The 53,101-nt window shown below is 68.6% G+C and carries 44 protein-coding genes and 1 pseudogene; 28 read left to right on the top strand and 17 right to left on the bottom strand.

What is annotated here, in order from left to right:
* A partial coding sequence (locus TY25_RS32065) for a SpoIID/LytB domain-containing protein (protein WP_052383341.1) occupies positions 1 to 1,217 on the bottom strand: 1,217 nt, incomplete at its 3' end.
* A 331-nt stretch (positions 1,218 to 1,548) separates the two neighbouring features.
* Between TY25_RS32065 and TY25_RS32070 the strand changes: the two genes are divergently transcribed.
* The gene (locus TY25_RS32070) at positions 1,549 to 4,212 is read left to right on the top strand and encodes an N-acetylmuramoyl-L-alanine amidase (protein ID WP_042262512.1); all 2,664 of its coding nucleotides are present in this window, start codon (positions 1,549 to 1,551) and stop codon (positions 4,210 to 4,212) included.
* Between the two features lie 178 nt (positions 4,213 to 4,390).
* Here TY25_RS32070 and TY25_RS32075 read toward each other — a convergent pair whose 3' ends face one another.
* From TY25_RS32075 to TY25_RS32085, 3 genes are all read right to left on the bottom strand, one after another.
* Positions 4,391 to 5,191 carry a Cof-type HAD-IIB family hydrolase gene (locus TY25_RS32075; RefSeq protein WP_041562323.1) on the bottom strand — a complete coding sequence of 267 codons (801 nt, stop codon included), beginning with the start codon at positions 5,189 to 5,191 and terminating at the stop codon, positions 4,391 to 4,393.
* 212 nt (positions 5,192 to 5,403) lie between these two features.
* On the bottom strand, positions 5,404 to 6,081 hold the full coding sequence (locus TY25_RS32080; RefSeq protein WP_042262514.1) for a response regulator: 678 nt from the start codon (positions 6,079 to 6,081) through the stop codon (positions 5,404 to 5,406).
* A complete protein-coding gene (locus TY25_RS32085; protein WP_042262515.1) occupies positions 6,082 to 7,266 on the bottom strand; it encodes a sensor histidine kinase in 1,185 nt (394 codons plus the stop codon). It abuts the gene before it with no gap.
* Between the two features lie 226 nt (positions 7,267 to 7,492).
* Between TY25_RS32085 and TY25_RS32090 the strand changes: the two genes are divergently transcribed.
* Positions 7,493 to 8,992, top strand: a complete 1,500-nt coding sequence (locus tag TY25_RS32090; RefSeq protein ID WP_052383336.1) for an alpha/beta hydrolase — start codon at positions 7,493 to 7,495, stop codon at positions 8,990 to 8,992.
* Here the strand turns inward: TY25_RS32090 and TY25_RS32095 are convergent.
* On the bottom strand, positions 8,989 to 10,023 hold the full coding sequence (locus TY25_RS32095) for a hypothetical protein (protein ID WP_042262518.1): 1,035 nt from the start codon (positions 10,021 to 10,023) through the stop codon (positions 8,989 to 8,991). The genes TY25_RS32090 and TY25_RS32095 overlap by 4 nt on opposite strands.
* A gap of 157 nt (positions 10,024 to 10,180) precedes the next feature.
* Between TY25_RS32095 and TY25_RS32100 the strand changes: the two genes are divergently transcribed.
* The 11 genes and pseudogenes from TY25_RS32100 to TY25_RS32150 all read left to right on the top strand — a co-directional run bounded on the left by TY25_RS32100 (position 10,181) and on the right by TY25_RS32150 (position 25,205).
* Positions 10,181 to 11,158: an ABC transporter permease gene (locus tag TY25_RS32100; RefSeq protein ID WP_014980951.1), complete on the top strand. Its 978-nt coding sequence runs from the start codon at positions 10,181 to 10,183 to the stop codon at positions 11,156 to 11,158.
* Entirely contained in the window at positions 11,155 to 12,075 is a 921-nt protein-coding gene (locus tag TY25_RS32105; RefSeq protein ID WP_042262520.1) for an ABC transporter permease, read from the top strand. Before TY25_RS32100 ends, TY25_RS32105 begins: the two co-directional genes overlap by 4 nt.
* Entirely contained in the window at positions 12,072 to 13,919 is a 1,848-nt protein-coding gene (locus tag TY25_RS32110) for an ABC transporter ATP-binding protein (protein ID WP_042262522.1), read from the top strand. Before TY25_RS32105 ends, TY25_RS32110 begins: the two co-directional genes overlap by 4 nt.
* A gap of 13 nt (positions 13,920 to 13,932) precedes the next feature.
* On the top strand, positions 13,933 to 15,621 hold the full coding sequence (locus tag TY25_RS32115; RefSeq protein WP_042262524.1) for an ABC transporter family substrate-binding protein: 1,689 nt from the start codon (positions 13,933 to 13,935) through the stop codon (positions 15,619 to 15,621).
* 65 nt (positions 15,622 to 15,686) lie between these two features.
* Positions 15,687 to 17,336 carry an ABC transporter family substrate-binding protein gene (locus TY25_RS32120; protein WP_042262527.1) on the top strand — a complete coding sequence of 550 codons (1,650 nt, stop codon included), beginning with the start codon at positions 15,687 to 15,689 and terminating at the stop codon, positions 17,334 to 17,336.
* Between the two features lie 32 nt (positions 17,337 to 17,368).
* Positions 17,369 to 19,051 carry an ABC transporter family substrate-binding protein gene (locus TY25_RS32125; protein ID WP_042262530.1) on the top strand — a complete coding sequence of 561 codons (1,683 nt, stop codon included), beginning with the start codon at positions 17,369 to 17,371 and terminating at the stop codon, positions 19,049 to 19,051.
* Complete coding sequence (locus TY25_RS32130) at positions 19,048 to 19,704, top strand: hypothetical protein (RefSeq protein WP_052383337.1); 657 nt, start codon at positions 19,048 to 19,050, stop codon at positions 19,702 to 19,704. The genes TY25_RS32125 and TY25_RS32130 overlap by 4 nt, the downstream gene beginning before the upstream one ends.
* 536 nt (positions 19,705 to 20,240) lie before the next feature.
* Positions 20,241 to 20,996, top strand: a complete 756-nt coding sequence (locus tag TY25_RS32135; RefSeq protein WP_042262531.1) for a FadR/GntR family transcriptional regulator — start codon at positions 20,241 to 20,243, stop codon at positions 20,994 to 20,996.
* 23 nt (positions 20,997 to 21,019) lie between these two features.
* Positions 21,020 to 21,754, top strand: a complete 735-nt coding sequence (locus TY25_RS32140; RefSeq protein WP_226887102.1) for a sterol desaturase family protein — start codon at positions 21,020 to 21,022, stop codon at positions 21,752 to 21,754.
* Between the two features lie 243 nt (positions 21,755 to 21,997).
* Positions 21,998 to 22,921 carry a DUF8832 domain-containing protein gene (locus TY25_RS32145; RefSeq protein ID WP_042262538.1) on the top strand — a complete coding sequence of 308 codons (924 nt, stop codon included), beginning with the start codon at positions 21,998 to 22,000 and terminating at the stop codon, positions 22,919 to 22,921.
* A gap of 41 nt (positions 22,922 to 22,962) precedes the next feature.
* Positions 22,963 to 25,205, top strand: a pseudogene (locus TY25_RS32150) (heavy metal translocating P-type ATPase).
* A gap of 304 nt (positions 25,206 to 25,509) precedes the next feature.
* On the opposite strand, the gene TY25_RS32155 reads toward TY25_RS32150, so the two are convergent.
* Both TY25_RS32155 and TY25_RS32160 read right to left on the bottom strand, forming a co-directional pair.
* Entirely contained in the window at positions 25,510 to 26,253 is a 744-nt protein-coding gene (locus TY25_RS32155; protein ID WP_042262541.1) for a lysophospholipid acyltransferase family protein, read from the bottom strand.
* A 16-nt stretch (positions 26,254 to 26,269) separates the two neighbouring features.
* Positions 26,270 to 27,016, bottom strand: a complete 747-nt coding sequence (locus TY25_RS32160; protein ID WP_042262543.1) for a lysophospholipid acyltransferase family protein — start codon at positions 27,014 to 27,016, stop codon at positions 26,270 to 26,272.
* 219 nt (positions 27,017 to 27,235) lie between these two features.
* On the opposite strand from TY25_RS32160, the gene TY25_RS32165 reads away from it, so the two are divergent.
* The 5 genes from TY25_RS32165 (at position 27,236) to TY25_RS32185 (ending at position 32,337) form a co-directional block, all read left to right on the top strand.
* Positions 27,236 to 28,030 carry a hypothetical protein gene (locus TY25_RS32165; protein ID WP_226887103.1) on the top strand — a complete coding sequence of 265 codons (795 nt, stop codon included), beginning with the start codon at positions 27,236 to 27,238 and terminating at the stop codon, positions 28,028 to 28,030.
* 109 nt (positions 28,031 to 28,139) lie between these two features.
* Entirely contained in the window at positions 28,140 to 29,675 is a 1,536-nt protein-coding gene (locus tag TY25_RS32170) for a Rieske 2Fe-2S domain-containing protein (protein WP_042262587.1), read from the top strand.
* A 62-nt stretch (positions 29,676 to 29,737) separates the two neighbouring features.
* On the top strand, positions 29,738 to 30,571 hold the full coding sequence (locus TY25_RS32175; protein WP_042262546.1) for an LLM class flavin-dependent oxidoreductase: 834 nt from the start codon (positions 29,738 to 29,740) through the stop codon (positions 30,569 to 30,571).
* Positions 30,568 to 31,335 carry a class I SAM-dependent methyltransferase gene (locus tag TY25_RS32180; protein ID WP_042262547.1) on the top strand — a complete coding sequence of 256 codons (768 nt, stop codon included), beginning with the start codon at positions 30,568 to 30,570 and terminating at the stop codon, positions 31,333 to 31,335. Before TY25_RS32175 ends, TY25_RS32180 begins: the two co-directional genes overlap by 4 nt.
* A gap of 45 nt (positions 31,336 to 31,380) precedes the next feature.
* Positions 31,381 to 32,337 carry a DMT family transporter gene (locus TY25_RS32185; RefSeq protein ID WP_226887105.1) on the top strand — a complete coding sequence of 319 codons (957 nt, stop codon included), beginning with the start codon at positions 31,381 to 31,383 and terminating at the stop codon, positions 32,335 to 32,337.
* A gap of 201 nt (positions 32,338 to 32,538) precedes the next feature.
* Here the strand turns inward: TY25_RS32185 and TY25_RS32190 are convergent, their stop codons facing one another.
* Positions 32,539 to 33,789: an oxygenase MpaB family protein gene (locus tag TY25_RS32190; RefSeq protein WP_042262554.1), complete on the bottom strand. Its 1,251-nt coding sequence runs from the start codon at positions 33,787 to 33,789 to the stop codon at positions 32,539 to 32,541.
* A gap of 106 nt (positions 33,790 to 33,895) precedes the next feature.
* On the opposite strand from TY25_RS32190, the gene TY25_RS32195 reads away from it, so the two are divergent.
* Positions 33,896 to 34,543, top strand: a complete 648-nt coding sequence (locus tag TY25_RS32195) for a TetR/AcrR family transcriptional regulator (RefSeq protein WP_042262555.1) — start codon at positions 33,896 to 33,898, stop codon at positions 34,541 to 34,543.
* A gap of 28 nt (positions 34,544 to 34,571) precedes the next feature.
* Here the strand turns inward: TY25_RS32195 and TY25_RS32200 are convergent, their stop codons facing one another.
* Positions 34,572 to 35,066, bottom strand: a complete 495-nt coding sequence (locus TY25_RS32200; protein ID WP_052383339.1) for a nitroreductase family deazaflavin-dependent oxidoreductase — start codon at positions 35,064 to 35,066, stop codon at positions 34,572 to 34,574.
* A gap of 89 nt (positions 35,067 to 35,155) precedes the next feature.
* Between TY25_RS32200 and TY25_RS32205 the strand changes: the two genes are divergently transcribed.
* Complete coding sequence (locus TY25_RS32205; RefSeq protein WP_042262556.1) at positions 35,156 to 35,752, top strand: TetR/AcrR family transcriptional regulator; 597 nt, start codon at positions 35,156 to 35,158, stop codon at positions 35,750 to 35,752.
* On the opposite strand, the gene TY25_RS32210 is transcribed toward TY25_RS32205, so the two are convergent.
* The 3 genes from TY25_RS32210 to serS form a co-directional block, all read right to left on the bottom strand.
* On the bottom strand, positions 35,742 to 37,139 hold the full coding sequence (locus TY25_RS32210) for an MFS transporter (RefSeq protein ID WP_042262559.1): 1,398 nt from the start codon (positions 37,137 to 37,139) through the stop codon (positions 35,742 to 35,744). The two genes, TY25_RS32205 and TY25_RS32210, sit on opposite strands and share 11 nt — an antisense overlap.
* Before the next feature lie 244 nt (positions 37,140 to 37,383).
* Positions 37,384 to 39,174, bottom strand: a complete 1,791-nt coding sequence (locus tag TY25_RS32215; RefSeq protein WP_226887106.1) for a putative bifunctional diguanylate cyclase/phosphodiesterase — start codon at positions 39,172 to 39,174, stop codon at positions 37,384 to 37,386.
* 247 nt (positions 39,175 to 39,421) lie between these two features.
* A complete protein-coding gene (gene serS / locus TY25_RS32220; RefSeq protein ID WP_042262594.1) occupies positions 39,422 to 40,684 on the bottom strand; it encodes a serine--tRNA ligase in 1,263 nt (420 codons plus the stop codon).
* Positions 40,685 to 40,776: 92 nt separating this feature from the next.
* On the opposite strand from serS, the gene TY25_RS32225 reads away from it, so the two are divergent.
* From TY25_RS32225 to TY25_RS32250, 6 genes are all read left to right on the top strand, one after another.
* Positions 40,777 to 42,477, top strand: coding sequence for an aldehyde dehydrogenase family protein (locus tag TY25_RS32225; RefSeq protein ID WP_042262561.1), 1,701 nt, complete (start codon positions 40,777 to 40,779; stop codon positions 42,475 to 42,477).
* Between the two features lie 134 nt (positions 42,478 to 42,611).
* Complete coding sequence (locus tag TY25_RS32230; protein ID WP_226887107.1) at positions 42,612 to 43,748, top strand: septum formation family protein; 1,137 nt, start codon at positions 42,612 to 42,614, stop codon at positions 43,746 to 43,748.
* Positions 43,749 to 43,757: 9 nt separating this feature from the next.
* Positions 43,758 to 44,108: a metallopeptidase family protein gene (locus TY25_RS32235; RefSeq protein WP_029898780.1), complete on the top strand. Its 351-nt coding sequence runs from the start codon at positions 43,758 to 43,760 to the stop codon at positions 44,106 to 44,108.
* Between the two features lie 159 nt (positions 44,109 to 44,267).
* Entirely contained in the window at positions 44,268 to 44,588 is a 321-nt protein-coding gene (locus tag TY25_RS32240; protein WP_014980924.1) for a PE domain-containing protein, read from the top strand.
* Between the two features lie 44 nt (positions 44,589 to 44,632).
* On the top strand, positions 44,633 to 45,817 hold the full coding sequence (locus TY25_RS32245) for a PPE domain-containing protein (RefSeq protein ID WP_042262566.1): 1,185 nt from the start codon (positions 44,633 to 44,635) through the stop codon (positions 45,815 to 45,817).
* Positions 45,814 to 46,644, top strand: a complete 831-nt coding sequence (locus TY25_RS32250) for an ESX secretion-associated protein EspG (protein WP_042262569.1) — start codon at positions 45,814 to 45,816, stop codon at positions 46,642 to 46,644. Before TY25_RS32245 ends, TY25_RS32250 begins: the two co-directional genes overlap by 4 nt.
* Before the next feature lie 427 nt (positions 46,645 to 47,071).
* On the opposite strand, the gene TY25_RS32255 is transcribed toward TY25_RS32250, so the two are convergent.
* The 3 genes from TY25_RS32255 to TY25_RS32265 all read right to left on the bottom strand — a co-directional run bounded on the left by TY25_RS32255 (position 47,072) and on the right by TY25_RS32265 (position 49,181).
* Entirely contained in the window at positions 47,072 to 47,767 is a 696-nt protein-coding gene (locus TY25_RS32255) for a histidine phosphatase family protein (RefSeq protein WP_172595731.1), read from the bottom strand.
* Positions 47,764 to 48,678 (bottom strand): prephenate dehydratase, encoded by a 915-nt coding sequence (pheA, locus tag TY25_RS32260; protein WP_029898736.1) that lies wholly within the window; start codon positions 48,676 to 48,678, stop codon positions 47,764 to 47,766. Before pheA ends, TY25_RS32255 begins: the two co-directional genes overlap by 4 nt.
* Before the next feature lie 86 nt (positions 48,679 to 48,764).
* The gene (locus TY25_RS32265; protein WP_042262572.1) at positions 48,765 to 49,181 is read right to left on the bottom strand and encodes a hypothetical protein; all 417 of its coding nucleotides are present in this window, start codon (positions 49,179 to 49,181) and stop codon (positions 48,765 to 48,767) included.
* Positions 49,182 to 49,339: 158 nt separating this feature from the next.
* Here TY25_RS32265 and TY25_RS32270 point away from each other — a divergent pair, with 158 nt between their 5' ends.
* Entirely contained in the window at positions 49,340 to 50,107 is a 768-nt protein-coding gene (locus TY25_RS32270; protein WP_014980918.1) for a DUF2470 domain-containing protein, read from the top strand.
* 182 nt (positions 50,108 to 50,289) lie between these two features.
* A complete protein-coding gene (locus TY25_RS32275; protein ID WP_042262576.1) occupies positions 50,290 to 51,078 on the top strand; it encodes a CPBP family intramembrane glutamic endopeptidase in 789 nt (262 codons plus the stop codon).
* A 60-nt stretch (positions 51,079 to 51,138) separates the two neighbouring features.
* On the opposite strand, the gene TY25_RS32280 is transcribed toward TY25_RS32275, so the two are convergent.
* The gene (locus tag TY25_RS32280) at positions 51,139 to 52,293 is read right to left on the bottom strand and encodes an RNA polymerase sigma factor (RefSeq protein ID WP_042262598.1); all 1,155 of its coding nucleotides are present in this window, start codon (positions 52,291 to 52,293) and stop codon (positions 51,139 to 51,141) included.
* Between the two features lie 5 nt (positions 52,294 to 52,298).
* Positions 52,299 to 52,709: a YciI family protein gene (locus TY25_RS32285; protein ID WP_042262600.1), complete on the bottom strand. Its 411-nt coding sequence runs from the start codon at positions 52,707 to 52,709 to the stop codon at positions 52,299 to 52,301.
* Between the last annotated feature and the right edge of the window lie 392 nt (positions 52,710 to 53,101).

Here is a 53,101-nt window from a genome sequence, read left to right on the forward strand (position 1 = left end):
GTCGGCGCGGCGGTGCCGCCCGGCCAGGTCGCGGGCGCCGTGGGCGGGGTGCCGCCGGTCGGCGCGGACTCGTGCGCGACCGGGTCCGGCACCAGTTGCAGCAGCGTGGTGAAGTCGACGACCTGCGCGCCGAGCGTCTCGGTCGAGATGATGACGCCGTTGGTGAACATGCGGTAGGTGCCCGCGTTCTCGGGCAGGACCATCTCCGGGCCGAGCGGTGTGCCCACCGCGCTCGCCGCGCCGCCGATCCGCCGGTACTCGACATCGATCGCCGATTCCCCGACGGCCGTCTGCGTGCGTGGATCTATCGGCGGCACAACCACATTCGGCGCGAGATCGGTCAGGGCCGGTCCGACCTCGAAGGTATAGATATCGGCGGGTTCGCCACCGCCGGGCGCGGAGGAGTACTCCGACCGCAGAATTCGCCCGTCCCGCACCATGACCGTGCCCGCCGTCGTGGCGATCGCGGCGGCCGCGCGTGGATCCTCTTTGTCCGTACCGGGATACACCTGGCAGTCGGTGGTGTCACAGCTCTGCGCGTACGGATAACGGTGCTCCGCAAGCACATACGAGCGCGCCGCGATCGCCTGCGCGCGCAGCGCCTCGTTCGCACCCTTGTCCGCCCAGTTGGCCTGCACCTCGGCCGGGACGACCCCCAGCAGGTAGTCCTCCACATCGACCCGGTTGACCGTGCGCGCCGCCCCGTTCTCGTCCGCCAAGCCGAGCGCACCCCGGTACGCCGAGCCGCCGCACAGCGTGAGATGTTCGGCGGCAGGACGATTCGGGCCGGGATCGACGGGATGGATCCACGGATCCTCGGTCGCGGCCTGCCACAGCACTTCGCCGTCACAGCCGACGGTCACCACGACGTTCGCACCGCCACCCGGCAGCAGTGTGAGGTGCGCGGCCTGCCCCGGCTCGACGAATTGCCCGGCGACGCGCAGGCCCGCGCCCGAGAAGGCGTCGAGGGTGGAGTCGTCCTGAGCGGTGAGCCGGATGCCGACGGTGGTTGCCGCAATGGTGCCGAGCTTCGCGCCCGGATAGTAGTAGTCGAGGATGCGTTCGGCCGTCCACCCCTCCTGGGCGTTCGCCAGCGCGCCGAGCTGGCTCATGCCACGGCCGTGACCGGGCCCGGCCACGGTGCGATACGGCGACTCCCCCGGCGCGGACCAGAGCAGCAGCAGCGTGGCGACGGCCGAGCCCGCCACGCCCGTCACGAGCACTCTTCGCAGCGTTATCGCAGGTGACAGGCCCGGTCGTCGCCGGACGAAACGACCTCGCGTGCCACGCGCGAATTTCACCCGCGTTTGTGCTCCCCCCGTGCGCTGTGCCGTTTCGCGTCGCATCCGTTCACTCCCACGGTTTTCCAGGGCCGGGCGGATTCGATACCTGTCGGCATGTCGTTCCATCCGGCCACAATCCGAGAGCTACATTCGAGCAATCACATAATCCTCAACAAGAGGTTTAGATATGTGACAGTTGTGACTATTGTGATCGTTGATACATCAGGAAGCAACCCTGTTCGACACGATCACTGGTTCGACCTGAATGGAGAAGCTCGTGCCGTACCGCAAACCGAAACGTTCCTACGTCCTCCCGGTTGTCACCACCCTTGCGGTAGCGGCCCCGCTCGCGGTGCTCACGATGAGCGACTCGTCCGAATATCGGCAGACCACCGACACCGAACTCGCCGCCGTACCGGCGCAACTCGCCGAGGTGGTGCTGAATTCGGCGCCCGACATCGTGCTGCCGTTGCGTGAACTGACCGGACTGGACCTGCCCGACCTGCGCCTGTCCGACCTGCGGATGCTGCCGCTGCCCGCGTCCATCCGAATCCCCGAGGGCCTACCGCTGCCACCTGGCGTGCAGCTACCCAAGGAGATCCCCCTACCCAAGCTGAACGGCCCCGCCGCTCCCGGACAGGCCACCGCGCCGGGCCAGCCCGCCGCTCCCCGCCCCGGACAGGCCACCACACCTGGTCAGACACAGGTACCAGGACAGGCCGCCACGCCCGGCCAGATTCCGCTTCCCGCGCAAGCCGCGACCCCGGGGCAAACACCACCTCCCGGACAGGCCGCAGCACCCGGGCCAGTGCCGCAAGCCACCGCATCGGGACAAACACCAATTCCAGCGCAGGCCGCAGCTCCCGGACAGACGCCGCAAGTCACCGCGCCGGGCCAAACACCGCTTCCTGCGCAGGCCGCTGCCCCCGGGCCAGCGCCGCAGGCCACAGTTCCGGGGCAAACACCGCTTCCGGCACAGAGTTCAGCGCCGGGCCAGATCGCGCAATCTCCCGCGCAGGCCGAAGCTCCCGGACAGACGCCGTTGCCCGGATCGAACGTCCCAGTTCAGAGCCCAGTTCCCGCTCCCGCGTCAGCTGATGCGGCGGGCGCGCGGTTCATCGCCGATCCCAGCCATCTGCCGCCGGGCACCACGCCCGACACGCCCGCGCTGGCTCCCGGCGCGGTCCCGCCCGAGCTGACCGATCAGGTCGGCGCGCAGGTGAAGGAGGTATCGCGGGACACGCCGTTCAGCGTCGTCGCCCTCACCTCGAAGGATCTGGCGAACACCAAGGCGCTGATCCGGGCCCGGCAGGCCGACGGCAGCTGGGGTCCGTGGTTCGACACCGAAGAGGTCGACACCCGCCGCACCGATCGCACCGCCGCCGGCGGCAAGACCGGCACCGAACCGCTCTACGTCGGCACCACCAACGCGGTGCAGATGCTGGTCACCCGCAAGCCCGCCGTGGCGACGACACCGGAAGACACCCTCGCCCCCGTCACGCCCGCACGCTCGGACGATCCCGCGCAGATGTCCGCGCTCGACCTCACCGCCGTACTCATCGATCCGGGCCGCGGCGCCATCGACGGCGCGCTGCACAAGGTCGCCGAGGCGCTGCCCAGCGGCGGTCCCGCCGTGATCAGCCGCGCCGGCTGGGGTGCGGACGAAAACATCCGCTGCGAGGAACCCACCTACGACGACGGTCCCGGCGGCGACGGCCTCGGCGGAATCACCGTGCACCACACCGCGGGCCGTAACGACTACTCTCCTGAGGAATCCGCGGGCATCGTCCGCGCGATCTACACCTATCACGCACAGACCTTGGGCTGGTGCGATATCGGCTACAACGCGCTGGTCGACAAGTACGGCCAGATCTTCGAGGGCCGCGCGGGCGGTCTCACCCGCGCGGTGCAGGGCGCGCACGCGGGCGGGTTCAACGAGAACACCGCGGGTGTCGCGCTGATGGGCAACCACGAATCCGAGCCGCCGAGCGAGGCGGCGATCAACGCCATCGGCAACTTCATCGGCTGGCGCTCGAAGATCGCGCACCTCGACCCGACCGGCTACACCACGATGTACTCCGAAGGCACCGAATTCACCTCCTACGCCATGGGTCAGGCGGTGCAACTGCCCATCGTGTTCGCCCATCGCGACGTCGGCAACACCTCGTGCCCCGGCGACGCCGCCTACGACATGATGGATCGGATCCGGGGCATCGCCGCGGGTGTCGCGGGCGGTGCCGGGCTCGCCGACAGCGGGAACAGCACCGACAGCTACGCCGACAACGGCACCGGCACCGGCACCGAGCAGAGCCAGGCGGCGCCGGCCGCACCTCAGGCCGCGCCACGCAACAAGCCAGACCTCGCCGCGCTGGCCGCGCTCACCAAGAAGCTGCTCGCCATGGTCGACCAGAACCCGATCGCCAAGCACTGGGCCGCCAAGGGTGGCGCGGCCGGACCGCTCGGCGCGCCGCAAACCGAACCGATGACCGCCGCGCAGGGACGGCAGTACGCCAAGTTCGCCAACGGCTACGTCTACGCCGCGCCGGACGGCAAGGTCATCGAGGTGCTCGGCAAGATCCTCGACCGCTTCCTCCAACTCGGCGGCGACGCAGGCGTTCTCGGCATCCCGCAGAGCGACGCCTACACCGTCCCCAACGGCCTGCGCTCGGACTTCGAACACGGCTCCCTGATCCTGAACCAGGCGACCGGGATCGTCACCACGGTGTGGAAGACGTTCAACGACACCTACCAGCAGGAGGCGAGTCGCCCCGCGCCGGGCCAGGGGGCTGCTCCCGCAGGTGCTCCGGCACCAGCTCGCGCCGCTGCACCTGCACCTGCACCTGCACCTGCACCTGCTCCGGCCCCCGAGGGACTGCAATTCCCGTCCCCGGCCGACTTCCTCCCACCGGAGCCTGCGCCAGTAGGCTGACACCACTCGACCCCGACTGCGGAGCCCGCCACCCGTGACCTCGTCACCCGCGGCGGGCTCCGATAATATTGGCACCCAGTTCATTCCGGGACGGCAACAGGCGAGATTCGCATCATGCGAGCGGGGCTTTCGGTCAGCGGGCGCGTTGCCGATGGCGCGCGACTGGTGCGGAACGGGGTCAGACCCACCAGCGTTCGAGGACGCGGGCGACGCCGTCGTCACGGTTGGATTGGGCGACTTCGTTTGCGGCGGCGAGGGTTTCGGGGTGAGCGTTGGCCATGGCGACACCGTGGCCGGCCATGGTGAGCATCGGGACATCGTTGGGCATGTCGCCGAACGCGATGATGTTGGCGGATTCGACACCGAGCCGCTGCGCGACGACCGCCAGACCGGAAGCTTTCGTGACACCCGGCGCGGACAGTTCGATCAGACCGTGTTCGGTGGAGTAGGTGATATCGGCGCGTTCACCGATCAGCGGGGCGAGCACCGTGCGCATGTCCGAGCTGCGCGCCCCGGGTAGTCGGATCAGCATCTTGATCGCCGGCGCGTCGATGACCTCGTCCCGGGCCACCGACGTGTCGTCCGGGTTCAGCCAGGCGTGCTCGTACAGCGGCGAGCTGACGAATTGCGGGGTGACCGCGTCGTGCGCGCTCGCCCCGACCCGTTCGGCCGCGAGACCACAGCCGGGCAGCGCCTCCTCGGCCAGGTCCGCGATCCAGGACAGCGTGTCCACGTCCAGCGTCATGCTGGTCAGCACCCGGTCGGTCGCGCTGTCGTAGATCACCGCCCCATTGCCGCACACGCACAGCGGCGCGTAGCCGAGCCCGTCCACCACCGGGTCGATCCAGCGCGGGGGGCGTCCGGTGGCGAGCACGAACGGCACACCGTCGCCGATCAGCGCGTCCACCGCGGCCTTCGTGCGCGCGGTGACCCGCTCGTCGTGATCGATGAGGGTGCCGTCCACATCGGTGGCCACCATCTTCGGCTTGGGCAGGTGCAAGTGGGTCACCTATTCCATCCTGCCGGACAACCGTCCCCCAGGTGACCCGGTACCACCGGTTGATACTCACCAGTAGGCCGCGCACCCTCGACACCGGCCTCAGCGACCCGAACTCCACGAACCGGTCCCGACCTGTCCAGCCGGGCCGGACGGGTTGCCTTGTGGGGTGGCACCGCTGAGCGGCTGCCTGGTCACTGTTCTGCGTCGCGGACCAACAGCGCGATCTGTACTCGATTAGCGACACCCAGTTTGGTGAACAGGTTGCCGGTGTGTGCCTTGACGGTGGCGACGGTGACCTTCAGCCGGGCGGCGATCTCCGGGTTGCCCAGCCCGTCCGCGATGGCGCGCGCGGTGTCGAGTTCGCGTTCGGACAGGGCAGCCAGTCGTTTCCGCGCGACGTCGCGGGCGGCGCTGCGGGCCTCGGCGGACCCCGGTCCGGTGGCCGCGGCGATCACCCGCGCCGTGACCGTGGGGGACAGCACGGGGTTGCCCGCCGCGACGGTGCGCACCGCGTCGGCGATCCGGGCGGGCGGAGTGTCTTTGAGTACGAAGCCGAGCGCCCCGGCGCGTAGGGCACCGAGTACCAGCTCGTCGGAGTCGAAGGTAGTCAGCATGAGGACCGCCGGCGCACCCGGCACGCCGCGCAGGTACCGGGCGGTGTCGACACCGTCGCGGCCGGGCATCCGCACATCCATCAGCACGACGTCCGGTCGCTGTTCGGCCACCACCTCGATCGCGGTGTCCCCGTCGGCGGCTTCCGCGACGACGGTCAGGTCCGGCTCGCCGTCGATGACGAGTCGTAGGGCCATCCGCACCAGCTGGTCGTCGTCGACGATGACGACGCGCACCGTCTCCTGTTCATTGCGCACTCATGCTCGTTTCTCGTGGTCGTGCCCCGGCCAGGGAAGTTGGGCGGTGAGGACGTACCCGTTGTCGCAGGTGCGACGGTGGTCGAGTGTTCCGCCGGCGAGGGTGATTCGTTCGGCGAGGCCGAGGAGACCGAAGCCCGAGGCCGGTGGCCGGGCGACGGCGGTCGCGGCCGCCGAATTGCGCACGCTGACGTGCAGTTCACCGCCGGGCGCCCCGGCTACGGTGATGTGCACCTGCGCGGCCGGGGCATGTTTCGCGGCGTTGGTCAGCCCTTCCTGAATTACCCGATAACCGGTCCGTCCGACGGTCTCGGGTGGGGTGGCGCTGACCGTGCTGGTGAGCGTGACGTCCAAGCCCGACGATCGGGCGTCGGCCACCAGCTCCGAGATCCGGTCCAGGGTGGGTTGCGGTGGTTCGGGGCGGTCGGGGTCGGCGCGCAGGACGCCGAGGACGTCGCGGAGTTCTTCCAGTGCTTGGCGGGAACCGTCGGCGATCCCGCGGATCAGTGTGCGCTTCTCCTCGGCTGCGAGATCGTCACGGTGATCCAGCACGCCGGCTTGCATGGCGACCAGCGAAATCCGGTGCGCGAGCACATCGTGCATTTCGCGGGCGATCCGGTTGCGTTCGGTGGCCTGTGCTTGCGCCGCCCGGGCGGCCTGTTCGCGTTCCGCGCTGTCGGCGCGGTCCCGCAGCGATCGCACTTCGACGCGACGCGCGTCGATGGCCACACCGGTTGCCACCGCGATCCCCGCGCTCGCCAGTGGCAGCACGAGTTGCAGCCAGACCGGAGCGGCCGGCATGCCGATCGGATAGAGGTCTTCGGCGAACTGCGCCGCGGCCACGAACGCCGCGACGACCACTCCGATCTCGACCGGACGACGGCGGGTGGACAGCGAACACAGTGCCAGCAGCGCGGCCCCGGTGGCGAGCGCCGACGCGGCCGAGGCGATCACGACCACCAGGGCGACGGCGAACGGGAACCGCCGCCGCCACAGCAGTACCGTCAGGCAGCCGAGCGCGATCAGCGGATCACCGGTGACGAACCAGGAACACGTATCGGCTGTGCAGCCCGCCGGCAGCGTCGTGGCGACGGCGAGCCAGAAGGCGGTGCCGAGTACCGCTGCCGCCATCAGCCGCCAGGCCTGCTGCCATACCCCGAGTCGTGCGGCGCCGTCGGTGTCCACCCGGTCATTATCGCGACATCGACCGGCCGGAAGCAGCAGCCCAGCGGCTGATGTGGGCTCGACCCGGGGCGAATCGCCGCCTCGACTTTCGTCGAATCTTATTGCCGTCTCCGGAGCGATGTGTCGGCGAGACCGGCTCGACAGACTCGTTCAGGTACCAGCCGGACACGAGCCGAACGGACAGCTTCCTCGTGTTTGGCGCCATGTCGTCAAGGAGTAGCAGCGGATGAATCGACAACGGACCTGGAGCCTGCTGGCCGTTCTCGGTCTCACCGGAGCGTTGGTCGCGGCGCTCATCGTGGTCGCGGAGCCGGCCGAAGACCAAGCAGCACAGGTGCAGTGGGGCGCGTGCCCGGACGGGGTCGAAGATCCCGCGGCCGGGCCGGCCCAGTTGCAGTGCGCCACCGTCACGGCGCCCTTGAACTACCGCGAGCCCGCGGACGCGCAGATCGAGATCATGATCTCCCGGCTGGCGAGCAAGAACCCGGACAAGCGTCGCGGAGTGCTGTTGCTCAACCCCGGTGGTCCGGGTGGCGCCGGGTTGGACCAGCCCGAGTTCCTGGCTGCGCACGGGCTGCCCGCCGAGGTGCTGGACAGCTACGACGTGATCGGTATCGATACCCGCGGGGTAGGCCATTCGGCACCGGTGAGCTGCGGGTTCACCGATGATCAGGTGTACTTCGGCAATATCCCGCCGTATGCGGTGAACGATGCGGCGGTCACCGAGCGGGCCAAGGTCGCGCGGGGGGTCGCCGAGCAGTGCGCGGCCAACGACCACGAGGGCCGGTTGCGGTACGTGTCGACCGCGAATATGGCCCGTGACCTGGACCGGATCCGGGAGGCGCTCGGTGCGGACAAAGCCAGCTTCCTCGGCTACTCCTACGGAACCGCGCTGGGTGCCGCCTACGCCTCGATGTTCCCGCAGCGGGCCGACCGCATCGTGCTCGACAGCAATATCGGCGACACCTATCTCGACCACGACGGGATGCGCCTGTACGGCCGCGGCATGGAAGAGACGTTTCCCGACTTCGCCGCATGGGCCGCCGCCCGCCACGACACCTACGGGCTGGGCCGCACACCGGACGAGGTGCGACGGACGTACTTCACCCTCGCCGAGCGACTCGACGCGAACCCGGTGGACGGGATGGACGGCAACCTTTTCCGGTTCGGCACCTTCTTCACGCTCTATCGCCCGGCGTTGTACGCGTCGGCGGCCGAAAGCTGGAAATCGCTGCTCGAAACCGGACGACCCGGACCCGCGAGCGGGCGGCCACCGGGTACCGGCGCGGCTTCGCCGAACGATAACGCCTGGTCCGTCTTTCTGGCTGTTACCTGCAACGATATCGAGTGGCCGGAGGACGTCCAGGCATACCACCGTGCCGTCGCCGAGGACCGGGAACGGTACCCGCTCTACGGTGCGGCCACCGCGAACGTCATGCCCTGCGCCTACTGGAAACTCGGGCCGTCCGAGCCGCCGGTGCGGATCGACGACAGCGGCCCGGCCGATGTGCTGATCGTGCAGAACCAGCGAGACCCGGTCACCCCGCTACGCGGCGGCGAGCTGCTCGACGAGAAGTTCGGTCGACGGTCCCGGTTGGTCACGGTCGACGGGAGTGGACACGGGGTCTATGTGCTCGGTGCCAACCGCTGCGCGTCCGACGTCGTCACCAGCTACCTGGTGGACGGCATCATGCCCGAACACGACACGACCTGCCCCGCGGGCTAGGCGGAGGGTGGGTGCCCGACCGTGCCGTCCGAGTCCGGGGAGGGCAGCGCGGGTTTCGCGAAAGACGGCTGCTGCCAAGCCGAATCGTCGTGCTGCGCCGGGGAATCGGATCGGGCTCGCGGGACCGCTGTGGATTGGCCGTCGTGCGGCGCAGTGCCCCACGTTGTGGGCGGGGTTTGGCCCGTCGGAGCTTCGACACCGGGTGTGGGGACGGCTCGGGTTGCGGCTTCCGGTGCTCCCCAGCTCGGTTGCCCGTGGGCGGGCGGCTGGTCGGAGGGTGTGGGAGCCCCGTCCGGGGGCGGGGTTGGGCTGTTCGGCGCCGGGACGGCCCAAGGAGAGTGGGCGGCTTGGTTTCCCGGCGCGCCCCAGGCGGGTTGCTCGCCCGGGGTCGGTATCGCGGGTGTGGCCTGCCAATTGGGTTGGGGTTGGGCTGGGTTGGGGTAGGGAGGCTGCCACGGCTGCGGGGGCCAGGGCGCGCCTTGGGGTGCGGCGTAGGGATAAGCGGCCGGGGTGTGGGCGAGCCAGCGGGTGGTGGCGGGTACCAACGCGAGGGCGGCGGTGCCGATGGGGAAGAGCAAGCCGACGAGTCCGCTGATGCCGGTGCTCACGCCGAGGGAACTGTCCCACGAGCCGCCCGCGGATTGGACGAGGGCGAACGAGACGATGCCGAGGACGATCACCGCGGCGCAGCCGACCACGACGAGCATCCGGCCGAACTGTTTGCGGCGCAACAGGGCGATCGCGCCGACGCCGAGCAGCACCGCGGTCACCATTGCCGACACCCCGCTGATGAGGGCGAAAGTCCGGTACCAACTCTGCCCCAGCAGTCCGGTGGCATCGTATTCGCCGAGTTCATGGCCGATATCGATGAGCCCGAACACCAGGTTCACCGCGCCGCCGAGTAATTGCCCGACCGCGCCGACACACGCGAGCACACCCGCGGTGATCGCGGTCGCGCCACCGGGCGCAGGCACAACGCCCGGATAGCCGGGATACGGGTTGTAGCCGCTGGGATATTGCGGTGACACCATGACTCCCCCTCAGCGGAAAACCCCGCACATGTCTGTGCCGCACAGAATAAAGGACATGCCCGAACGGCACGTGCCACGCGCGTTCGGGTCGACGTCCTTATGATCAGGGGCTAATACTCGTCGCTGGTCCGTCCAGCCGAAAGACACACGAGGACTGATGACCGGCTTCCTGCTACGACGCGCGCTTCACTATGTCGTGCTGTTGCTGCTGGCGTCGTTCCTGACCTTCAGCCTGGCGTCGTTGACGTTCCGGCCGCTGGACAGTCTGGAACAACGCAATCCGCGCCCGCCGCAGGCGGTGATCGACGCCAAGGCCGAGGAGTTACATCTCAACGACCCGATCCCGCAGCGCTATCTCACCTGGCTCAAAGGGATTCCGCAAGGCGATTTCGGGAAGACCCTGGCCGGTCAGCCGGTGAGCGCGGAGTTGCCGCGCCGGGTGGCGGTGAGTCTGCGGTTGCTGATCATCGGTTCCCTGGTCGGCACGGTGCTCGGTGTCCTGATCGGTGCGGCCGGCGCGATCCGGCAATACAAATTCAGCGACTACTTCACCACGATCATCTCGCTACTGGTCCTCAGCACGCCGGTGTTCTTGCTCGCGACATTGCTGAAATACGGTGCACTGGAAATAAATTCGCTCACCGGCGCGCAGATTTTCCTCTATACCGGGGAAACGTCGGCGAACCGGATCGATGGATTCTGGCCGCAGTTGCTCGACCGGTTGCAACATCTCGTGCTGCCGACGGCGGGCCTGGCACTGGGCGCCATGGCGGGCTACAGCCGCTATCAGCGCAACGCCATGCTCGACGTGCTGCAGAGCGATTTCATCCGCACCGCCCGCGCGAAGGGCCTCACCCGCAGCAAGGCGCTGTACAAGCACGGTCTGCGCACGGCGCTGATCCCGATGGCGACGCTGTTCGCCTACAGCCTGCTCGGCCTGATCACCGGTGCGACGTTCACCGAGAAGATCTTCGGCTGGCACGGGGTCGGCGAGTGGCTCGTCGATTCGATCAACGCCCAGGACCTGTACCCGGTGGTCACGGTGACCGCGTTCGCCGGATTGGTGGTGCTGGTCTCGGGCCTGCTCTCCGATATCGTGCTGGCCCTGCTGGATCCGAGGGTGCGAGTTTCATGACAGAAGCGGAAATCATTGTTCAAGGCGCACCCGAGCCCGCTGCGGCGGGCCGGCGCAAACTGGTGTGGCGCCGGTTCCTGCGCAACAAGCCGGCCGTGGTCGGCGGCGTGATCCTGATCCTGCTGTTCGTCGCGAGTTTCGCGCTGCCGCCGCTGCTGAAGTACGACTACCAGCAGCTGGACTACACCGCGCTGCTCAAGCCGCCGAGCGCCAAGCACCCGTTCGGCACCACGCAGATCGGCCAGGACGTGCTCGCCCAGACGCTGCGCGGTATGCAGAAGTCGCTGGTGATCGGCCTGTGTGTGGCCGTGATCTCCACCGTCATCGCCGCGACGGCGGGGGCGACGGCCGGGCTGCTCGGCGGCTGGACCGATCGCGCGATCATGTGGCTGGTCGATCTGCTGCTCGTGGTGCCCAGCTTCATCATCGTCGCGCTGTTCGCGCCGCGCACGAAGGGCAGCGGGTCGATCCTGCTGCTCATCCTGTTGCTCAGCGTGTTCGGCTGGATGATCAGCGCGCGCATCGTGCGCGGTCTCACGTTGAGTCTGCGCGACCGCGAATTCGTCAGAGCCGCAAGATATATGGGCGCGCCGACGCGCACGGTCATCGTCAGCCACATCCTGCCGAACATCGCCTCGATCCTGATCATCGACACCACGCTGGCGGTGGGCGCGGCGATCATGGCCGAAACCGGGCTCAGCTTCCTCGGTTTCGGTGTGCAGCCGCCGGATGTCTCGCTCGGCTCGCTGATCGCCGCGGGCACCAAATCGGCGCTGACCTATCCGTGGCTGTTCCTGTTCGCCGGTGGCCTGTTGATCACCATCGTGTTGTGCGCCAACCTGGTCGGCGACGGACTGCGTGACGCGTTCGATCCCGGTGCCAAGCGGGCGCGCTCGAAGAAGAAGGCAAAACCATGACCGGGAACTTCACCGCGCCGCTGCTGGAGGTGACCGATCTGCGCGTCTCCTTCCCCAGCGAGGAGGGCCGCATCGAGGCGGTGCGCGGAGTCAACTACACGGTGTCCGACGGCGAAGTGCTCGCCATCGTGGGCGAATCCGGCTCCGGCAAGTCGGTGTCCTCGCTCGCGGTGATGGGGCTGCTGCCGGAGCAGGCCCGCATCGGCGGCTCGATCCGGCTGCGCGGCCGGGAGCTGCTCGGCCTGGGCGACCGCGAATTGTCCAGGCTGCGTGGCAGTTCCATCAGCATGGTGTTCCAGGATCCGCTGTCGGCGCTGACCCCGGTGTACCGGGTCGGCGAGCAGATCGCCGAAGCCCTGCTGGCCCACGGCAACCTGAGCAAGCCCGAGGCCGCGGCCAAAGCGGTGGAATTGCTCGGCCTGGTCGGTATCGGCGAACCCGAGGTGCGCGCCAAGGCGTTCCCGCACGAGTTCTCCGGCGGCATGCGCCAGCGCGTGGTCATCGCGATGGCGATCGCGAACGATCCGGCGCTGATCATCTGCGACGAACCGACCACGGCGCTGGACGTCACGGTGCAGAAGCAGATCCTGAATCTGCTGCGCAAGGCGCGCGATATCACCGGCGCGGGCGTCATCATGATCACCCACGACATGGGCATCGCGGCCACCCTGGCCGACCGGGTCGCGGTAATGTACGCCGGAAAGATCGTCGAAACTGCCTCCACCACCGCGCTTTTCAGTGCGCCGCGGATGCCGTACACGGTCGGCCTGCTCGGTTCCATCCCGCGGATGGACGGCCCCGCACGGTCGCCGCTCATCCCGATCGTCGGCTCGCCGCCTGCCATGCACGATCTGCCGCTGGGCTGCTCGTTCGCGCCGCGCTGCCCGATCGCGATCGACGAGTGCCGGGTCGCGGAGCCGCCGCTGGAGAAGACCAACCCCGGCCACGCCGCGGCCTGCATCCGCACCGCGGAGGTCGGCAGCGACGCGTTGTTCGAGGCCTACCGGCAGGAGGTGTCCGCGCCGGAGGCCGAGGCCGAGGTGAGCGATCGGGTAGTGCTGCGGGTCTCGGATCTGGTGAAGACCTTCCCGATCACCTCCGGCATCGTGTTCCGCCGCCGCAAGGGCGAGATCCGCGCGGTCGACGGGATCAGTTTCGAGATCCGGGAGGGTCGCACGCTCGCGCTGGTCGGTGAGTCCGGTTCCGGCAAATCGACCACGCTCACCCAGATTCTCGACCTGATCAGCCCGGAATCGGGCACGATCGAGATCATGGGCAGCGATGTCGCGTCCCTGAACAAGGCGCAGCGACGCGAGATCCGCCGGAAGATGCAGATCGTCTTCCAGGATCCGACCGCGTCGCTGGATCCGCGCCTGCCGATCTTCGACGCGCTGGCCGAGCCGATGCGCATCGACGGACGCCCGCGCGCCGAGATCGAGCGGCGCGTGCCGGAACTGCTCGAACAGGTGGGGCTGCGGCGCGAGCATGCCGAGCGCTACCCCGCCGACTTCTCCGGTGGTCAGAAGCAGCGCATCAGCATCGCCCGCGCGCTGGCGCTGGACCCGGAGATCCTGGTGCTGGACGAGCCGGTGTCCTCGCTGGACGTCTCCATTCAGGCCGGCGTGCTGAACCTGTTGCGCGACTTGCAGATCGAACGCGGCCTCTCCTACCTGTTCGTCTCGCACGACCTGTCCGTGGTGCGCAATCTGGCGCACGACATCGCGGTGATGTACCGCGGCAAGATCGTCGAATCCGGTGCCGCGGAACAGATTTTCGCGGCGCCGCGGCACGAGTACACCCGCGAGCTGATCGATGCGGTGCCCGTGCCGGCCGTCAGCCGATAGTTAGGGGAGCGCGATGAGGGTCCGATCGAGCCGAACACTGGCACCGCGCTGCGCGATCGCGTTGGTCGCGCTGACCCTCGTCGCGACGGGCTGCGGCGCGGACGACGGCGGCTCGGTCAGCGGGGTGACCAGCGCGCTGGGCAGCACCAGCGATATCAACCCGAAGGACCCCGCCGAGCTACGGGACGGTGGCAATCTGCGGCTGCCGACCACAGCATTTCCGGCGAACTGGAACACGCTGTCCATCGACGGCAACGACGGTGAGATCGCCGACATCGAACGGCCGTTGATGCCGCGCGCGTTCCACACGAACGCGGCCGGTGAGCTCACCATCAACAAGGACTACTTCACCGACGTCCAGCTCACCAGCACCGAGCCGCAGGTGGTCACCTACACGATCAATCCGAAAGCCGTGTGGTCCGACGGTAATCCGATCACCTGGGAGGACATCGCGGCGCAGGCGAAGGCGCTGGACGGCACCGACAAGCGCTATCTGATCGCCATCACCGTCGGCTTCGACCGGGTGGCCAAGGTGGAGCGCGGCGTCGACGACCGGCAGGCGGTCATCACCTTCGAGCAGCCGTTCACCGAGTGGCGTGGGCAGTTCGCCGGGAACATGTCGCTGTTCCCCAAGTCGGTCACGGCCGACCCGGAGACCTTCAACAAGGGTCTGGTCGACAACATGGGGCCGACCGCGGGTCCGTTCCTGGTCCAATCGACCGATCGCGGCCAGGGCCGGATCGTCTTGGGCCGCAACCCGAACTGGTGGGGCGACAAGCCCAAACTCGACACCATCACCTACAGCGTGCTCGACAGCACCGCCTGGGTGCAGGCCGTGCAGAACAACGAGCTCGACGCCGCACTGCTGCGCACCCTCGACGATGTGACCACGCTTCGGCGGTCCTCGGATGTCGCCATCCGGCGCGCACCCGGTAATCGCTGGCGCCACCTCACCTTCAACGGCGCGCCCGGCTCCATCCTCGCCGATCCCGCACTGCGCGTGGCGATCTCGAAGGCGATCGACCGGCAGGGCATCGCGAATGCGGTACAGAACGGGCTGGTGGAGCAGCCGAAACCGCTCAACAGCCACGTCTTCCTGGAAGGCCAGGCGGGCTACCAGGACAACAGCCTCGGCTTCGATCCGGCCGCCGCCGCAAAGGAACTCGACGCGCTCGGCTGGAAACTCAACGGCGACACCAGGGAAAAGGACGGCCGCAAGCTCGAGATCCGCGACGTCATGTACAAGGACGACGTCTGGGTGCAGATCGCGCAGATCATCCAGCAGAACCTGGCCCAGATCGGCGTCCGGCTGGTGATCGATACCAAGCCCGGCGCAGGCTATTTCACCGATGTCATCATCCCGGGCAACTTCGACGCCGCGCAGTTCATCTTCGTCGGTGACGCGTTCCCGTTCAGCAGCATTCCGCAGACCTACGGGTTCCATCCCGGCGACTGGCAGAACAACTTCGGCCAGATCGGCTCGCCGGAACTCAACGACCTCATCGATCGCACCCTGTCCGAACTGGACCCGAAGAAGGCGATCGAACTCGCCAACGAGGTGGACCGCAAGGTGTTCGAGGAGGGGCATTCGCTGCCGCTGACCCAGTCCGAAGGCAACTGGGGCGTGCGCGCCGATATCGCCAACTTCGGGTCACCGGGGCTGGCGTCGTACGACTACACCAAGATCGGATTTGTGAAGTGAGCCAAGCCGTATCCGGCCGGACCTCTCTGTGGAGACGTTCGGCCGCAACCCGATTCGCCGTTCCGATGGTCGCGCTCGGCCTGCTCGTCAGTGGTTGTGCAAGCACCGACGACGACGGCCACGCGCAAGGTGAGACGGGCGCGCTGAGCACGACCAACGACATCAACCCCAAGGGGCGCGACGAGTTACGCGACGGCGGCAACCTGCGGCTGGCGACATCGGCGATTCCGGAGAACTGGAACACGCTGTCCATCGACGGCAACGATGCCTCGATCAGCAGCATCCTGCGGCCCACCATGCCGCGCGCCTACCGGACCGATGCGGCGGGCAAGCTGACGATCGATACCGACTACTTCACCGACATCCAGCTCACCAGCACCAACCCGCAGGTCGTGACCTACACGATCAACCCGAAAGCGGTGTGGTCGGACGGATCGCCGATCACCTGGGAGGACATGCGATCTCAGGGCGCCGCGCTGAACGGTGCCGACAAGCAGTTCCTGGTCGCGCAGTCGTTCGGCTTCGACCGGGTGGCGAAGATCGAACGCGGTGCCGACGACCGGCAGGCCGTCATCACCTTCAAACAGCCCTACGCCGAATGGCAGGGGCAATTCGCCGGTGAGGCGTTCCTGTTCCACCGGTCGGTCACCGCGAACCCGGAAGCGTTCAACAAGAGCCTGATCGACGGCATCGAGCTCACCGCAGGCCCGTTCGTCGTGCAGTCGGTCGATCGCACCCAGCGCCGCGTGGTGCTCGGCCACAACCCGAACTGGTGGGGTGAGAAGCCGAAGCTCGACACCATCACCTTCAGCGTGCTCGACTCCGCCGCCATGATTCCCGCGTTGCAGAACAACGAAATCGACGCCGTCGGGCTCGGCACCATCGACGACGTGCGCACCGCGAAGAACACCCCCGGCATCGCGATCCGCCGGGCGACCAGCAACTTCTGGGGTCACCTGCGCTTCAACGGGGCACCCGGCGCCATCCTCGCCGATCGTCAACTGCGCATTGCGGTTTCGAAGGCGATCGACCGGCAGGGCATCGTCACCGCCATCCACAACGGGATGGTGGAGAATCCGAAACCGTTGAACAGCCACGTCTTTCTCGCCGGACAGGCCGGCTACCAAGACAATTCGGCGCCGATCGCCTACGACCCGGCCGCAGCCGCGCGGATGCTCGACGAACTCGGCTGGAAACTCAACGGCGACGTCCGGGAGAAGGACGGCCGCAAACTCGAGATCCGCGACGTCATGCTCAACAGCCAGGGCTGGGTCCAGATGGCGCAGATCATGCAGCAGAATCTGGCCCAGGTCGGCGTCAAACTGATCATCGACACCCGGCCCGCCCAGGGCCTGTTCACCGACGTCATCCGCCCGGGCAACTTCGACGTCGCCCAGTTCTCCCTGGTCGGCGACGCGTTCCCGATCGGCGATCTCGCCCAGGTGTTCGCGTACAACCCCGATGACCTGCAAGGCAATTACGGCCGCATCGGTTCGCCGGAACTCAACGCGCTCATCGAACGCACCGTCTCCGAACTCGATCCGCAGAAGGTGATCGAACTGGCCAACGAGGTCGACCGGAAGATCTTCGAAGAAGGGCATTCCCTGCCGCTCTACCAAACCCCCGGCAACGTCGGCGTCCGCGCCGAACTCGCCAACTACGGCGCGGCTGGACTGGCGTCTTACGACTACACCAAGATCGGTTTCGTCAAGTGACTACGCAGCACGCCTGCGGGAAGGAGCGAAACATGCGGGTTCGTTCATGGACAACGCGATTGGCGATTCCGCTGGTCGCCATCGGTTTGATCGCGGCAGGCTGCAGTTCCGACGACACCAGTGCGCCGGCCGGCTCTTCCGACGCGCTCGGCACCACCAACGACATCAACCCCAAGGATGTCAGCGAGCTGCGCGACGGCGGCAACCTGCGCTTGGCGCTCAGCTCGCTGCCGCAGAACTGGAACGGGCTGAACAACGACGGCAACGACGCCGACACCGCCGCGCTACTTCGGCCGACCATGCCCCGCGCGTTCAAAACCGATGCGGCGGCCAATCTTTCGGTGAACACCGACTACTTCACCGATATCCAGCTGACCAGCACCGAGCCGAAACAGGTGGTGACCTACACCATCAACCCGAAGGCGGTCTGGTCCGACGGCACCCCGATCACCTGGGAAGACATTCAGTCGCAAGCACGCGCGATGAGCGGTGCCGACAAGTCGTTCCTGATCGCGACCACGGCCGGCTTCGACCGGGTGGAGAAGGTCGAGCGCGGCGTCGACGACAAACAGGCGGTCATCACCTTCGCGAAGCATTACGCCGACTGGCGTGGGCAATTCGCGGGCACTACGTTCCTGTTCCCCAAGTCGGTCACCGCGACGCCGGAAGCCTTCAACAAGGGTCTGCTGCAGGACCCGGGACCGAGCGCGGGACCGTTCATCGTGCAGTCCGTGGACCGGTCGCAGAACCGAGTGGTGCTGGGACACAACCCGAAATGGTGGGGCGACAAGCCGAAGCTCGACACCATCACCTTCAGCGTGCTCGACAACTCGGCGCAGTTGCCCGCCTTGCAGAACAACGAGATCGACGCCGTCGGCATCGCCAGCCGGGACGAGCGCAAGACCGCCGAGAACACCCCCGGCATCGTGGTGCGTCGCGCGCCCGGTAACCAGTGGTCGCATCTGACCTTCAACGGCGCGCCCGGCTCCATCCTCGCCGACGCCAAACTGCGCGTGGCCATTTCGAAGGCCATCGACCGGCAGGCGATCGCGACCGCCATCCAGAACGGCCTGGTCGAGAATCCGCAGCCGTTGAACAACCACGTCTACATGCGCGGCCAGGAGGGCTACCAGGACAACAGCCTCCCGTTCGATCCGGCCGCCGCGGCAAAGGAATTGGACGAGCTCGGCTGGAAGCTCAATGGCGACGTCCGCGAAAAGGACGGCCGCAAGCTGGAAATCCGCGACGTCATGTACAACCAGGACGTCTGGGTCCAGCTGGCGCAGATCATCCAGCAGAACCTCGCGCAGGTCGGCGTCAAGCTGAACATCGAGACCAAGCCGGGCAACGGCCTGTTCACCGATGTGATCATCCCGGGCAATTTCGATGTCGGCCAGTGGAGTTGGGTGGGCGACCCGTTCCCGCTCAGCAGCCTGTCGCAGATCTGGGCCTACAACCCGGACGATGTGCAGGGCAACTACGGACGCATCGGCTCGCCGGAACTGAACGCCCTGATCGAACAGACCGTCTCGGAACTCGATCCGAAGAAGGCCATCGAGCTCGCGAATCAGGTCGACCGCAAGGTCTTCGAGGAAGGGCACTCGCTGCCGCTCACCCAGTCCCCCGGCAACATCGCCGTCCGCGACAACCTCGCGAACTTCGGTGCGGCCGGGCTCGCGACCTACGACTACACGAAAATCGGTTTCTTGAAGTGACTTTCGGATCAGGCCAGCCCCTGGCCTATCCGATCGGTGTGACGATCGGCGCCCTGGCGGTTTGCTTCGCCTGGGCGCCGTTCGGCAATCCGGACCAGGTGGCGGCGCTTGCCACGGTGGTGCTCGGGATCGTCGGGTATTCCGGCTACCGGATCGGGGTCGCGCGTGGGCTTTTCGCCTTCTGGCCGGGGGGAACCGCACGCGAGGTCGGTGTTTCGCGGATCCGTCAGCAGTATCGGCTGGTCAGCCGGTCCTGGTTGGAGATCAGTGGAACCGGCAGGCCGCGTTGGCTTCCCGTCTACTTCGATCCGGCCCTGTTGACGCTCACCGAAGGCCGCGCCGAACTCACCGACCGCACCATTCACCTCGCGGGTCTCCGCCTCTATCCCTCGGGCCGCATCCGCGCCACCGAACCCCCGGGCCGCCTCGTGGACAACCCGTCCCGCCCCGACCCCGCTGTCCCGGCCCACACCGCCACCCGCCTGCGCCGCCGCCTGCTCTTCGACGCCCAACCCACCGTCGCCGCCCCCTTCGCCGCCCTCCTCTGGATCTATATAGACGGCGGCGACCTCCTCACCTTCTTCGCCGCCACCACCGTCGCCGCAGCCGCCGCCCTCTGGCTGGCCGCCATCCGCGGCTCCGACCCCAGCTGAAACCGCGACGAACTCGCACCACTCCTGCATTGCCGCACGCGCCCAGTTTTGTGTCCCTGCCGCGGGCGTTGCATGGGATATGCCGAGCGCGTCGCCTGCCGTCCCGGCTGTAGGCGCACGCCAGGCGCGCGGCGTGTCGGCCCAGCGTGGTCGTCGGCCCGTGGTGCCGCTCTCGAGATTGGCCCGGAGGCAGCGGCTTTCGAGTGGGTGTTGTTGCGGCTCGGTGGGTTCACAGACTGTCCATACCGTTCACAGGCCTTAAAAGTCCTGTGAACTGTACGAACGCTCTGTGATCCCGCCATCTGTCGCTTGGTACATAGTGCGGCCCGGGTTCTGGGCGGACGCACCCCTTTGGTGTTCCCGCACCGGCTCTGGCCTGCGTAAACGGGTGCGCGAGGTCGGGGAGGGCGCGGGAGTTGTTATCCGCTGGCCATGCTGCGCGACTGCGGCATTTCGTGGACGGTGTTCGCGCTTGCTGGTGCGCGAATTGGTCTGACCACTTGACCTCCTTACCTTTGCGGGTGCAGAGTGGGGGTATGGCGTTGCAACCTGTGGTCAAGCGGTCGGTATCGGGGGATGTCTTCGAGCAGATCGTGGCGGATGTGCTGAGTGGGGAGTTGGCGCCGGGGGCGACGCTGCCGAGTGAGCGGCAATTGGCCGAAGCGCTGGGGGTGTCACGGCCGGCGGTGCGCGAGGCGTTGCAGCGGCTGGCGGCGGCCGGCCTGGTTTCGGTGCGGCAAGGGGATGCGACGACCGTGCTGGACTATCGGCGCGGCGCCGGACTCGAAGTGCTACCCCGGCTGCTGGTGCAGGCCGGCGAATTGGATCCCGCCGTAGCACGCAGCATCCTGGAAGCACGCCTGCACAACGGCCCCAAAGTCGCCGAACTCGCCGCCGCCCGCGCCCACACCGAACCCGACGCCGCCGGAACAGCCACCACCGCGGACACAAGCCTCGCGCCCTTCGACGCATTGACTGCGAGTGTCGAAATGCTTGCGGTGGAAGAGGATGCGGTGGCCAGGCAGCGGTTGGCGTTGGATTTTTGGGATCACGTGGTGGATGCGGCGGATTCCATTGTGTTCCGGTTGATGTTCAACATGTTGCGGGCCGCTTATGAACCGGCGCTCGTGGCGCTGGCTCCGATCATGTCCGCCGAGGTGGGCAATGTCGGGGCGTACCGCGAACTGGCCGCCGCCATTGTGGCGGGCCGGCCGCAAGAGGCCGCCGAGATCGCTCGGGCGCTGCTCGAGCCGGCGACCACCGCTCTGATCGAGGTCCTCGGCGGCCGCTGATCACGCTTCATCGAGGAAGTACCATGACGAAACCCGCAGCTGGGAAACAGGATTCAGCAGTCGGACGCGATCCGGTGGAGGCGAGCGCGCGCGAGCGCGCGCGCAAGGACGAACGGTCGCTGCGCCGGGGGCTCACGCTCGGGGCGGCGGCACGCGAGTTCCTCCGCCATCCGTCGCCGTGGCTCATCGGCGGCACGCTGATCGCGGCGCTGATCGGCCGCATCCTGGTCGGCGACTGGCAGGTGACCGACGCGATGGTGCCCGCGGTGATGCTGGCGGTGTTCCCGGCTTTCGAGTGGATCGTGCACGTCACCGTCTTGCATTGGCGGCCGCGCCAGCTCGGCCCGATCGCGATCGACAGCGAGCTGGCGCGCAAACACCGCGAGCACCATGTGGATCCGCGCGATATTCCGCTGATCTTCATCCCGACCAAGACTCTCTCGGTGCTGGTGGTCGTTCTGATCGCGTTGGCGCTGTTCGCGTTTCCGCGCCTCGGGCTCGGCCTGACCTTCCTATTGACGATCACGGTGCTGGGGCTCGGCTACGAGTGGACCCACTACCTGATCCACACCGACTACAAGCCGAAAGGCGCGCTCTACCGGGCGGTTTGGCGTAATCATCGGCACCACCACTACAAGAACGAGCACTACTGGTTCACCGTCACCACCTCCGGCACCGCGGATCGCCTCTTCGGCACCCACCCCGACCCCGCGACCACCGAAACCTCCCCCACCGCCCGCAACCTACACGCCACGTAGGTCCCGCCCCCAGTTCCCCTCGACGGACCAGACCGCCGCGCAGCGCTGCGCGGCGGTCTTTCTCGTTGTGTGACGTGGCGCATGCGGGGATCCGCCGTCACGGGCTTGACTTAGTACCCTAGGGGGGTATGGTAATCATCGAGAGCGAGCCGACAGCAGGAGGACCGATGAGCACCGTGACCCTTCCCGGACCGAGCCGCCGTCGCCACTGCCGCACCGCCTGACCCGGAAACGGAGCATCCGATGAACATGTCCACCAAGTTCGCCGGCTTCGCCCTGGGCCTGGCCGCCGTCTTCGGGATCGCACTCGCGACCGGCGCGGCATTCGGCCCCGACGACGACGCCGCTGATTCGACACACGAGGCCGGGCCCGCGCCCGCCGACCAAGCACCTGGAGGAATGATGAGCACCGAAAGCGGATACACGCTGCGGCTCGATACCCCGATCACCACTGCGGCGCAATCGGTTCCGCTGCGGTTCCGCATCCTGACCCAGGACGGCACGCCGCTCACCCGCTACACCCGCGCACACGACAAAGACCTGCACCTGATCGTGGTCCGCCGCGACCTGGCCGGTTTCCAGCACGTGCACCCGGTGCTCGGCGCGGACGGCACCTGGAGCGTCCCGCTGAACCTGACCCGCGCGGGCGACTACCGGGTCTTCACCGATTTCACCCCGGCAGGCGGCGCGAACCTGACCCTCGGCACCGACCTGCGCGTCGCGGGCGCCTACGACCCGCAGCCGCTGCCCGCACCCGCGCCCACCAGCACGGTCGACGGTTACGCCGTCACGCTCGACGGCACGGTCGCGCCCGGCCAGGCCTCGAAGGTCACGCTGACGGTCCGCAAAGACGGTAAGCCCGTCACCGACCTGCAGCCCTACCTCGGCGCCTACGGCCACCTGGTCGCGCTGCGCAGCACCGACCTCGGCTACCTGCACGTGCATCCGGACGGCGCACCCGGCGACGGCGTCACCCCGGCCGGACCGGGTATCACGTTCTACGTGACCGCACCGACCGCGGGCGATTACCGGCTGTTCCTGGACTTCCAGCACGACGGCGTGGTCCGCACCGCGGAATTCACGCTGACCGTCGCGCCGGGCGCCGCCGCCCCCGCCCCCGCGACCGACGGCCACGGCACCCACGCCACCGCCGGCCACGGCCACTGACCTGCCGATCCACCACTGCGCCGCAGAGAATGGAGCACACAATGACCACCGCGACGCAACCACCCGGCACCGGGCAGGTCGAACTGGTGATCGGTGGCATGACCTGCGCATCCTGCGCCAACCGCATCGAGAAGAAGCTGAACAAGCTCGACGGTGTCACGGCGACGGTGAACTACGCGACCGAGAAGGCGCGGGTCGACGTCACCGGCGATGTGTCGCCAGCCGAGCTGATCGCCACGGTCGAGCAGGCCGGGTACAGCGCGACCCTGCCCACCCCGCCCCCACGGAAACCGCTGCTGTGGAAGCAGATCCGACCGCCGCATTGCGGACCAGGCTGCTGGTCTCGCTGGTGCTCACCGTGCCGGTGATCGCGATGGCGATGATCCCCGCCTTGCAGTTCACCAACTGGCAGTGGCTCTCGCTCACCCTCGCCGCACCGGTCGTGGTGTGGGGCGCGCTGCCCTTCCACCGGGCGGCGTGGGCCAACCTGCGCCACGGCACGGCGACCATGGACACGCTGGTGTCGATGGGCACCCTCGCTGCCTTCGGCTGGTCGCTGTACGCGCTGTTCTGGGGTACCGCCGGGACGGCGGGCATGACGCACCCGTTCGAGTTCACCATCTCCCGAATGGACGGTTCGGGCAGCATCTACCTGGAAGCCGCGGCGGGCGTCACCACCTTCATCCTGGCCGGACGCTACTTCGAGGCCCGTTCCAAACGACAGGCCGGCGCCGCGCTGCGCGCGCTGCTCGAACTCGGCGCCAAAGAGGTCTCGGTGCTTCGCGACGCGACGGAGCAGCGAATTCCGGTGGAGCAGTTGGCCGTCGGCGATCGCTTCGTGGTCCGGCCGGGCGAGAAGATCGCCACGGACGGTGTGGTGCTGGAGGGCTCCTCCGCGGTCGACGCCTCGATGCTGACCGGTGAGTCGGTGCCGGTCGAGGTGGGCCCCGAGGACACTGTGGTCGGCGCGACGGTGAACGTCGGCGGGCGAATCGTGGTGCGCGCCACCCGCATCGGCTCGGACACCCAGCTGGCGCAGATGGCGAAACTGGTCGAGGACGCGCAGACCGGCAAGGCGCAGGCGCAACGACTGGCCGACCGGATCTCCGGGATCTTCGTGCCGATCGTGCTGGCGCTGGCGGTCGCGACGCTCGGATTCTGGCTCGGCACCGGCGGTTCCGTCGCGGCGGCGTTCACCGCGGCGGTGGCGGTGCTGATCATCGCGTGCCCGTGCGCGCTCGGGCTGGCCACGCCGACGGCGTTGCTGGTGGGCACCGGTCGCGGCGCGCAGCTCGGCATCCTGATCAAGGGACCCGAGGTGCTCGAGTCGACCAAGCGCGTGGACACCATCGTGCTGGACAAGACCGGAACCGTCACCACCGGCCGGATGACCTTGCTCGACGTGGTCGCGGCCGACGGCGAAGACGCCGACGAGGTGCTCGCACTCGCCGGGGCGCTGGAGGATTCGTCCGAGCACCCGATCGCGCAGGCTATCGCCAAGGGCGCCAGGGAACGTGGCGAACTGGCCGCGGTCGAGGGCTTCGAGAACATCGAAGGGCTCGGTGTGCAGGGCGTGGTCGACGGGCACGCGGTGATCGTCGGACGGGCCCGGCTGCTCGCGGACTGGTCCCAGCGGTTGGGTGCCGATCTGGAACAGGCCATGCAGGAGGCCGAGACGGACGGTAAGACCGCGGTCGCGGTGGGCTGGGACGGCAGGGCACGCGGCGTGCTGGTCGTCGCCGACGCCGTGAAACCGACCTCGGCCGAGGCGATTTCGCAACTGCGTGCGCTCGGCCTGACCCCGATCATGCTGACCGGCGACAACAAGGCGGCCGCCGCCGCGATCGCCGCCCAGGTCGGGATCGACGAGGTGATCGCGGAGGTACTGCCGCAGGACAAAGTCGACACCGTCAAGCGATTGCAGGCCGAAGGCAAGGTGGTCGCGATGGTCGGTGACGGCGTGAACGACGCCGCGGCCCTGGCGCAGGCCGATCTGGGCCTGGCCATGGGCACCGGCACCGATGTCGCGATCGAGGCGAGCGACCTGACCCTCGTCCGAGGCGACCTGCGCGCCGCCGCCGACGCGATCCGGTTGTCCCGCAGGACCCTCGGCACCATCAAGGGCAACCTGTTCTGGGCCTTCGCCTACAACGTGGCAGCGATCCCGCTGGCCATGGCCGGGCTGCTGAACCCGATGCTGGCCGGTGCGGCGATGGCGTTCTCGTCGGTGTTCGTCGTCAGCAACAGCCTGCGGCTGCGCGGATTCCGTTCCACCGCAGCGTGATACCCGGATGGGACGGCACCCAGAACGTGCCGTCCCGTCCGGCTTTTCCGGGGGCTACTGCAGGATCCCGCTGTTTCCCAATACCATCGCGGCACTTCCGGTGGCCCATGCCGCAGCGGCACTTCCCGTCGCGGCCAGCAGCGAGAGCAGAATCATGAGGTCGACCTTCCGTAGAGCGCTGTTCGTACCCGAAAAGTACTGTCGCGCAACGGCTCTCTACAACGATCAGGGTCGAACTCTCGGCAACCTCCCGTCCAGCTGCCAGCCAACTCACAGGACCGAGCGGTCGACAACCGCTGTGGGACTAGTGGTCGCGGGCGGTGCGGCGGCGGGCGAGTTCTTCCTGTTCGAGGATGGCGGCCTGGTCGAGGGTGGGGGCGGTGCCGCCCAGGCGGGCTGGGACCCAGCGGGCGCCGGGCTCCATCGGATAGTCGTGCTGGGCCTGGGTGAGCAGGGTGGACATCGCGGTGCGCAGGGTGGCGGTGAGGGTGTCGGCGGGTTCGGCGGCGGGGATGGGCGTGCCGACCCGGATGTTGATCGGAAAGTTGTGGCGGCCCAGCTTTTTCGGGATGTCCTTGGTCCACACCCGGTGGGCGCCCCAGATCACCACCGGGACGATCGGCACGTCCGCCTCGATCGCCATGCGCGCGGCCCCGGACTTGAATTCCTTCAACTCGAAGCTGCGGCTGATGGTGGCCTCGGGATAGACCACGACCAGTTCGCCGTCGCGCAGCGCCTGCACCGCGCGGCCGTAGGATTCGGCGCCCGCGGTGCGGTCCACGCCGATGGCCTTGCAGTGCTTCATCAGAAAGCCGACGATGCCGTGTTCCAGCTCGGCCTTCATCATGTATCGGACGTTGCGGCCGGACTTGCGGCCGACCAGCCCTACCTCCATGAAGTCCAGGTACGCGGTGTGGTTCACGGCGAGCACGGCACCGCCGGTCCGCGGGATGCGCTCCTGTCCGGCGATATCGATCCGCAGGCCCTGCACCAGGAATATGGTGCGGACCAGGCCGGTGAGTAGGTCGTAAACCGGTTCCCGCGCCATCCGAAACTCTCCGCTGCTACGAGGCCGACTTCTTGCGTGCGGCCTTTTCCGCGGCCTCGGCGGCGTCGAGCGCGTCGGCCTCTTCCAGGGTAGGAGCGCTACCGCCGAGCCGGGCCGGGACCCAGTACGCGCCCGGCTCGTGCACGTAGTCCTTTTGCAGGTCGAGCAGCATTTCCTGCATGGTCGCACGCAGTTTCGCGGTCAGTTCCGCGGCGGGCTCGAACGGCGCGATGGGCGCGCCGACCGCGATGGAGATCGGGGTGTTGGTGCGACCCAGACGCTTCGGGAAGCCCTTGGTCCACACCCGCTGCGCGCCCCAGATGACGATCGGGATGATCGGCACGTCCGCCTCCAGCGCCATCCGCGCGGCACCGGATTTGAACTCCTTGATCTCGAAGCTGCGGCTGATCGTCGCCTCCGGATAGACCCCGACGAGTTCACCACGTTGCAGGTACTCGACCGCGGCCTTGTAGGAGTCGGCCCCCGCGCCCCGGTCCACCGGAATGTGCTTGAGCGCGCGCATGATCGGGCCGGAGATCTTGTCGTCGAAGACCTCTTTCTTGGCCATGAACCGGATGTAGCGCTTGGGCGTGCGCACCGGCAGCCCCGCGTAGGTGAAGTCCATATAGCCGGTGTGGTTGACCGCGAGCACGGCACCACCCTGCGCGGGGATATGTTCATCGCCCTTGACGGTGAACTTCAGCCCCTCGACGAAGAAGACGGTTCGGGCCAGGCCGATGATCGTGCGGTAGACGGGTTCCACAATTCCGCTAGCGTAGTCGCAGACTGTCCCATCCGGCAGTGCGCCATCACGATGTGGGCCGCACCCGGTTTGGCACAGACCCCGAACGGCCCGCCGCCGGAGGCAGAGAAGAGGATCGTCGAAGTGGACAGCGCCCTACCGAAACTGTGTGGACGCGAACAAGAATCAGCGCGGAAGGCAGGGCGGGCGGCCCGCCGTGCCGCGCTCGGCGGATTAGCCGTGACCAGCGCCTTCGCCATCGTGGGCTGTGACTCCACGGTCGGCATCCCGCAGGACGACGCGCCGAGCGCGGTCGCCGCGGTCAGCACCCCGGCCGCCGCGGTACCGACCACTGCGCCGACGACGACCACCCCGGCGGTGGTCGTCCCCACCTCGGGCACGGTGCGCGAACTCCCGCAAGCCGTGCAGCGCTGGGCCGACGACCTGCCGACCAGCACCGTCGATCAGCTGAAGGCCAAGTGCTGGACGATCGCGCCGCGCAATGTCGCCGACATGTACGGCAACGAACAGGCCATTCTGGCCGCGCTCGCGCAGCCGGGCACCGCGACCCCGGACGGCGTCACCTGGCAGAACCGGAGCACCACGGTCACCGTCGAACGCGCCGCACTGGACACCGATTACGCCTGCCCGCGGGTGGCCACCGGGGGCGCGGAGATCGAGTACAACGACGCCGACGCCAGGCACACCGTGCGGCGCTACCTGGCCCGATTCGTCGGCAAGCCGCTGGATCCGGCGGACGAGGACGGCACCTATCCGCTGGTGTGCAAGGCCACGCCCGCGGCCTGGGATCCCAGCGGCACCGGTAAGCCGGTCGCCGCACCGCTGGCGAACAACCCGGGCAAACTCACCGGGGCGACCGAGTTCGCGGATCAGGAGATCAGCTCCAAGGCGCTCCGCGGGGACTACCTCGCCGTCGACGTGCCCGTGACGAATTCGTCCGGTGTGACCCAGACACGTACCTTCACGGTGCTGGCGGGACCGCAGGGCTACTGCATCGGCGACGTTTCGTCGTAGCGCGCGCACCGCCGTGGTCGCGCGCCGCGGGACCACGGCGGCCGCCGACCGGGCCGCTCGGCGCAGCCATTACCCTGGATGGCTGGCAACGCTTCAGGAGGAGCAGCTCGTGCAGATCACCAGCGTCGGACACGCCGGATTCCACATCCGCACCGCGGCCGGGTCGATCCTTTGCGATCCGTGGGTCAATCCGGCCTACTTCGGTTCGTGGTTCCCGTTCCCCGACAACACCCAGCTGGACTGGGACGAGCTGGGCAACTGCGATTTCCTCTACGTCTCGCATCTGCACCGCGACCACTTCGACGCGAAGAACCTGGCCGAGCACGTCAACAAGGACGCGACCGTGCTGCTGCCGGACTACCCGGTGCCGGATCTGAAGCGCGAGCTGGAGAAGTTGGGCTTCACCAAGTTCTTCGAGACCGAGGATTCGGTCAAGCACACGGTCACCGGTCCGGGCGGCGATATCGACATCATGATCATCGCGCTGCGCGCGCCCGCCGACGGCCCGATCGGCGACTCCGGACTGGTCGTCTCCGACGGCGAGACCACCTGTTTCAACATGAACGACGCCCGCCCCGTGGACATGGACGTGCTGCACGACGCGTTCGGGCACATCGATATCCATCTGCTGCAGTACTCGGGCGCGATCTGGTATCCGATGGTCTACGACATCCCGAACCGCACCAAGGCGAACTTCGGCAAGCAGAAGCGTCAGCGCGGCATGGATCGCTGCCGCAGCTACATCGAGCAGGTCGGCGCGACCTGGGTGGTGCCGTCGGCCGGTCCGCCGGTGTTCCTCGACGACGAACTGCGCTACCTGAACGACGACCGCGGCGACGAGGGCAACATCTTTCCGGACCAGATGGTGTTCCTGGAGCAGATGCGCATCCACGGTAACGAGGGCGGGATCCTGATGATCCCCGGTTCGGTCGCCGACGTGCGCGGGCGCGAGCTCGAGCTCACCCATCCGTTCGAGCCGGGCCTGATCTACGACAACAAGGCCGAGTACATCGAGCTTATGGCGCAGCGCCTCGCGCCGGTGCTGGCGGCCGAAAAGGCTTCCTGGGCAACCAATGACGCGCCGCTGCTGGAGCCGTTGCGCGCACTGTTCGAGCCCATCATGGCGCAGAGCGATCTGATCTGCGACGGCATCGGTTACCCCGTCGGGCTGGTGCTCGGCGACGAGACGGTGGTGCTGGACTTCCCCAAGCGGGTGGTGCGCGGGCCGATCGAGGGCGAAGGCAAGTACCGCTACGGTTTCCGCATCGCGCCGGACCTCGTGCGCACCGTGCTGCGGGACCGGGAACCCGACTGGGTGAACACCATCTTCCTGTCCACCCGCTTCCAGGCGTGGCGGATCGGCGGTTACAACGAATTCCTCTACACCTTCTTCAAATGCCTCACCGATGAGCGCATCGCCTACGCCGACGGCTGGTTCTCCGAGGCGCACGACGATTCCGCGTCCACCGAACTGGACGGCTGGGAAGTGCAGCGGCGTTGCCCGCACCTGAAGGCCGATCTCTCGAAATTCGGTGTGGTAGAAGGCAATACCCTCACCTGTAATCTGCACGGCTGGCAATGGGACCTGGAATCGGGACGGTGCAAGACGTCCAAGGGGCACGAATTGCGTTCGCGCAAGCTCTGACCGCCGGCCTGCCCGGAAAACTACTGCTTTCAGGGCCGACGTCCCCGGTCTAGCGTTGCGTCATGCACGACGTCTTCCGGTCCGCCCTCTGGCTGCCGCTGTTCGACGAACTCGCGGACCCGGTCGCGGTCGCGCGGCTGGCCGCCGAGGCCGAGGAAGCCGGTTGGCACGGTGTGTTCGTGTGGGACCATCTGCGCTGGCAGGCGCCGGTCCAGCAGGCGGCCGACCCGTGGATCACCCTGGCCGCGATCGCCACCGCCACCGAACGCCTCCGGTTCGGACCGATGGTCACCCCGCTCGCCCGCCGCCGCCCGGCGAAGGTCGCCAAGGAGACCGCGACGCTGGACCAGCTCGGCGGCGGTCGTCTCACGCTGGGCGTCGGCCTCGGCAGTAATCGGTTCGGCGACGAATTGCGCGCTACCGGCGAGGAACTCGACGATCGGCGGCGCGCGCAGCTGCTAGACGAGTCGCTGGCGATTCTCGCCGCGGCCTGGTCGGGCGAGCCGGTGCGGCACCACGGAGAGCACTACACGGTCGACGACGTCTCGTTCCTGCCAAGGCCGGTGCAGCGGCCCGGCGTGCCGGTGTGGGCCGCGGGATTCCCCGGGAAGGTCGCGCCGCTGCGACGTGCCGCCCGGCTCGACGGATTCTTCCCGGTCAACCTCGAGCATCCGGATCAGGTCGCCGAGATCGTCGGCACGCTCACCGGTCTGCGTGCCGAACCCGCGACGCCGTACGACATCGCGGTCGCGCTCCCGGCCGGCACCGATTCGGCACCCTATGCCGCGGCGGGCGCCACGTGGTGGCTGGCGGAATTCGAGCCGGACACAGTGACACTCGACCAGGTGCGGGGTGTCCTGCGCGACGGGCCGGTCGATTCGGAACGAGGTCGATGATGCCGGAGTTGTTCGACTACGACGCGGAATTGCGGCGGCACAACGAACACTTCCGTGCCGCCACCCGCGTCGGCGCGGGCGAGCTCGTGCTCGACATCGGTTGCGGGACAGGACAGTCCACGCGGGAAGCCGCGCGCGTCGCCGAGCGCGTGCTGGGTGTCGATCTCTCCGCGCCGATGCTCGAACAAGCCCGACGGATCAGCGCCGAACAGGGCTGCACCAACGTCACCTACCAACTGGCCGACGCCCAGGTACATCCCTTTCCTGCTGCGCATTTCGACCTGTGCATCAGCAGATTCGGCACGATGTTCTTCCCCGACCCGGTCGCCGCGTTCACCAATATCGGGCGGGCCCTGCGTCCCGGCGCGCGGATGGTGCTGCTCGTCTGGCAGCAGCGTGCGCGCAACGAGTGGGCCACCGCGATCCGCGAATCCCTCACCAGCACACCGGCTCCGCCCGGCGGTCCGGACGCGTTCTCCCTCGCCGATCCGACCGTCACCGAAGGTATCCTGCAGGCCGCCGGCTGCACCGACCTCACCTTCACCGACGTGCACGAACCCGTCTACTACGGCCCGGACACCACCACCGCCCTGGAGACGGTGCTCCGCCTGCGGGAAGTCGAAGACGTGCTCGCCGCCCTCGACCCCGCCGCCGCCGAACAGGCCCGCGCCCGCCTGCGCACCACCCTCGCCGCCCACCACACCGAAACCGGCGTCTACTTCGACTCCCGCGCCTGGATCGTGACAGCTCGCCGCAGTCGCTGAGGGCAGGAAGTCCGGTTGACCTGCCGCGCAGGTAGCGTGCCAGGGGTGACGGCACGGGTGCGGGTGGGGTTGGGCTGTGCGTTTTGTATCGGTGCGGGGGTGGCGGTGCAGGGGCGGATCAATGGGGCGCTGGGGGCGCGGTTGCAGGACGGGGTGGCGGCCGCGGTGATCAGCTTCGGTTCGGGATTGCTGGTTTTGGGGGCGGTGTTCGTGCTGAGTGGGCGGATGCGAGGCGGGTTGGGGCGGGTGCGGGAGGCGGTGGTGGCGGGCCGGTTGCCGGTGTGGCAATTGCTGGGTGGGTTTTGCGGGGCGTTCTTCGTCGCGTGTCAGGGGCTCACCGTCGCGGCGATCGGGGTCACCGCGTTCACCGTGGCCGCGGTCGCGGGACAACTCCTGAGCAGCCTGGTGGTCGATCGGCTCGGCTTGGCGCCGAGCGGGCGCACCGCCATCACACCGCTGCGCTTCGGGGCGGCGGCGCTCGGCATAGTCGCGGTGCTGCTCGCGGGGCTCGGCCGGGCCGCGACGCCGGGTGGCGCGCTCGCGGTGCCGGAATCGTTGCGGGGTGCACCGATCGTGCTGCTGATCGTTCTGCCCGCGCTGGCCGGAATCGGCCTGGCGTGGCAGCAAGCGGTAAACGGGCGGGTCGGCGAAGTCGGCGGCCCGTGGTCGGCGACGGCGGTCAACTTCGGTGTCGGGCTCGTCGCGCTGGTCTGCATCGAGGGCGCGATCCTGCTCGGTTCCGGCCTGCCCGCCGAATTTCCCACGCAGCCTTGGCTTTACCTCGGCGGGGTGATCGGCATCGCCTTCATCGCGCTGGCCGCCGTCACCGTCCGGTGGATCGGCGTGCTCCTTCTCGGCCTCACCTCGGTGGCAGGTCAACTCCTGGCGTCCGTCGCCCTGGATGTCGTAACGCCCACTGCGGCAGGACTTTCCGTCACCGCAGTGGTCGGCGGCGGCCTCACCTTGCTGGCCGTCGGCATCGCCGCCCGCGGGCAACCGTAAGGCTCACTGACGACGCCGGAGTGGTACGCGACGGCCCCCGCAGGTTCTCGTCCCACCTCTGTGACGTCGCCGAAGTCCGCCCCGTCGCAGTTCATCCTGCCGGTAAACCCGTCGATGGGCCGGCACTGCACACCGCTGTGGCCGCTGCCGGGCGCGACATTCGGCGCGTGGCAAGGCAGCACGTGACCGTCGGCGCGATCCCTATCCCGCGCGGAGTGCGGGGCGGGCGTAGGTGTCGTGGCGGGCGTAGGTGCGGTCGCCACCGTTGCGGGCGATGGAACCGCGGACCAGGCGGGTGCGGACGCGCGCGCCGAGGTTTTCGCTGAAGCGGGTAGCGCCGGGCAGGATTCGGCGGGGCACCTCCAGCGCGCCGTTCACGACGGCGGTCGCCAGCACCGCGCTCTGGAAGAAGCGGCTGTCCGGGAGGCCGAGGAAATCGGCGTTGCTGCGGCCGAGGATGATCCGGCTGTAGGCCACCATGTAGCTGGTCAGCACGGCACGGACCGCCCGGCGCGGCGCGGTGGTGTTGTCGATGAACAGGCCGCCCGCCGCGGGAATCAACGCTTGGGCCAGGCGCTGGGAATCGGCGTCGGGGATGAATTCGGTGTCGGCGAGAATCCAGAACGCGCGCCAGGTATCGGTCTCACAGGTCGGCAGGATTTCCTGATCGATACCGAGCAGGAACCCGACGTAGCGCCACAGCTGGAAGACCGCGTCCTTCTCCTTGGGCGAGAAACGCAGGCCGAGCGCTTGCGCGCCAACCAGATTCGCCATCGAGAACAGGCCGAGGGTGCCGACGGTGAGCACCTGGTTGACCGGGTGATCCCAGGCGTCGTAGTCCCAGTCGGGCCTGCGATTCATGCCCGCCCGCACCAGCGCGTGCATCAACCGGACCCGCAGCACGCTCTTGTAGCCGACGGCGTTGCGCGCCAGCCCGCCCGGCGTCGTCACGTCCAGCCACCACTGGGTGGTTTCGGCGAGCCGGCGCGGCGCCATCGCATCGAGGTCGCCGGTGCCGACGAGGGTCTTGTCCGCGCGGGACGCGAGATAGCCACCCATCAGGGCGAACATGCCCATCGCGATGCCACCCCAGACGCTGGTGCGCCCGACCACCCGGGCCCCGCGGTCGATCTTGTCCCGGTCCAGCCAGTAGGGGTCCGCTTCCACCTGCGCGAAGAAGGCGGCCAGTTCGGCGGGCGCGTCCGGCACCGCGTCGATACCGCGCTCCACCGCGATCTCGAACATGCGGCGCCCTTCACCGACTGGCAGCCGTTTGAACAGCGCGACCACGTCGTCCGCGAGCGGGTCACCGACCTGCGCGAAGCGACGGAACGAATCACGTTGGGCGGCGGTGCAGCTCAGATCGCCGGGCGCCAGCACCGGCACCGCGTATTTGAACGGGAACTCTGTGAACAACTGCGGCGTCGGCAGCTTCTGGTTGTCATGCGCCATTGCACTTCACCCGTCGGATCGAGGTTCGGCTCGGGGTCGAGCACATTCTGACAAGACCGTCCCACAAAATCGAATATCTGGCAAGGATGTATGCCAGAATGGTGCCGTGGCTACCACCTCGCGGTCCTACGGCGGCGTGCCCATCGAGCAACGGCGCGCGCGTCGTCGTGCGGCCCTGCTCGACGCCGCGCAAGAACTCATCGGCACCTCGGGCTTCGCCAAACTGACCGTCTCCGGGCTGTGCACGCAGGCCAAACTGTCCGAGCGGTACTACTACGAGAGCTTCACCGACCTCGACGTCGTGTTCAGCGAGCTGTTCGAGCGCATCGTCGACGAGATCGGTCAGGCCGTAATCGCCGCGTTCGTCACCACCCCGGCCGATATCCGCGCCAAGACCCGGGCCGCCATCGCCGCCGCCGTCGACCTGATCGCCGACAGTCCGCGTAAGGCGCGCATCGTCACGGTCGAAGCCCAGTTGAACCCCGCCTTGCTGCAGCGCCGTGCCGAGGTGATGCGTTCCTTCGCGGGCATCATGCTGGCGGTGTGCGCCGCCGAGGTCGGCGCGGAGATCGTCGAAAATGCCGGGGACCGGGCCGAATTCGCGGCCACGCACCTGCTCGGCGGCCTCTGGGAAACGACCAACAGCTGGCTGTCGGGCACCCTTCCCATCTCCCGCACCGACCTCATCGACCGCTCCACCGACCAATTCCTGCTCACCGCAGAGCATTTGATCGGCGCACCGCTCACGCAGTGAGGATTGTGCGCCGCCAGGCCGAACGGCGCTAACGGCCGGCGCGTTCCAGCAGAACGACCGGAATCTGCCGCCCGGAAGCGATCTCGAAGTCGGCGAACTTCGGCACGAGCGCTACCTGTTCGGCCCAGATCTGTGCCCGCTCAGCCCCTTCGGTGCGCCGGGCTACGGCGGACACCGTTTCCGAGCCCGCTTCGACGGCGACCTGCGGGGCGGCCATGAGGTTGCGATACCAGGCCGGGTGGTGCGGGCTGCCGCCGTGCGTGCCGAAGACCGCCCAGCTGTCGCCGACCGGCAGATAGAACAGCGGGCTGATTCGGACGCGTCCGGTCTTGGCGCCGGTGTGGTGGACCAGGATGAGCGGCATGCCGCGGCGGTCACCGAAGCCCGGGATCCGCGGGGGGACAGGGCGTCCCGCCGCGAATTCGGCCTCGCTACTCCACGCGGCGTACCCGCCGCTCGCCCGGACCTCGGCGATGATGCGGGCGTTCCAGTCGTTGATATCGGGGGTGGACTGATCGGACATGACATCTCACTTCACTATCCGGAGCATTTGCTCCGCTAAGCTAGCACGTACCGGAGCAGATGCTCCACATAAGGAGATATGCTGGCCGGATGGCAGCACCGGACAGCGTCAGCCGACGCCGCGCGCCCCGGGTGGACGCGATCCGTAACCGGGAGACGATCGTCGAGACGGCTTCGGCGGTACTGGCCGAACACGGCACGGCGGTGGACGTCCGCGAGATCGCCCGCCGCAGCGGGGTGGGCATGGGCACGCTCTACCGGCACTTCCCGAAAAAGGAAGACCTCGTGCACGCGGTGCTGCGCCGGGACTTCACCACGTGGGCGGAATCCGCGCGGCAAGCGGCCATCGACGCCACGGATCCCTGGACCGCCCTGACCGACTTCTACCAGCAGGCTCTCACCGGCTACGCCCGGCACCGCGCGATCGTGGAGAACTTCGCCCTCACGTGGACGGACCCCGACCTGGAGGGCATCGAGCAGCTTCGTCTCGTCATCGAGCAACTCCGCGCCCGGGGCACCGAGGTGCTGCGGCCCGGCGTGACCACCGATGATCTGCTGCTCCTGCTGGTTTCGCTGGGACACGCCGTCCAGATCACCGGCGAAGACAACCCGGACAGGTGGCATCGACTGCTGCGCATCTCCCTCGACGGGCTGCGGGCCGAACACCGGGAACCCCTCATTCCGTGAGTGCGGGCTTCGGCGGGAGCCAGGCGGGGGTGGCGAGGGCCATGGGCAGGAGGGTGGCGCCCAGGAGGGCGACGGTCACCGGGAGGGAGCACACGGTGGTGGCCAGGGCGGCGAAGGCGAAGACCGCGAGGGCGACGACCTCACCGAGCAGGCCGGAGACCGAGGTGACGGTGGCGCGGGCCGGTCCCTCGATGGCGTCCTGGAGCCGGGCCGCGGCGACGATACTCGCGTTGTACACGATGCCGTAGGACACCCCGATTGCGGTGAAACCAAGGCAGGCAAGCAGATACCCGACGCCCGGGTGGTGCTCGGCCAAGCCGGTGATCAAGGCACCGCCGACGAACAAGCACCCACCGGCACCGACGGCGCAGGCCATGGTGCGCGCCGACATCCCTTCGGTGCGCCCGGCCAGCAGCGAGCCGACCAACGAGCCGACGACCGTGAGACCCACCAGCAACGGCACCACCGCCGTGGTGACGCCGACCGCCTCGGCCAGCAACGCGAAATACTCGTCGAACGCCGTCACGCCGAACAGCAGCGCCCCGAGGAACACGCCGTTGCGCACCGCTCGCACCCGAACAGCCTCCCCCACACCGGTTTTCAACATCGCCAGGTAGCGCGCGAACGGGCTCGTGGCGTGGTCCACCAGCGCGCCGGCCTCGTTCGACGCCGCGCGGTGATCGTGCACCGCCGACGACGCTTCGCTCGGCCCGGCGGCGTAGGGCTTCGCCGTGTCGATCCAGCCGCGATCGTCGGCCGACGCGCGATCGGCCGCGTTCGAATTGACGTCCACCTGGCACGAAACCTCCTCGCCCGCCTCGTCTTCCAGTTCCTCGATGGCCGCGGCGGAGACGGATTTCGGGGCACTGGGGAGAGCAAAGGCGAGCAGGGTGTGCAAGGCGGCGAAAACTACGCTGGACCACCCGATCAGGGCATAGCCGCCCCAGAGGTAGAGCGGAGTGGCGGCGACGATGCCGATGACGATGGCGGTTTCGGACGCGGCACGGGTGTAGCCGAGCAGGCGCGGATAGGTCGACGGCGCGCCGCGCGCGACCAGGTCGTCGTACAGCAACGCTTCGAAGGTGCCGGACGCCAAAGCGCCTGCCGCGCCCCACAGTACGAATCCCGAGGCGAAGCCGAAGTAGGTCGGGACCAGGGTCCAGAGGGCGAAGCCGGCGGTCAGCAGGACACCGCTGAGGACGAGCAGCGCCCGGCGCGAGACGGTATCGGCCCACGCGCCGGAGGGCACCTCGAGCAGGAACGCGGTGACCGACCAGATCGCGAACAGTGACGAGATCTGCCCCGTGCTCAACCCGTGCTCGGCGAACAGCAGGGCGTACACCGCATAGAACGGAATCAGCTCACCGATGCCCTTGAAGAGCACCACGCGAACCGCGAGGGAACGAACTGTTCCGGCGCTACCCGTCAGCCGGGCCAGCACCGTCCGGACAGATCAACAGCCGTAAACGAGCAAACGCATGCCCCCCAGCATGCGCATCCGCTCAACCCAGGTCAACCGGATTATCCACACTCCGACGCGACGTAGACCCACCTGCTACGGACCTGGGCGTCCGCCGGGACCTGGAGTCGGTTCAGCCGGGGCCGATCTGCCGCGGCAACCCGACCGCGGCTCAACCGAGGGGCAACCAGCCATTGGCGGCGTGCATGGAATCCCCGTTGCCGAGTTCGCGATCATGCGTGCCGGGACCGACCCGCCCCTGGTTCTCGTTGAGGTCGCTGATCAGTTCGGCGACCGGATGCGAGTCGCTGTAGTGGTAGCCCTGGGCGAGCGCGAAGCCGAGTTCGGTGAGCACCGCGGCCTGGTACTCGGTTTCCACGCCTTCGGCGATGACCTGCAGATCGAGCGCACTGCTCAGCGCGGCGATCACGCCGAGCAGCGGCGGCGCAGGCGAATCGGAGCGGATCGCGGCGACGAAGGACTGGTCGACCTTGAGGATGTCGCTGGGCAGCGTGGCGAGCCGGCTGAGCGAGGAGTATCCGGTGCCGAAATCGTCGATGGCGATGCGCACGCCCCGCTCGCGCAGCGTGTGCAGGTTCGCGATGGCGGTCTGCGATTCGGCGGCGAGTTCGCTCTCGGTCACCTCGAGCACGAGCTGATGGGCGGGCCAGCCGGTAGCACCGAGGATGCCGGCGACCCGGTCGGCGTAGCCGGCTTCGGCCAGTTCGAGCCCGCTCACGTTGACGTTCAGTGTGAGGTCGAGTTGCGCGAAGGTGTCCTGCAACCGGGCGGCGTCGGCGCAGGCGCGGCGCAACACCAGCTCGTCCAGGTCGGAGATGAGGTCGTATTCCTCGGCGACGCGGATCAGTCCCTCGGTGGTGACGTCGGGTTGCGCGCTCGACGACCAGCGCAGCAACGCCTCGACGCCGACCGCTTTGCCGCCGCCCTCGGTGAGGCTGACGATCGGCTGGTAGTGCACGTCGAGGGCGCCGCGGTCGATCGCCTCGCGCAGTTCCACCGCGAGCGGCAGTTGCCGCGACGATTCGAGCACCGTCCGGTTGCGGCCCGCCTGCTTGGCCCGGTACAGACCGACATCCGCGCGACTGACCAGCAGCGAGCCGGATTCGCCCGGCTGCCAGGAGGTCACGCCCGCCGAGCACCCGGTGGTCACCGCGGCGCGCAGCTGCTCGGTGAGCAGGATGGCCGCCTGCTCGGTGGTGTTCGGCAACAGCAGCGCGAACGCGTCGCCGCCGTAGCGGGCCAGACGCTGTTCCGGCGCAAGCAGTTTCGACCAGGTGTCGGCGACGCGCTGGAGCACGGCGTCGCCCGCGCGGTGGCCGAGATGGTCGTTGATCTTCTGGAAACGGTCCAGGTCGACGAGCACGAGGGCCAGTCCCTGACCGGTGCGTGAAGCCTGCTCGATCGCGGAGTTGAGCGCCCGATCGAAACCGCGGCGGTTCAAAAGCCCGGTGAGCACGTCGATATCGGCTTCCGACGCCATCCGGGTGAGGATCCCGACGACGATGCCGACACCGAGCGTCACGCCCGCCGGGATGAGCCCGGACCACCACGGCAAACCCGGCTCGACGGGGCGCGCCGGCAGCACCCATAGACACAGGACCAGCGCGAAGGCGATGTGCGAGGCGGCATACGACCACGCGAAGAACAGCGCGGCGTCGCAGGCGATGAAGACGTAGAACGCGGCGAGACTGATGGCGCCGACGGTGTTCGGGAATGCGTAGACCGCAATCGTCACCAGCACGGTCGCGATCGCGACGTACATGTGGTGGATCGAGTGCGGCAGCCGCGGGCCCCAGGCGAGCAGGGTGAGCCCGAGCGTCAGCGCGATCGCCGCAGCCGTGCCCACCAACGGCCGATTACCCTCGTCGCCCGGGGCGATCGCAGTAATCAGCAGACCCAGCACACCGCCCATGACGTAGAACGCCCCGGTGGTCCGAGCCATGACCATAGCTGTCGCCAGCGCCGATGCCGCCCGCACCCGGGTTCGGGTATCGCCGCGCGCCCCGATTCCTCGCACGGGGAACAGCCTAGACACAACGAATCCCGACGGTTGCCACATCCCGTGAATCCGGCATGGCGAACAGGTAGCTATTCACGGAGACGAAACATATTCGGACCGTGCGCGGGGTTCCACAGCGGACCCGGCCGGTCCGGTCAAACCCGGTGTGCGCAGCGAACGTTGGGCGTCGTCACCGCGGCGGGGTGAGCACCTCGGTGCCGACGAACGGGACCAGCGCGGCGGGCACCCGCACCGAACCGTCGGCCTGCTGATGGTTCTCCAGGATCGCCACGATCCAGCGTGTCGTCGCCAGCGTGCCGTTCAAAGTGGCTGCGATCTGCGGCTTTCCGTTCTCGTCGCGGTAGCGCACGGCGAGGCGACGGGCCTGGAAGGTGGTGCAGTTCGAGGTCGAGGTGAGTTCCCGGTAGGTCTGCTGGGTCGGCACCCAGGCCTCACAGTCGAACTTGCGCGCGGCCGAGCTGCCGAGATCGCCTGCGGCGACGTCGATGACCCGGTAGGGCACCTCGACAGCGGCGAGCATGTCCTGCTCCCAGGCGAGCAACCGCTTGTGCTCGGCGTCGGCCTGCTCGGGCGTGGTGAAGACGAACATCTCGATCTTGTCGAACTGATGCACCCGGATGATGCCGCGGGTGTCCTTGCCGTAGCTACCCGCCTCCCGCCGGAAACAGGTCGACCAACCCGCGTACCGCTTCGGCCCGCCGCTCAGATCGAGGATCTCGTCCGAGTGGTAACCGGCCAGCGGCACCTCCGAGGTGCCGACCAGGTACAGGTCGTCCTCTTCGAGGTGATAGACCTCGGCCGAGTGCTGACCGAGGAACCCGGTACCCGCCATGATCTCGGGCCGCACCAGCACCGGCGGGATCATCATGGTGAAGCCGTTGGCGACCGCACGCTGGGCCGCCAGCTGCAACAGACCGAGCTGGAGCAGCGCGCCGTAACCGGTCATGAAGTAGAACCGCGCGCCCGACACCTTCGCGCCACGTTCCATGTCGAACAGCCCGAGCGAATCGCCGAGCTCCACATGGTCCTTCGGCTCGAAGTCGAATTCCCGTGGCGTGCCGATGGTTTCCAGGACGACGTAGTCGTCCTCGCCGCCGGCCGGCGCGCCCTCCTGCACGACGTTCGAGATCGCCCGCTGGGCGGCGTCCAGGTCGGCGTCGGCCGCGTGCTGCGCGACCTCGGCGTCCTTGACCTTCTGCGACATCTCCTGCGCCTGCGCGAGCAGGGCGGGCCGTTCCTCTTTACTCGCCTTGCCGATCACCTTGCCCATCGCCTTGTGCTCGGCACGCAGGTTGTCGGCGGTGGCGACGGCGGCACGGCGCGCCGCGTCGGCCTCGAGCAGGGCATCGACGAGGGCGGGGTCTTCGCCGCGGGCGCGCTGCGAGGCACGGACCGCGTCGGGGTTGTCCCGCAGGAATCGGAGGTCGATCATGGGCATTGAGCCTAATGGTCTGGGGATTGTTGTTTCACGCCGATATCCCAGGATGTAAACCACCGGCCGAATCGCCCGGGCATAGTTGCCGGATGGGCACAACTTTCGACGAAGCCGCGATCGATGAGGCGTTGACCGAGCTGACCGCGGGCGAGAAGGCCTGGGCCCAGACCTCGCTGCGCAGGCGCCGCGAACTGCTCGACGACATCAACACCAGAACCGGCCGCTTCGCCGACGACTGGGTGCGCGCCGCACGGACCATCAAGGGCTTGGCCGAGGATTCGCCGCTGGTCGGCGAGGAGTGGATGTCCGGCCCGCTCACCCTGTTGCAGGCCACCGCCGCCCTGTCCGCGACGCTGGCCGCGCTGGCAGAAGGGCGTAGCCCGCTCGACGGCGTCGCGGTGCGGACCGCGCCCGGCGATCGCGTCGCGGTGCCGATCCTGCCGCACAGCGCCTACGACCGGTTGCTGCTCAACGGCTTCGAGGGCGAGGTGTGGCTGCGTCCCGGCGTCGACGCCGACACCGCGCGCCGGCGCGCAGGACTCGCCCAGCTCGACCCGAGCGCGACCGCGGGCATCGGGGTGGTGCTCGGGGCGGGCAACATCACCTCGATTCCGCCGCTGGACACGCTGTACGAGCTGTACGCGCACAACCGCGTCGTCCTACTGAAGCTGAACCCGATCACCGACCCGCTGTTCACGGTGTTCGAGATGATCTTCGCGCCGCTGTGCGAGCTGGGGGTGCTGCGCATCGTCACCGGCGGCGCGGAGACCGGCCGCTACCTGGTGCACCACGGCGACGTCGCGCACGTGCACATGACCGGCAGCGCGCACACGCACGACGCGATCGTGTGGGGGCCGGGGCCGGAGGGACTGGAACGGAAGAAGGACCGCAGGCCGCTGCTGGACAAGCCGATCACCAGCGAACTCGGCGGAGTGTCGCCGACCATCGTGGTGCCCGGCGACTGGTCCGACGCGGACCTGCGCTACCAGGCCGAGCACGTGGCCACCCAGCGGCTGCACAACGGCGGCTACAACTGCGTCGCCGCACAGGCGCTGGTGCTGAGCAAGGACTGGCACCTCAAGGACAAGTTCCTGGCCGAACTGCGCACGGCGCTCGCGCAGGCGCCACAACGCACCCCGTACTACCCCGGCAGCGACACCCGGGTGGCTGACGCGCTGGCCGCCTACCCCGCGGCCGCGCAGGTCGAGGGCGGGCGGGTGCTGGTCGAACAGGTACCGCTCACCGACACCCCGCTGCTGCGCACGGAATACTTCTCGCCGGTGCTCGGCGTAGTCGAACTGCCCTACGCGGGCACCGAATTCCTCTCGCGCGCGGTCGAATTCGCGAACACCGAACTCACCGGCACGCTCGGCGCCAACGTGCTCGCGCACCCCGCGACGATCCGCAACCTCGGGGCGGGTTTCGAGCGCGCGCTCGAGCAATTGCGCTACGGCGCGATCGCGGTGAACGCGTGGACCGGGCTCGCGTTCCTGGCGCCGCGCGCCTCGTGGGGCGCCTTCCCCGGGCACACGCTCGACGACGTGCAGAGCGGGATCGGCGTGGTGCACAACGCGTTCCTGCTCGACGACGTGGAACGCACGATAGTGCGCGGTCCGTTCCGCCCCGCGCCGCGCTCGGTGCTGCACGGCGAACCGGCGCTCTCGCCGAAGCCGCCGTGGTTCGTCGGCAACACGACCGCGGCGGCGACCGGGCGCAAGCTCACCGAGTTCTACGCCACCGGCAACCCGGCCCGGATCCCCGGCATCTTCTGGTCCGCGCTGCGCGGGTGAGCGCGTGCGCTGCGGGGCCGAGCCGGTCCGTGCAGCACGGCGGAGGTGGTCCGTGCACCGGGGGTTCAGCGCGGAAAGGTCTGATCGGACCAGGTCGTGGCACCGCAGGCCGGAGACTGCCATGATGGATCGCGATGTCCCCTTCCGATCATGTGCCCCAGTCCGACCCGTCGAGTCGGTTTCCCGCGCGCGGTAAGCCGTCCCGCACCGCCGGGGTGCGGCGCGTGTTCGACTCGGTGCGTGGCGTGTTCACCGGTGAGACCGCGCTGCCCGCGCCCACCCTGCGTTGGGGTCTGCTGCTGGTCGCCGCGGGCGCGGTCGTCGCGGCGCTCGTCACGCTGTTCGTCACCGGCTTCGACAACAAGGGGCTCGAGGCGCACACGCCGGGCTCGCCGGCCGAGCCGGTGGTCGACAAGGAGTTCGGCACCGCGGTCAAGGGTGATTGCCTGAGCTGGTCCAAGCCGGACCACTCCGATCTGGTCAAGGTGCGCTGCGACGCGAAGCACATGTTCGAGGTCGCGGCCGATGTGGACATGAGCAAGTACCCGGGCAAGGAATTCGCGCCCGGCGCCCGCTTCCCCGACTCGCTGCGGCTCACCGAACTGAAGGAAGAGCACTGCGTGCCCGCGGTGCAGGACTACCTGGGCGGGCGGTTCGATCCGCGCGGGCGCTACATCGTCGGGCTGATGTACCCGAGCCCGGACGGCTGGCAGCACGGGGACCGCACGCTGCGCTGCGGCTTGCAGTACGCGGCGAGCGCGGGCACCCCCGCCTCGACCGGCAGCGCCACCCAGCACGATCAGTCGAAGGTCTACGGGCCCGGCGTCTGCCTGGGCATCAACCAGAGCCTGCCCACCGATCCGGTGGACTGCTCGCAGGTGCACGCGGTCGAGGTGGTCTCCACCATCGACCTCGGCCAGCGCTTCCAGGGCGGTCCGCCCGCCAAGGAGGAGCAGGACCGGTTCGTCGAGGACGAGTGCGCGCGCACGTCCTCGGACTATCTCGGCGGGCCCGACGTGATCCGCAACAAGACCCTCACGCTGTTCTTCGACTACCTGGACGCCCGCAGCTGGCTGGCCGGCAGCCGCAAGCTGGACTGCATGGTCGGCAAGGGGGCCGACCGGGAAGGGTTCGCGCCGATCACCGGCTCGGCCAAGGGCGACATCCTGATCAACGGCCAGGCGCCGGAACCGCCGCCGAACACCGGCCGGTCCACGCCGACGCCGCTGCCCGGCGCCGCGCCGCTGCCGCCGCAACCCCAGCCGAGGTAGTCCACGACGATGTCGGTCTCCATGTCCGAGGACCGGTTCGAGGAATTGGTCGGCGACGCGCTCGACCGGATCCCGCCGGAGCTGGCCCGCGCCATCGATAATGTGGTTGTGCTGATCGAACCTCGCAATTCGGAGGATCCACATCTGCTCGGTTTGTATCAAGGCATCGCGCTGACCGAACGAGACAGCCATTACGGCGGCTCGTTGCCCGACACGGTGACCATCTATCGCGACTCCATCCTGGCGATCTGTGCGGATGAGAACGAGGTGGTCGAGGAGGTGGCGATCACGGTGATCCATGAGATAGCGCACTATTTCGGCATTGACGAAGACCGCCTGCATGAGCTGGGATGGGGCTAGTCTTTACCCCAGCTGTATGAGTGCGGTTGCAGTTGGGGTGAGCAGGGAAGAAACTTTAGGGGATTCGATGGAACCGATTGCCTGGCTGTCGCGTCCTATCACTCGAAGGGGGAATTCTCGTGGTTCCGCCCCATAGCCGCCACTAGAAGGAGTCGAGTCATGGTTGGCCACGTACTAGTCGCACCCGAAGTCGTCCTCGCCGCCGCCGCCGAGCTGGACCTGCTCGCCGACCGGCTGGCCGCCGCCGCCGCGCTCACCGCGCCCGCGACGCATGTCATCCCCTCCGGTATGGACGAGGTCTCACTGCACGCCGCGAACCACCTCAACAAGGGCGCCGCGACGCACGACCAGGCCGTCGCCCAGGGCATCCTCGAGCTGCACCACGCGGCCGCGACGCTGCGTTCCCAGCTCGTCACGCATATCGGTGAGGACGTCGTCCGGGCCGGCACGATCGGTGCCGTCAGCTCCACCATCGCCTAAGCCTGCGGGCACAGCACAGAAGAACAAAGCAAGGGGAGAAACGCATGACCGCAGGAATCACCGGGGTGTTCTGGCTGCCCCGATTGGCAGAAGGAAACTCGATCGCGCTCAACGCGGGCGCGCATGCCGTGCCGATCTCGGCCGCTGCCACCGCGTGGGGTGGTCTGACCGCCGCCTGGATCGACGCCACCGCGACCGTCGCCCGCGTGATGGCCGAGCTCGGTGTCGGCATGCAGGGCCTCAACGGCATCTCGGCGCTGTCCAAGCTGACCGGCTTCGTCGGCTGGGCCGAGCAGCAGGGCGTCATGGCGGCCACCATGAGCTCGAAGGCGGCCTCGAACGCGATCGCCTACACCGTGGCGTCGATCGCCATGCCGAGCATCCCGGAGATCGCGGCCGTCGACGCGGCCCGCGTCGCCGCCTACTCGACCGGCGGCGTGCTCAACGGCACCGCCGAGGCGGCCGAAGCCGCGAAGGCCGCGCTCGATCTGCGCGCCGCGCTGACCATGGAGACCTACGAGGCGGCCACCACCGCGATGGTCGTGACCCCGGGTGAGTTCATCAACCCGCCCGCGATCGCGCACGGCGCGGGCCAGGCGAACGCGGGCGGCGCCGAACAGGCCGCGCAGAGCACCACCAACGCCGACCCGGTGCAGACCGCGATCTCCGCGGCCGGCGCACTGGTCAACAACCCGGCCGTGGTGAGCGCCGCGACGCAGGTGGCGAACGTCGCGGGTTCGGTGGCGACCACCGGCGTGTCCACCGTGGGCACCATCGGCTCGCAGGCGGTCTCGGCCGTCACCAGCGCGGTCGCCGCGCCCGGAATCACCGCTGCGGCACCGGCTTCGATGGTCGGCGGAGCAGGCCTGGCGGCTGCCGCCGCGTCGTCCGCGACCCGGTCCGCGTCCCTCGGCGGCAGCACGGTGTCGTTCGGCAACGGCTCGCTGAAACTCCCCGAAGGCTGGGGCGCGGGTAGCGCGGCAGGCGGTGCACCCGCCACGGCCGCCGTCGTCGAGAACACCGCGGTGGCGCAGCCCACCGGCGCGCCGGTGCGCAACAACAACGGCGCCCACGGCAGCCCGCTGCTGGGCAACCAGGTGCGCGACGAGGACGACGAGTCCGAGCACAAGAGCCAGGACTACCTGCGCTCGACCGAGCACTTCAACGACGGCCGCTACGCCGCGGACGGAGTGATCGGCGCCGAACCCGCCGGAACGGCGGCTAAGTGACCGTACTGGGTGCGGGCCGCGGCCCGTCACTGCTGAAGTCGGTTGTGCTGTCGCTCGACGAGATGCAGTTCCTCCTGGAGAAACTGGAGATCGACGAGGTGCCCGTCGTGCTGGACGCGCGCGGGCAATACGACAACGTGGCCGACCACGACGCAGCGATGGCCGTGGCCGCTCAGTCGCTCACCGATCGGGAACTGCTGATCGGTGATGCGGTGCATCACGAACTCGAAGACCGGCTGCAGGCGCTGTACCGACCGCACTGGGTGGTCGCGCTACGGCTGCATGTGGACGGTGCGATGAGTCGCATGTGTCTCGCGAAGGGCGACGATGTTGTCACCGTCGCCCTGCGCGGGCCGCAGTCCTACGTGATCGACGAGGTCGAAGACGACCTGCCCGGCCCGGTGATCGCGGCACTCGGCCCCGCCGAACCGCTCGACCTGACCGGCATGAACGCGCCGACCGAACAGCTCGTCCCGATCTTCGACGACACCGGCGACGCGGCCGCCACCGCCAACCGGCTCGCGAAAGTCGGCACCCCGCCGCGCGATGCGCAGACCCTCGCCTCCGCGATGGTGCAGATCCATTCGCACGCCGAAATCGTCGGCGTCGTCTACGGCGACGGCACCCGCGACGTCACCGACAACCACATCGCCGTATTCAACACCCGCTCCGGACGTTTCATCGCCACGGCCAGCAAATCCGACGACGGCGTGAAATGGACGTCGTTGAGCCCGGGCACCCCGGGGCGGTTACGAACCGCGTTGCAGGACTTGATCAGTGGGCTGCCGGAGCGAGAAGAGTTCCCGGCCAAGCCGCAGCAGGGGTGAGCGGGGTTGCTTGCATGACGGTGTGCAGCTGACGGTTGCGGGCGGGGTGGGTTCCACAGACAGTCCACACTGGTCACAGGGCATACAAACCCTGTGAACCGTATGCACGCTCTGTGGGGCCGCACCTATCTGTCGCTTGGGTGCCACTGGCAGCGGGCCGTGCACGGTGCGGGCCCGCTGCGCCCTGAATTGCCACGCTGCGCACGAACCCGTCGCGGGCGACAAGGTTGCGCAGCGGCGAGTTCGTGCGTCGGTGCGTGCCGAACGCCTCGGGCGGCCCGGCGAGTGGTCGCGCGACGCGCGCGTTTCAGTTCGCTGCGCGCGGAATGGTGAGCGATTTTGCGCGCGGGACGCGAAACGGTGCGCGGGACGCGAAACGGTGCGCGGGAGGGGAAACGGTGCGCGGGAGGGGGATTCGGGGGCGGGGTCAGCCCATCGGGTCGTCGGGGGTGGGCGAGACGTCGTAGCCGAAGGGTGGGGTGAAGCGGCCCCAGCGGATGCAACTCCAACCGCCGTCGGGGAGCGGGACCAGTTCGATGGTTTCGGTGTTGTCGAGATGGTTGTTCGTGGTGAAGGGCGGGCGGACGTCGGCCAGGTAGCGGGAGACCAGGCGCATGGCGGCACCGTGGTTCACGAGCAGGACATCGCCCTCGCCGGAGCCGGACAGGTAGCGCTCGCGCAGGTCTTCGATCACGGGGAAGAACCTGGCCAGGATGTCGTTGCCGGATTCCCCGCCCGGGATACGTTCGTCCAGATCGCCCTCGTGCCAGGCGCGGTAGATGCGCTGGAAGAACAGGTGCGCTTCCTCGCTGTGCAAGCCCTCCAGGTCACCGGCCTGCACCTCCTGCAGGTTGTCCAGAACGGTGGCGGGCACGCCGGTCGCGGCCTCGATGTAGCCCGCGGTCTGCCGGGCGCGCAGCGCGGCCGAGCAGAACAGCACGCGCGGCGGCGTCAGCAGGGTCTCGCCGAACGTCTTCGCCTGTGCCGCACCGCGTTCGGTGAGCGGCAGGCCGGGCACCTTGGTATCGAGCAATTTCGCGACGTTGCCCTCGGTCTCGCCGTGCCGGACCAGCACCAACTTGCCCGGGCCGATCGTGCGGTCGGAATCCGGTGCGGTACTCACAGATCCGCCACCCCCTTTCGCAGCTGAGTCAGCCACGCCGCCGCGGGCTCGTCGGACGGCGGCGGCGTGCCGGTCGCCGAGGTCGCGGGCCAGGAACCGAGGAACCGGATCCGGGCCGTGCGATGCAAAGCCTTGAGGGCCTCGGCGACCGCGATGTCATCGATATGCCCGACGCAGTCGAGATAGAAGCGGTAGGTGCCCATCCCGGTCCGCGTCGGCCTGGATTCGATCCTGGTCAAATCGATACCGCGCGTGGCGAATTCGGCGAAGGCGCGCATCAGCGAGCCGGGTTCGTTCGGCAGTTCGAGCACGATCGAGGTCCGGTCGGCGCCGGTGGCCGGCGGTGCCACCCGAGGCGGCGTCACCAGCACGAAGCGGGTGATCGCCTGCTCGACGTCGGCGACACCGGTGGCCAGCGCGATCAAACCGAGCCGTTGCCCGGCCAGCGCGGTGGACACGGCGGCATCGGCCTTACCCGCCGCGACGTCCTCGGCGGCCGCGGCGTTGGACGCCGAGGTGTAGGGCTGCGCCTGCGGCAACTCGCGGGCGACCCACTCGCGGACCTGCGCGGCGGCCACCGGATAGGCGGCCAGCGTGCGCACCTCGGCGAGGGTGGCGCCGGGGCGGCCCAGGATCGTGAAGGTCACCTCCAGCTCGGTTTCCGCGACGATCTGTAACCGCGGACCGATCGCCAGGGAATCGAGGGTCGCGGAGATCGAACCCTCCACGGAACTCTCGATCGGCACCACCGCTCCGTCGACGTCTCCGCTACGGATCAGCTCCAGCGCGGCACCTTGACTGGGCGCGGCGACACGCTCGACAGCCCCTTCGAAGGCTCCCGAGATCTCGAGGTCGGCGAGGGCCATCTCGGTGAAGGTTCCGGAGGGCCCGAAGTACGCGATACGCGGCACGGTTACGACCTTACTTGCGTCCGCCGCCGACCCTCCCGAGATTCACCGCGTCCCCACCCTCACCTCGCCCTCCGGTCACCCCCGGTTCAGGAGGTGGCCAGGGGTGTCAGAGCCGCGGTGAGGGTGTCCGGGTCGTCGGTTTCGATGGCGAGCAGCACGGCGCGGAGTGCTTCTACCGCAGGGGGTTTCAGGCCGGTCAGGAAAGGGAGATCGGGGTGGGCGAGGGCGGCCGGGACGTCCTCACCGCAGAGGGCGGCGGCGGTGGCGGCGATGATGGCCAGGGCGCGATCGCCGGAGCCGGTGCGGGCGACGAAACCCGAGTCGGTGTGCACGATGCCGGCCAGGAATTCGGCGATCTCGGCGTCGGGCGCGTCCGCGTCGCAGACGGGCACCGGCACCTCGGCCCGAGGGGTGCGGACCAGACCTTCGACCAGGCTGCGCCGTGCGGGCACGGTCAATGCCACGAGTACCGGTTCGCTCGCTGATTCCGATCCGTGCGCCATCGACCCACCGTAACAACCGGGTTCGCGTCCGGGTCCGCGGGTGAATTCTCAGGATCAGGGTGGCGGGAACGCTTGCGGATGTCCCGGACGTCACTTAGCTTAGGGTAACCTAATTGAGCGCCGAGCGAGGCGAGCAGAGCCCGACCACGGAGGTTTGTATGCCGCGTCCGACACCGACCGTCGCGCCGTCCACGGCCGAGCGAGTGCGCAGTGCCTGCGCGCATGCCGAACACGCCGTGCTGGCCATGCCCGGCATCGATCCGACGCCGATCTCGGTCCATCACGTGCGTGAATGCGGCGACGCCGTGATCGCGGTGCCGACCACGTCGGTGGCCGCGGTGCTGGCCGGGAATTCGCCGGACGCGGGCGCCCCCGCGGTGCTGGAGCTCACCGATCACGCGCCGCTGCCGCTGCGCGAGCCGGTGCGCGCGCTGGTGTGGCTGCGCGGCTGGGTGCGGGCGGTGCCGACGCAGGCGCAGCGCGCGCTGGCTACCGAGGTCGCCAAGGAGAACCCCGATCCGGGCCTGCTCGATGTCGGCCACACCGCGACGCTGCTGCGCCTGGTGATCAACTCCGCGGTGGTCGCCGATTCGACCGGCGCCGAGTCGGTCAGCGTCGACGAACTGCGGCTGGCCCAGCCGGATCCGTTCTGCACCTTGGAATCCGCGTGGTTGCAGCACATGGACGCCGACCATGCCGACGTGGTCGCGCAGCTGGCCAGGCACCTGCCGCCGCGCCTGCAGCACGGCATCGTGCACCCGCTCGCGATCGACCGCTACGGGCTCACCCTGCGCGTCGAGGGGCGCGACGGAGACCACGATTTCCGGCTCCCCTTCACCTCCCCCGCCGACGATATCGAGGCGCTCAGCCGCGCGGTACGCACCCTCGCGGGCTGCCCCTTCCTCAACGGTCTGCGCCGCATCTGAGCATTCGAACCACAGGCGCCGGACGCCAGGCACTGCACCGGCTCGCCCGGGGCGGTGGGCTCTCTCCGCATCGGCAGCGGCCAGGGCCGCTTCGACCGGATCAGGGGTAGCGCTGTCGAGCGCCGCGTAGTCCGCGGCGGTGCGTGGCACGACGCGGGCCGGGCGGGCAATAGATTCGAGGGATGCGTGGTGCGGTTGGTGACGAGTCGGCGGAGCTGACCGGGCGGGAGCGGCTCGGGATCAAGCTCGAGATCGCGGTCGTGCTCGTGGTCACCTTCGGGTTGAGCGGGCTGAATGCGGCGTTGTCGCTGGTGGAGAGCGCGCTCGCGCCGGGCGGCGTGGGTGGGCGCACGGTCGCGTTGAATCCGTCGCGCTCGGCGCAGTCGATCATCGACCTGCTGTTCCAGCTGCTGAGTGTGGCGCGGCTGCTGGGGTGGGCGGCGCTCGGCCTGTACCTGTTGTGGCGCAGCGGAATCGGGCCGCGACTGATCGGGCTGGCGGCGCGCGTGCGGTTCCGCGCGGATGTGCTGCCGGGACTGGTGCTGGCCGCCGTGATCGGCCTGCCGGGCTTGGGCCTGTATCTGACCGCGCACGCGCTGGGGCTGAGCGTGACAATCGTGCCCGCTTCGATCGGCGACCACTGGTGGCGGTTGCCCGCGCTGATCCTGTCCGCCTGCGCGAACTCGCTGGCCGAAGAGATCATCGTGGTCGCGTTCCTGATCACCCGGTTGCGCAAGCTGGGTTGGTCGGAGAATTCCGCACTGTTCGCCTCGGCGCTGCTGCGCGGCAGCTACCACCTGTACCAGGGCCTCGGCGGCGGCATCGGAAACGTGGTGATGGGCTTGGTGTTCGGACGCTACTGGCAGCGCACGAACAAGCTGTGGCCGCTCGTACTCGCGCACGCCACCATCGACGCCGTCGCCTACCTCGGCTACACCGCCCTGCGCGGCCACGTCTCCTGGTTGCCGTAGTACACGAGACCGCCTGTGTGGCAACAGAACAGCAGAAAACGCAGCGGCGGATCCGATACCTCAGCCCGATCCGTCCCGCAGTTCTCCGTTGAGCCGGGCGGCTTGGCGGGTGAGGTGTGCGCGTTCCGGGAGGGACGTGGCGGCGAGGGCGGCTTCGCTGTACAGCCGGGCGGCGGTTTCCGGGTCGCCGTCGCGTTCGCGCAGGTACGCCTCGACGGCGGTGTACCTGGGGAGGGCTGGGTCGAGGTCGGACAGGGCGGCCAGGCCGGCACGTGGGCCGTCGGCCGCACCGACCGCGACGGCCCGGTTGAGACGCGCGACCGGACTGTCGGTGAGCGCGACCAATTCGTCGTACCACTCGACGATCTGCACCCAGTCGGTCTCCTCGGCGGTCTGGGCGTCGGCGTGCAGTGCGGCGATGGCGGCTTGGGCCTGGAACTCACCGAGCCGGTCGCGGGCCAGGGCGGTCTGCAGGATGTCGACACCTTCGGCGATCAGGCGGGTGTCCCACCGGGTGCGATCCTGTTCGGCGAGCGGCACGAGACTGCCGTCGGCGCTGGTTCGGGCCGGGCGACGCGCGTGATGCAGCAGCATGAGCGCGAGCAGACCGGCGACCTCCTCGTGCGCGGTCACGGCCGCCAGCTGGCGGGTGAGCCGGATCGCCTCGGCCGCGAGATCGACATCACCGGAGTAGCCCTCGTTGAACACCAGATAGAGCACGCGCAGCACGGTCGCGACCTCCCCGGCCCGGTTCAGCCGGACGCTCGACACGGTCCGTTTGGCCCGGCTGATCCGTTGCGCCATGGTCGCTTCCGGCACGAGGTAGGCCTCCGCGATCTGGCGCGTGGTGAGCCCGCCGACCGCGCGCAAGGTGAGCGCGACGGCCGACGCCGGGGTCAGGGACGGATGCGCGCACAGGAAATACAGCTGCAGCGTGTCGTCCGCGGTCTCGGCCGGACCGGGCGCGGGCTCGACCTCGACGAGTTCCTCCCGCCTGCGCCGCGACGTTTCGGCGCGGGCGGCATCGAGGAATTTGCGCCAGGCGACCGCGACCAGCCAGCCCTTGGGATCACGCGGCGGCTCGTCCGGCCAGCCGCGCAACGCTTCGATCAGCGCCTCCTGCACGGCATCCTCGGCCGCCGCGAAGTCTGCGCCGCGGCGGACGAGGATCCCGAGGACAGCAGGCGTGAGCGTGCGCAGCATCGCCTCGTCCACCGTCGTCACTCCGTGATGGTCGCCGGCACACCGTAGAACGGCCGCACCTCGAGCCATTCGCAGATCGGCTCGCCGCCGGGCCCCGGCGCCGCGGACAGCTCGCGCGCCAGTTCCACCGCACGGTCCCACGAGTCGACATCGATGATCAACCAGCCGGCGATCAGATCCTTGGTCTCGGCGAACGGCCCGTCGGTCACCGGCGGCCGCCCCTCCCCGTCGTACCGCACGAACGTGCCCTCGGGGGACAGCGCCTGGGTGTCGACGAACTCGCCCGTCTGCTCCAACCGGGCCGCGAAATCACGCATGAACCCGAGGTGCGCGTCGACCTCCGCCGGGGTCCACTGGTCCATCGGCGGGTAGTCCACGGCCGGTGTCGGGCCGCCGCGGTAGTGCTTGAGCAGCAGGTACTTGGCCATCTTGATCTCCTCGAGGTAGTTCGGCCCATTCTGGCCGCTGTGCCCCGGGGACGGAGCCGTCTGCGCGTTCTCGACATCGCGGCGGGCGAAATTCCGAAAACTTTTCCGGTCCGGCAGGTGAACCGAGCCCGAGCGGTCGACCTGCGCCGATCCAGTCGTGACCCAACTGTTCCCGGCCAGGCGATAACAGTGAATCAGCACAGGCGAATTCATAGAGAGTGCTCGGACGGAAGGGCACTGGCTTCGGCGCGCCGGGCCGAGATCGATCCGTCGCACGACCACCCCGAACGACGAGCGATAAGTAGAGTCTTTGTGATGAATGGCGACGACCCCCAGTACCGCGCACCGATGCGCCGGGTGCCGCCGCCCGGCCGGCCGCCGCTGCCGCGGCC

The sequence above is a fragment of the Nocardia brasiliensis NBRC 14402 genome, assembly GCF_000308475.2.
Lineage (GTDB): Bacteria > Actinomycetota > Actinomycetes > Mycobacteriales > Mycobacteriaceae > Nocardia > Nocardia brasiliensis.

Bases quoted from the DNA above. Each gene is read 5' to 3' on its own strand.
- TY25_RS32070 (WP_042262512.1), top strand. From the start codon at position 1,549: ATGGAGAAGCTCGTGCCGTACCGCAAACCGAAACGTTCCTACGTCCTC.
- TY25_RS32075 (WP_041562323.1), bottom strand. From the start codon at position 5,191: ATGGTGGCCACCGATGTGGACGGCACCCTCATCGATCACGACGAGCGG.
- TY25_RS32090 (WP_052383336.1), top strand. From the start codon at position 7,493: ATGAATCGACAACGGACCTGGAGCCTGCTGGCCGTTCTCGGTCTCACC.
- TY25_RS32095 (WP_042262518.1), bottom strand. From the start codon at position 10,023: ATGGTGTCACCGCAATATCCCAGCGGCTACAACCCGTATCCCGGCTAT.
- TY25_RS32100 (WP_014980951.1), top strand. From the start codon at position 10,181: ATGACCGGCTTCCTGCTACGACGCGCGCTTCACTATGTCGTGCTGTTG.
- TY25_RS32105 (WP_042262520.1), top strand. From the start codon at position 11,155: ATGACAGAAGCGGAAATCATTGTTCAAGGCGCACCCGAGCCCGCTGCG.
- TY25_RS32110 (WP_042262522.1), top strand. From the start codon at position 12,072: ATGACCGGGAACTTCACCGCGCCGCTGCTGGAGGTGACCGATCTGCGC.
- TY25_RS32115 (WP_042262524.1), top strand. From the start codon at position 13,933: ATGAGGGTCCGATCGAGCCGAACACTGGCACCGCGCTGCGCGATCGCG.
- TY25_RS32120 (WP_042262527.1), top strand. From the start codon at position 15,687: ATGGTCGCGCTCGGCCTGCTCGTCAGTGGTTGTGCAAGCACCGACGAC.
- TY25_RS32125 (WP_042262530.1), top strand. From the start codon at position 17,369: ATGCGGGTTCGTTCATGGACAACGCGATTGGCGATTCCGCTGGTCGCC.
- TY25_RS32135 (WP_042262531.1), top strand. From the start codon at position 20,241: ATGGCGTTGCAACCTGTGGTCAAGCGGTCGGTATCGGGGGATGTCTTC.
- TY25_RS32140 (WP_226887102.1), top strand. From the start codon at position 21,020: ATGACGAAACCCGCAGCTGGGAAACAGGATTCAGCAGTCGGACGCGAT.
- TY25_RS32145 (WP_042262538.1), top strand. From the start codon at position 21,998: ATGAACATGTCCACCAAGTTCGCCGGCTTCGCCCTGGGCCTGGCCGCC.
- TY25_RS32155 (WP_042262541.1), bottom strand. From the start codon at position 26,253: ATGGCGCGGGAACCGGTTTACGACCTACTCACCGGCCTGGTCCGCACC.
- TY25_RS32175 (WP_042262546.1), top strand. From the start codon at position 29,738: ATGCACGACGTCTTCCGGTCCGCCCTCTGGCTGCCGCTGTTCGACGAA.
- TY25_RS32180 (WP_042262547.1), top strand. From the start codon at position 30,568: ATGATGCCGGAGTTGTTCGACTACGACGCGGAATTGCGGCGGCACAAC.
- TY25_RS32190 (WP_042262554.1), bottom strand. From the start codon at position 33,789: ATGGCGCATGACAACCAGAAGCTGCCGACGCCGCAGTTGTTCACAGAG.
- TY25_RS32200 (WP_052383339.1), bottom strand. From the start codon at position 35,066: ATGTCCGATCAGTCCACCCCCGATATCAACGACTGGAACGCCCGCATC.
- TY25_RS32205 (WP_042262556.1), top strand. From the start codon at position 35,156: ATGGCAGCACCGGACAGCGTCAGCCGACGCCGCGCGCCCCGGGTGGAC.
- TY25_RS32215 (WP_226887106.1), bottom strand. From the start codon at position 39,174: ATGGCTCGGACCACCGGGGCGTTCTACGTCATGGGCGGTGTGCTGGGT.
- serS (WP_042262594.1), bottom strand. From the start codon at position 40,684: ATGATCGACCTCCGATTCCTGCGGGACAACCCCGACGCGGTCCGTGCC.
- TY25_RS32225 (WP_042262561.1), top strand. From the start codon at position 40,777: ATGGGCACAACTTTCGACGAAGCCGCGATCGATGAGGCGTTGACCGAG.
- TY25_RS32230 (WP_226887107.1), top strand. From the start codon at position 42,612: ATGTCCCCTTCCGATCATGTGCCCCAGTCCGACCCGTCGAGTCGGTTT.
- TY25_RS32235 (WP_029898780.1), top strand. From the start codon at position 43,758: ATGTCGGTCTCCATGTCCGAGGACCGGTTCGAGGAATTGGTCGGCGAC.
- TY25_RS32240 (WP_014980924.1), top strand. From the start codon at position 44,268: ATGGTTGGCCACGTACTAGTCGCACCCGAAGTCGTCCTCGCCGCCGCC.
- TY25_RS32245 (WP_042262566.1), top strand. From the start codon at position 44,633: ATGACCGCAGGAATCACCGGGGTGTTCTGGCTGCCCCGATTGGCAGAA.
- TY25_RS32265 (WP_042262572.1), bottom strand. From the start codon at position 49,181: ATGGCGCACGGATCGGAATCAGCGAGCGAACCGGTACTCGTGGCATTG.
- TY25_RS32270 (WP_014980918.1), top strand. From the start codon at position 49,340: ATGCCGCGTCCGACACCGACCGTCGCGCCGTCCACGGCCGAGCGAGTG.
- TY25_RS32275 (WP_042262576.1), top strand. From the start codon at position 50,290: ATGCGTGGTGCGGTTGGTGACGAGTCGGCGGAGCTGACCGGGCGGGAG.
- TY25_RS32285 (WP_042262600.1), bottom strand. From the start codon at position 52,709: ATGGCCAAGTACCTGCTGCTCAAGCACTACCGCGGCGGCCCGACACCG.